Here is a 57125-nt window from a genome sequence, read left to right on the forward strand (position 1 = left end):
ACATCGTCACCGCGAGCACGCCCATGAGCAGCAGCGTCGTCGCCGCGTTCTTGCCCTTGGGTTTGCGGAACGCCGGCACCCCGTTGGCGATCGACTCGACACCGGTCAGCGCGGCGCTGCCGGTCGAGAACGCCCGTAGCACCACGAACACGAAAGCCAGCCCCGCCAGGTGCTCCCCCTCGGTGGCCAGCTCGAACCCGGCGCTCTCGGCACGCACGTCCTCGCCTTGCACCACCGTGCGGACAAAACCCCACCCGATCATGGTGAGAACGCCCACGACGAAGGCGTAGGTCGGGATCGCGAACGCCGTACCGGACTCCCGCACCCCGCGCAGGTTCCCCGCCGCCAGCAACACGATCGCCCCGACGGAGAACAGCACCTGGTGATCGGCGACGAACGGGATCACCGAGCCGATGTTCGCCGCCGCCGCGGAGATCGACACCGCGACGGTGAGCACGTAGTCGACGAGTAGCGCGCACGCCACTCCGAGGCCCCAGTTCGGGCCGTGGTTGACGGTCGCCACCTCGTAATCGCCGCCGCCCGAGGTGTAGGCGCGGACGTTCTGCCGGTATGAGGCGACGACCGCCGCCATGACGAGCGCGATGACGAGGCCGACCCACGGGCTGTAGACGTACGCCGACGTACCGGCGATCGAGAGGACGAGGAGAATCTCCTCGGGCGCGTAGGCCACACTCGACATCGGGTCGGAGGCGAAGACCGGCAACGCGATGCGCTTCGGTAGCCGGGTGTGCGCCAGGCGGTCGCTCCGGAAGGGGCGGCCCAGCAGCAACCGTTTCGTCGCGGTGGCGAACTTGGACACCCGTGCAGGGTAATCACCGCCCGTGGCCCGCATGTCGCCGCGGCGCGGTAGGTTGCATCGCAGTCGCCGACAACACGCACAAGGAGGCGGAGACAACCGTGCACGTGGTGATCATGGGATGCGGCCGGGTGGGCGCGTCCCTGGCCGCCGCCCTCGAACGGCTCGATCACGAGGTCGCCGTCATCGATCGCGACCAGGAGGCGTTCCGCAGACTCGGCAGCGACTTCCACGGCCAGCAGGTCGTCGGCATGGGATTCGACCGGGACGTGCTGACCGAGGCCGGGATCGAACGCGCGGGCGCGTTCGCGGCGGTGTCCAGCGGCGACAACTCGAACATCATCTCCGCCCGGGTGGCGCGCGAGCTGTTCGGCATCGAACACGTCGTGGCCCGCATCTACGACCACAAGCGCGCCGCCGTCTACGAGCGCCTCGGCATCCCGACGATCGCCACCGTGCCGTGGACGACCGACCGGTTCCTGCGCACGCTGCTGCCCGACGGTGTGGCCACGTCGTGGCGTGATCCCACCGGGACGGTGGCCCTGCTGCAACTGCCGCTGCACGAAGACTGGATCGGCCGCAACGTGCGCGACATCGAACGAGCCGCCGGGGTCCGCGTGGCGTTCGTGATGCGCTTCGGCACCGGTGTGCTGCCGACCACCACGACCGTCATCCAGGCCGACGACGAGGTGTACGTCGCCGCGCAGTCCGGCACCGTCGGCGACGTCACCGCCGTGGCCGCCCGCGCGCCCGAGGAGGAGGACTAGATGCGTGTCGCGATCGCCGGTGCCGGCGCGGTGGGCCGGTCCATCGCCTCCGAGCTCATCGAGGCCGGCCACACGGTGCTGCTGATCGAACGGCTCTCCCGCCAGTTCACCCCCGAGGTCGTCGAGGCCGCGGAGTGGGTGCTCGGCGACGCCTGCGAGATGTCCACGCTCGAGGCGTCGGGTATCGAACGCTGTGACGTCGTCATCGCCGCCACGGGCGACGACAAGGTCAATCTCGTGCTGGCGCTGTTGGCCAAGACCGAGTTCGCGGTGCAGCGCGTGGTGGCGCGGGTCAACAATCCGGCCAACGAGTGGCTGTTCAACGAGAGCTGGGGTGTGGACGTCGCGGTGTCCACGCCGAGGATGCTGGCGGCGATGGTCGAAGAGGCCGTGAGCGTCGGCGACCTGGTGCGGCTGATGACGTTCCGTAAGAGCCAGGCCAACCTCGTCGAACTCACCCTGCCCGAGGAGACCCCGCTGGCCGGCACGCCCGTCGAGCGGCTCAACCTGCCGCGAGACGCCGCGCTGGTGGCCATCCTGCGGGGCGAACGCGTCATCGTGCCGCAGCCCGACGATCCGGTCGAAGGCGGTGACGAGGTGTTGTTCGTGGCACCGGAAAGCGTCGAACCGGAGCTCCGGACCGCGCTCGGCCGCTGAGCCGGGCGCGTCCGGGCGAAGCGGGCGTCAGCGGGGTGGGTTGTCGGACGACTCGTCGTCGGAGGCCGCTCCGCCGGCGCCCGTCGAGACCGCACCGGACGGCACGGCGCCGGGCGCGCCCTGGGCGGGCCGGTCGTATTTGGCACGCAGTTCCGCCTCGATCTCGGCGTCGGTGCGTGTCCGGCTCTCACGCAGGTGTTTGAGCCTGCGGTCCGAACGGCGCACCGCCCACACGACCACCAGCAGTGCCAGGCCGTAGAGCGGATATCCCATGGCGATCTTCGCGAACGCCAACCAGCCCGTGTGGTCCTCGTCGTAGAGCCACCGCTGCACGATGAACCGCGCGGCGAACACGGCGGCCAGGGCGAGCGTGGCGATGTCGTAGCCCCGGCGCGACGGCTTGTCCTTGCGCCAGTCCATGCCGGTGCCGTTGAGCGCGTTCCACACGACGCCGGCCAGAGGCCAGCGCACGAGCACCGACAGGGCCAGCACGCTGAAGTACACCACCGACGTCCAGATACCGAACAGGAAGAAGCCCTTGGCCTCGCCGGTGCGGTAGGCGATGAACGCCGCGATCGCCACGCCGAGGAAACCGGAGATCGCGGGCTGCACCGGTTCCTTGCGCACGACGCGCACCACGGTGATCGCCACGGCGCTGCCCAGGGCGATCCAGATGGCCGGCATGAGCCCGAACATCGCGTTCGCCAGCACGAACACCACGACGGGGATGCCGGAGTAGATCAGCCCCGACACGCCGCCCATCTGCTCGAGCATCGTCGGCGCACGGTCGGCGCCGGCCTCCCGGGAGCCCGGGTCGTTGCCACCGCGGCCCGCCCCGGAGCCGTCGGTCTCGTCCGGCTCGCCGGTGCGGTCGGGCTCACGGTCGGGTGCGGTCACGCGGGAATTCTCCGGATCTCGTCGTGGTCAGGTGGGCTGCAGCAACTCGTAGTACGGGTTGTACAGCACTTTACGGCCCTCGCGGTCCGCCATGCGGCCACGGGCCTTGATGGTGCGGCCCGGTTCGATGCCGGGAATCCGCCTGCGGCCGAGCCACACGAGCGTGACCTCGTCGGTGCCGTCGAACAGCTCGGCCTCCAACGTGGCCGCCTCGGTCGCGGGGCACAACTCGACACTCCGCAACCGCCCGAGAACGGTGACCTCGTCGCCGCAGCGACAGTCGCACGCCCGCTGGGCGCCGCTCGCTTCGGATTTCTCGGAGAGATCGTCGGCGTCGAGGGTCTCGACGTCACTGGTGAGTTTCTTGACCAAGCGGCTGAAGTAGCCGCCGTCCTTGGCGGGCATGTGCCTGCTCCTGTACTTCGAGGGCCCCCGACTCAGCATTTCACGGCCCGTACGTGTTCAGCGTAGCTTTCCTACAGGCACAGGGAAGCCGACGGAGGTCGACTGTGGCAAGGCGCCACGACGTGAGCTGCGTTATGTCCGCGTGCGGGCCGGTCACGGGGACCGGAAAGCCGGTCGAGCAGGATGTCGGTGTGCCCGCCACACACCTTTCCCATCCCGCTCTGCCCTGCGGCGCCGCCGTCCTGCCCGGCACCGGTTCCGACGAGGTGTTCGCCCGCGCCGTGTTCGCTCCGGCGCTCACCACCGCCGGGATCGCCGTGGCCGCGCCCCGGCCCCGTGCAGGAGCCGCGCTCGTCCGGGAATCGCTCGCGGCGCTGGACGCGTTCGCCGCGGCCGCGAGCGGGCCGATCCTGGTCGGTGGCGTGTCCCTCGGGGCCCAGCTGGCCGTCGAATGGGCACTGCGCAACGACACACGCTGCGCCGGGGTGCTGGCCGTGCTGCCGGCGTGGGCGGGCACGCCGGGCGATGCACCGGGCGCGATCGCCGCCCGCACCTCGGCGGACCTCATCGACCGCGAAGGGCTCGATCGCGCGCTCACGATCGCGACCGACGGCGTGCCACCGTGGCTGGCGGCCGAACTGACCCGCTCCTGGCGCCGCCACGGCGACGGCCTCGCCGCGGGGCTCCGCGCAGCCGCCGCGCACCCGGCACCGGATCTCGACGCGCTGACCCGGTGCCGGGTGCCGGTCGGCATCAGCGCCTGCACCGACGATCCGGTGCATCCGGTCGAGCTCGCGCGAGCCTGGGCGACGGCGCTACCGCACGCGAGCCTGCGCGAGATGCCGCTGGCGGCGTTCGGTGCCGACCCCGCATCGGCGGGCCGGGCCACGATCGACGCCTGGCGGGAGGCCTGCCGGGCTCGCTGAGGCGGATCCCGTCCGGCGGGCCCCGCCTCGGCGCGTGGTCAGCCCTGCCCGGAGCCCGGGCCGAACGGACTCAACCCTGCCCGGACTGCTGCGCCGCGATGTGCTGCGCGACCTGCTCGGGCAGCCGCACCGGCAGCGGCGTGCGCACGGGCATCGGCGCGTCCCCGCGCGCCACGATCGTGCCGCGCACGATGTCCCGCAGCACCTCCGGCGCCTCGGCGGCCTGCGTCTGCGGGCCTGCGATCACGCCCCGCAGCATCCACCTCGGGCCGTCGACACCGACGAACCGCAGTGCCATCTCACCGATGACGGCCGACAGCTCCATCCCCCACTCGCCCCGGCCGAGCGAGACCTTCGCACCGTCGCCGCGCAGCTGTTCGGCGAGTTCGTCGCTCACCGACCGCCACTGCCCGCCCGAACGGGGCGCCGCGTACGCGCTGACCGTGACCTGCCCTTGCGGCACCACGATGTGCACGGCGCGGACGTTGCCGCCCTGCTGGTCCATCTCGACCTGCACCTGCGACCCGTCCGGCACGGGCACGCGCACCGAGCCGAGGTCCATGCGCGGCAGTCCGTCGTCGGGGGCGTCCGCCTCGTCGTACGGGCCCGACGCGCCGTCGACCCGGTCCGCAGGCGGGTCGCCCTCGACGTCCTCGGCCTCACCGGCGCCGGACGCGGCCATCACCGGTTCGTCGCCGATGTCGGCTCCCGCCCCGGCCTCGTCGCCGGCCGCCTGTCGTCGCTTCCGTCCGAAAATCCCCACTAGTTCTCCGTTCCGAGGGTCGCGTGCCCACCCGTCGAACCGTAGCCGCCCGTCCCCCGGTCGGTCGGCTCGAGTTCGTCAACCTCGACGAACTCCGCGCGGCTGACGCGCTGCACGATCAGCTGCGCGATCCGGTCGCCCCGCGTGAGTTCGACAGGCTCGGCCGGGTCGAGGTTCACCAGGCACACCTTGATCTCACCGCGGTATCCGGCGTCGATGGTGCCGGGCGTGTTCACGATCGACAGGCCGACCCGCGCGGCGAGCCCCGACCTCGGGTGCACGAAGCCGGCGTATCCGGACGGGAGCGCGATCGCCACCCCGGTTCCCACCACGGCGCGCTCGCCCGGCGCGAGCACGACGTCCCGGGTGGTCACGAGGTCGGCACCGGCATCGTCGGGCCGCGCGTAGGACGGGAGGGGAACATCGGGATCGACGCGGGAAAGCAGGACCTGCACGCTGGACACGGCTGGCGAGACTACCCTGAACCCGTGAGCACGAGTGCACGCGCGCGGCCCGACGGCGACGATCCGGCGACCGGCCCCGACAACACGCAGGGCAACGACTCCGGCGGCCGCGACCGCGGTTCGGCGGGCGAATCCGAGGTGCGATTCAGCGAGCGGTTGTACATGGCCTGGTGGTGCTGGCCGCTGCCGTTGATCGGCGCCGCCCTGCTCGCCGCGGAGGTCCACATGGGCTATCCGGGGGTGCGGGCCTGGCTGCCGTACGTGATCCTGCTGCCGCTGGCCGCACTGCTGCTGCTTGGCTTCGGCCGGCTGAAGATCCAGGTCACCGGCGGCGGCCGTCCCGAGCTGTGGGTCGGCGACGCCCATCTGCCGCTGCGGCACGTCGGCGCGGTCGAGGTGATCGGCAAGGGCGCCCGGCGCAGGACCCTCGGACCCGAGCTCGACCCGGCCGCGTTCGTCGTCAACCGGGGCTGGGTCCCCACACTCGTGCGGGTCGAGGTGACCGACCCCGACGATCCGACCCCGTACTGGTTGTTCAGCACGCGCCACCCGGAGCGTGTCGCCGCGCTGCTGCGGGAGGCACGTCCGCCGCTGCACCCCGACACGCCGCAGACCCCGTCCGCGGAGGACTGACCCGCACGGCCTGCCGACACGACAGGAGCGGCCGGGTGATGTCCGCCATCACCCGGCCGCTCCCGTTCTGCCTGTATCCCGTTCCGCCTGTGTCGCGTTCCGCCTGTGTCGCCCCCTACCGCAGCCGCGCCCGCCGATGCGGGCCCGGCTCACGCGCAGTCGCGGCAGATCAGCTGAGAACCCGACTCCTCGGCGAGCCTGCTGCGGTGGTGCACCAGGAAGCACACCGAGCAGGTGAACTCGTCGGCCTGCTTCGGCACGACCTTGACGGTCAGGTCCTCACCGGAGAGCCCCGACAGGTCGGCGCCCGGGAGCTCGAAGTTCTCGGCGCTCACGTCTTCGTCGACGTCGACGACGCCGGACTGGTTCTCGTTGCGCCGCGCCTTCAGTTCCTCCAGCGAGTCTTCGGCGAGCTCGTCCGCCTCACTGCGGCGCGGAGCGTCGTAGTCGGTCGCCATTGTCCTTCACCCCTGCGATCAGCATTTCTCTCGATACGCGACCGTCGGAGGCGAACTCCGGCGGTCCTGTCGCTTCCGCTGGTCAACGTTCCAGCGCCTGTGTTTGTGCCCGGGAGAAGGGTGAGTGTCGTCTCATCGGTGTTGCCACCTGCGTCACACGTCGCCACAGCCCGGGAGCCCGGAGAGGGTAGCCCACGACGTACCCGGCTCCACAGCAGGTCACCCCGACCCGGTGGGACGTCACTCGGGCGGGGCATTTGATTCGGTCCGAGGCGGGTTACCCGGGATGGGGTGCCGCGACCCATACGCCCCGGAGAACACGTCGTCGCTGCCGGTACAGCCGCCTTCGCCGCGTCACGGCGGCGCTGTGACCGGCTCGGACGGCGTGTCCCCGGCGGGTCCCGGCCTGCGCCGCCGTTGTAACGCCTAAGCTGATCAACGGCGACATAGACGATAGTTGGGCGGGGATCGGCGAAGGGACGGCTCAGTGGTGTCGGGGACCGGGGGCTTCCGGAGAAGCCGTGTCAAGCCGTACCGGAAGCACAAGCCGCTGCCTGCACTGATCGTGGTGGCGGTGCTGGGCCTGGCGGCGTCGGCGATCTGGATCAACGTCGTCACCTCCACCGAGGATCTCGACGAGGCCATTCGCTGCACCCCTGCGGCACATCCACCCGAAGGGGTGACATTCAACCCGCAGCCCCACGACGCGCTCTCCAGTACTCAGCCCGCCCCGCCGCACCGGGTGAACGTGCAGGTACTCAACGCGAGCGGGCTGCGCGGCGAGGCGGCGATGACCACGTCGGCACTCGAACAGCTCGGATTCACTCAACTCGGTGAACCAGGGAACGACGACGCCTTCCCGAAGGGCGAGGCGTCGTGCCACGGCCAACTCCGCTACGGCCCGAACGGCGAGGCCGCTGCCCGCACGCTCCGGCTCATCGACCCCTGCCTGCAGCTCGTGGAGGACGGCAGGAAGGACGCCACCGTCGACCTGGCCATCGGCTCGGCCTTCAACGACGTGCGCCCCACCAGCGAGGCCCTCGACGTCCTCGAGCAGCTGAAGCGCTCGAGCAAGAACAACACCTCGGGCAGTGAGCAGTCCGCAGGCGGCGCGTCCGGGACGAGTTCGCTCATCGACCGCGAACTGCTCGACCAGACCGAGCCCGAGCACTGCTGACCCGCGGCCGGGCGACAGCCCTCGCCCGGCCGGCTGCCACCCTCGGTCAGATGCCGCCCATCCCGCACTCGATCAGGGACGCGCGCAGCGGTTCGGCAATGGCCGGTGCGGCCGCCATCGTGCCGTCGGTCCCGAGCTCGGGGTCCTGGCCAGGCAGCGCCACGACGGCGCCCGCTTCCTCGGCCAGCAGCGCGCCCGCCGCCCAGTCCCACCGCGCGAGGCCGTGCTCGGCGTAGCCGTCCAGCCAACCCGCCGCGACGTGGCACAGGTCGAGTGAAGCCGATCCGCCACGGCGGATGTCCCGCACCCGGCCGAGCAGCGCGGCGATCATCGCGGCCTGCCGCTTCCGTCGCTCGGTCACGTAGTTGAAGCCGGTACCGATCAGGGCCATGTCCAGCCCAGCGGGCCGCGACACCGTCAGCCTGCGCCCGTCCAGCCACGCGCCGCCACCGCGCACCGCCGTCCACCGGCGTCCGCTCACCGGTTCGACGACCGCGCCCGCGACGGACACGCCGTCGATCTGCGCGCCGACGGACACGGCGAAGTCCGGCAGGCCGTACAGGAAGTTCACGGTGCCGTCGATCGGGTCGGCGACCCACGTGACGTCACCGTCACCGGCGCGACCGTCACCGTCCTGACCGCCGCCGCCTTCCTCGCCGAGGACCGGCTCCCCCGGGCGCAGCTGGGCGAGCCGGGCGCGGATGAGCTTCTCCGAGGCGACGTCTACGGCCGTGACGACGTCGGTGCGGCTCGTCTTGGTCTGCACGTCCACGCCGGCGCCGTCGAGCATCGACTCGCGTTCGGCCGCGACGAACGCGGCCGCCTCCACGGCGACGCGCTCGGCGACCTCGACCAGGTCGACGTACGGCGAGGCGGCACCGTCGGCGGAGCCGGAGGTGGCGGAACGGTTCGGGGCCGGGGTTCCGGATTCGGGTTCGATCGTGTCCACGGGGTCTATAGGACCACACCGCGCCGCCGACCCGGCTAAAGTCTCCCGCCAGGAATCTGAATCGAGCAGGAAGGGGCGACGCCGATGGCGGCGACGCGAGGGTTCGGCATCGACGTCGGCGGGAGCGGAATCAAGGGCGCGCTCGTCGACCTCGACACGGGCGAGTTCATCGGCGACCGGTTGCGCATCGACACGCCGCAGCCGGCCACGCCCGGAGCCGTGGCGGACGTCGTCGGTGAGATCGTCCGCCACTTCGACTGGGACGGCCCGGTCGGCGTGACGCTGCCAGCCGTCGTCAAGCAGGGCGTCGCCCACACCGCGGCCAACATCGACCCCAGTTGGATCGGCACGGACGCCGACGCCCTGTTCGCCAAGCGACTCGGCCGCAGCCGCGACGACGTCGCCATGCTCAACGACGCGGACGCCGCGGGTCTGGCCGAGATGCGCTTCGGCGATCCGGCTGTGCGCTCCGGTGTCGTGGCACTGCTGACCTTCGGCACGGGCATCGGCAGCGCACTGTTCGACGACGGCAAACTCATGCCCAACACCGAGTTCGGCCACATCGAGGTCGACGGCCACGACGGTGAGACCCGCGCCGCCGCGTCGGTGAAGGACCGCGAGGAACTGTCGTACCCCGAGTGGGCCGCGCGCGTGGATCGTTATCTGACCGTGCTCGAGAATCTGATCTGGCCGGATCGGTTCATCGTCGGCGGCGGCGTGAGCAAGAAGGCCGAGAAATGGGTGCCCCTGCTGACGAACCGGACGCCCGTGGTGGCGGCATCGTTGCAGAACAACGCGGGGATCGCGGGCGCGGCGGCGGCCGCGGCGGAGGGCATCGAACCCTGACCGGCGACCGCCACGGCGCCCCCGCCACGCCTCGCCCACCGGGCGGGCAACGGGATTTCGACGACGAAAAACATGATCGCGCCCCGACTCCGCGCGGCGACGTCGTTACAATGGAACACGGCCCTCGACTGCGGGATGCGAAACCGCAGGCCGAGGGCATGTCCCCCGAATCCAAGGCAGCCGGGACGCATGCGTACCGGTTCGTCATGATCGACCGCTGCGAAAGGGCGTACGTGGCAGCCGCAAAGACCGCAACCCGAAGCGGGCCGAAGACAACGAGCGCCGCCGAGCAAGCGACAGCCGAGGAGACGGCGGCCGCCGACGGTGCCGAGGCGCCGGAAGCGACAGCGACCAAGCCTGCGCGCAAGACGGCCGCGAAGAAGTCTTCCGCCAAGTCCACCAAGTCGGCCAAGTCGACGGCTTCCGCCAAGGCGAAGCCGAAGGCCGAGGGCGAGGAACCCGACCTCGACGGCGCCGATGTCGAGGACGTCGACCTGTCCGACCTCGACGTCGACGCGGTCGAGGTGGATGTCGTCGACGCCACGGTGACCGAGGAGGACGCCGAGGAGGCCGAATCCGAGGAGGCTCCGAGCGGCAAGAAGAAGCAGCAGACGCCGGACGGCGACTTCGTCTGGGACGAGGAGGAGTCGGAGGCCCTGCGGCAGGCCCGCAAGGACGCCGAACTCACCGCGTCGGCCGACTCGGTCCGCGCCTACCTGAAGCAGATCGGCAAGGTCGCCCTCCTGAACGCGGAGGAAGAGGTCGAGCTCGCCAAGCGCATCGAGGCCGGCCTGTACGCCTCCGAGCGCATGCGCGTCATCGAGGAAAAGGGCGAGAAGCTCACCACTCAGATGCGCCGCGACCTCAAGTGGATCATCCGCGACGGCGAGCGCGCCAAGAGCCACCTGCTCGAGGCGAACCTGCGACTGGTCGTGTCGCTGGCCAAGCGCTACACCGGCCGTGGCATGGCGTTCCTGGACCTGATCCAGGAGGGCAACCTGGGCCTGATCCGTGCGGTCGAGAAGTTCGACTACACCAAGGGCTTCAAGTTCTCCACGTACGCCACGTGGTGGATCCGCCAGGCGATCACGCGCGCGATGGCCGACCAAGCCCGCACCATCCGTATCCCGGTGCACATGGTCGAGGTCATCAACAAGCTCGGCCGCATCCAGCGTGAGCTGCTGCAGGACCTCGGCCGCGAGCCCACTCCGGAGGAGCTCGCCAAGGAGATGGACATCTCCCCGGAGAAGGTCCTGGAGATCCAGCAGTACGCCCGAGAGCCGATCTCGCTCGACCAGACCATCGGCGACGAGGGCGATTCGCAGCTCGGCGACTTCATCGAGGACTCCGAGGCGGTTGTCGCGGTCGACGCCGTGTCGTTCACGCTGCTGCAGGACCAGCTCCAGTCGGTGCTGCAGACGCTGTCCGAGCGCGAGGCCGGCGTGGTCCGGCTGCGCTTCGGCCTCACCGACGGTCAGCCGAGGACTTTAGACGAGATCGGTCAGGTCTACGGGGTCACGCGCGAGCGGATCCGTCAGATCGAGTCGAAAACGATGTCCAAGCTGCGTCACCCGTCGCGGTCCCAGGTCCTGCGCGACTACCTGGACTGACGACCGGCGCGGCTGTCACAGCCCGACACGACAACGGCCGCCGGCCCGCACACCGCGGGCCGGCGGCCGTTGTCGTGTCGGGCAACCGTCGCCGTGACCGCCCGGGCATCCGGCAGTCGCCGCGATCTCCCGAGTCGTCGGCCTCCCAGGCTGGCGCGTCCGGTGTGGACACACCAGCGGTGCAGCTTTGCCGATCTCAGGCGAGAATCACGGGAACCGTCCATTGTGTCCGGAAACACCTCCCGATGGATCGACCAGGGCCGGAAACGGCGGGGTCGTGCCCGACGGTGGTGCGCAAGCGCCACACCTGCCGTGCCGACCATGCCCCCGCCGGCACGACGGGGTCGGGACGGGTGGGCGAGATCAGGGCGGTTCGCGCACCGACTCGTCCGAACCCCGCGAGCGCAACAGCACACCGCACACGACGGCGAGGATGCCGAGGGCCTCCGTGAGCGCCGGCACCTGCCGCAGCACCACCAGTCCGACCAGCGTCGCGGTCACCGGCAGCAGAGCCAACAGGACGGCGAACCGCGCCTGCCCGACCCGCCGCAGGACCACCTGATCCAGGCCGTACGGCACAACGGTCGACAGCAGGCCGACGCCGATGCCGAGCAGGAGCAGGTCCGGCTCGGCCCACACGCCGCCCGTACCGAGCGCCAGCGGGCTGAGCACCACCGTCGCGACTGCGAAGCCCACCGCGAGGCTGTCGATCCCGTTGCCGCCGAGCGCGACCTTCTTGCCGAGCACGATGTACCCGGCCCACGCCGCGGCGGCGGCCAGTGCGAACGCGACGCCCGCCGGACTGCCGCTCCACTGCACGTCGGCGATGGCCAACACGCCCGCCACCACGAGTGCCAGCGCGGCGAAGTCCCGCTTCGTGCGCGAGCCGAGCGCGGCGACCAGCACCGGCCCGACGAACTCGATGGCCGTGGCCGTGCCGAGGGGCAACCGGGCGATCGCCTCGTAGTAGACGACGTTCATCAGGGCCGTGACCACGCCGAACGTGCCCGCCAACAGCAACGGCCTGCCTCGCCACGCCGCCCGGCCCGGCCTGCGCCATGCGAGAAGAATCACAGCGGCACCGAGGCAGCGCAGCCACGCCACGCCCGCCGGGGTCGAGGCCTCGAAAAGCCACACGGCAACGGCCGCGCCCACGTAGATCGAAATTCCGCTGAGAACGAACAGGGCCGGTGCGGGAATCGTGTCGATTCGCCGTTTCGCAGCCGAGATATCCACACGACGATGGTGCCCGACCACCGAAAATGCCCAGCTGAGGGCCCTGCGCGCCGCACCGCGGTGACCACGCACGAAACGGCCGCCGACGCAAGGACGGCCGCGACGTGACACACCTCCCACCGGCGCGGGAACACTTGCGGGCGCCAAAACGTCTGTAAGAGTGGACGGCAGCGAACAACGAAAGCGGCAACCAGAGCCGACTTCGTTCTCGCGGCTGAATTGATGGCATCGGCGCGCCGATGCCGGGACGGAGGGAGACTCCCATGACTTCACCGACGCTCACCCGCCCCGAACTGACCCGCGCGGACCGTTGCGACCGGTGCGGAGCCGCAGCCCAGTTGCGAGCGGTACTCCCCAGCGGCGGCGAACTGCTCTTCTGCGGACACCACGGCCGTGAGTACGAGGCCAAGCTGAAGGAACAGGACGCCGACATTCAGCGCTGAGTAGCCATCACCAGCCGTCAACACGGCTCGTCCGGAGTCGGGGACCGGGGCGAGGAGCGGCACTGAGAGCGCCGCTGTGAGGCCCGCACCGACATGACAACAACAGCCGACACGCAGTAGGGGGCGGAACCCGATTCGGGTTCCGCCCCCTACTCGGTTCGGTGTCTCCTCGGTTCCGTGCCCGCGCGTTGCCGTCACCACGGGCACGGCGCCCATCGCACGCAGGGCCGCATCTCCGCGTGGGCACGGTCACCGCGCGCAGGGTCACCGCGCACAGGGTCTCGGCGGGCACGCGCACCGCGAGCCCGCGGTCACCAGGAGCGCAGTGTCGCGATCCGCTCCTCAAGCTGTTCGACGGTCGCCATCGCCGTCGGCGGGCCGCCGCAGATCCGCCGCAACTCGTTGTGGATCGCGCCGTGCGGCTTCTTCGTCCGGTGGTGGTAGACGCCGACGAGCGCGTTCAGCTCCTTGCGCAGCGCATGGATCCGCTCCCCGACCGCCTGCGGCCGCGCCGCGGGCTCGGGAGCGGCCGGTTCGGGCTGCTTCGGCTTCCGTCGCTGTTCGTCGGCGAGCTGCTCCTCCTGCCGCTTGCGCAGCAGTGCCCGCACCTGATCGGGTTCGAGCAGCCCCGGCAGACCGAGGTACTCCTGCTCCTCCTCGCTGCCGGAGAACACGGCGGTGCCGAACGAGTCGCCGTCGTAGATCACCTGGTCGAGCTCGGCCGACGCGCCGAGCGAGGTGAACGCCTTCTCCTCCTCACCGGGCTCGTCCTCGGTGCGGTTGGCCGCCAGCAGCAGCTCGTCGTCCCAACCGTCCTTTTCCCGGTGGGGTTTGCCCAGCACGTGGTCGCGTTCGGCCTCCAGCTGGCTGGCCAGCTCCAGCAGCACCGGCACGCTCGGCAGGAAGATGCTCGCCGTCTCCCCCGGCTTGCGCGCACGCACGAAACGGCCGATGGCCTGGGCGAAGAACAGCGGCGTCGAGGCGCTCGTGGCGTAGACACCGACCGCCAGCCGCGGCACGTCGACACCCTCGGACACCATCCGCACGGCCACCAGCCACCGCTCCGTCGACTCGGCGAACTCACCGATGCGCTGGGTGGCCTTCGGATCGTCGGACAGCACGACCACGGGCGGCTCCCCCGCGATGCGCTGCAGGATCTTCGCGTAGGCACGCGCGGAGTCCTGGTCGCTGGCGATCACCAGCCCACCGGCGTCCGGTATCCCGTTCGCCCGCAGCTGTGAGAGCCGCGTGTCGGCGGCCTGCAGCACCGACGGCACCCACTCCCCGCCCGGATCGAGGGCAGTGCGCCAGGCCCGCGCGGTCTGTTCGGCCGTCAACGGCTCCCCCAGGCGGGCGGTGAACTCGTCGCCCGCGCTGGTGCGCCACGACGCCTCCCCGGAGTAGGCCAGGAACACGACGGGCCGCACGACACCGTCGGCGAGGGCGTCGGAGTAGTTGTAGCTGCTGTCGGCCTTACTGCGCAGCGCACCGTCGGCGTCCGGTTCGTAAGTGACGAACGGGATGGGCGAGTCGTCGCTGCGGAACGGCGTACCGGTCAGGGCCAGCCTGCGGACCGCAGGGGTGCAGGCCTCCTCGACGGCCTCACCCCACGACTTGGCATCGCCCGCGTGGTGGATCTCGTCGAGGATCACCAGTGTCTTGCGGTTCTCGGTGCGGACGCGGTGCAGGTTCGGATGCGCGGCGATCTGCGCATACGTGACCGCGACACCCTGGTAGTCGGACGAGGTGACGCCGGTGGTGTTGCGGAAGTTCGAATCGATCGCGATGCCCGCGGCCGCGGCGGATGCGGCCCACTGGTGTTTGAGGTGCTCGGTCGGCGTGACGATCGTGATCGCCTCGATCGTCCGGTCGGACAGCAGCTCGGCCGCCACCCGCAGACCGAACACGGTCTTACCGGCACCGGGCGTCGCCACGGCGAGGAAATCCTTCGGCCGCTGCGTGAGGTACTTCGTCAGCGCCCGGCGCTGCCATGCGCGCAGCGGCCGGGCCGTCGCGTCGCTGTCGGGCTCCGGTGCGGACACGGCGCGCTCCTCGTGGCGCGCCTGAGCCGACCTCTGGTCCGACGTCGCCGACACAGCCGATGCACTCCCCTTTCCCACCAGAACCGACAACGGTCACCGGCCGTCCGCCGGTGACCCGTTCGCGCACACCCGCCCACCGGGCGGCTCGCACAGCAAAACCCTCCCGCGCCGACCGGCTCCGCTGGCGGCCGTCGTGGTGAGGGCGCGTCGGAAAGAGTACCCGGACCGTCCGACAGGATCGGCTCACGGCCGGGCCCGCGACATCGCCCGGCGAGGCAGTTTCCCGCGACACGCCGGGGCCGATCGCACGGGCGAGCGCGCCGATTCCGACCCGATGGACCATGCTGGGACCCGTCATGAACGACCAGAACATCGGCAGGCCCACCGGCGACGAGGCGTCCGCACCGCCGGGCGGCGACGCCGGCACCGACGAGCGCCCCGCGGACACACCGGAACACGGCCCGGAGCGCTCACCGTCGGGCGGCCAGAAGGCGCCGCGACGTCGCAAAGGCCCGTTTCGCCTGCTCGGGCGCACGTTGAACAAGGCGTGGGAAGGCAACATCTTCTCCGAGGCCGCCGAGGCCGCCTTCTGGCAGACCCTGTCCCTCCCGCCGCTGCTGCTGGGCCTGCTCGGCAGCATCGGCTACATCGGCGACTGGTTCGGGCAGCAGGTCGTGACCCGGGTCCACGACAACATCATCGGGTTCGCCGACACGATCTTCAGCGACAGCGTGGTCCAGCGGATCATCGAACCCACGGTCAACGACATCCTGACCACCGGCAAGGGTGAGATCGTCTCCGTCGGTTTCCTGATCTCACTGTGGGCCGGGTCGTCGGCCATGTCCTCGTTCGTCGACGCGATCACGGTCGCTCACGACCAGTACGGGGTGCGCAACGAGGTCTGGCAGCGGATCTTCGCGCTGCTGCTGTACATGGCGAGTCTGGCACTGCTCATCGTCGGCCTGCCGATCATCGCCATCGGGCCGGACCTGTTGCCCGACTTCTTCCCCCCGGAATGGCGACCGACCGTGTCGACGTGGGTCGGCACGCTGTACTACCCGACGGCCGGCGTGGCGCTCGTGCTGGCCCTGGCGACGCTGTACAAGCTCTCGCTGCCCCGCAAACTCCCGTGGCACCGCGGCCTTCCCGGCGCCGTGCTCGCGATGGTGATCTTCCTGCTCTCCAGTGTCGGGCTGCGGCTCTACATCGGCTGGATCACGACGACCGGCTACACCTACGGTGCGCTCGCCACGCCGATCGCCTTCCTGCTGTTCGCGTTCTTCATCGGCCTGGCCATCGTCGCGGGTGCCTACTTCAACAGCGCCATCCAGGAACTATGGCCCGCCAAGCCGACCCGCAGGCAGCGGCGAGCCTGGCAACGGCTCGAACGGGAACGCGCCGCGGAACACATCAAGGCCGACGAGAACCGGCCGCTGGCCAGCCGAACCACGCTGCCGCTCCGCAGGAAGCCGCCCCGGCAGCCGGGACCGTCCCGGGATCCCCGCAGCACACCGCGGGAAGGCACCACACAGGAGCACACGGCACACGAGGGCCCGGCACACAGGGGGACAGCACACGACGCCGTGCCACCGAACGACGCAGCACACAACGATCCGGGCCACAACGATCCGGGCCGTAGCGACCCAGCTCAGGGCGGCCCAGCTCAGGGTGACGCCGTCCGTGACACGGCCCCACAAGACCCGCACTCACCGAACAGCAGCCCTCAAGACGCCGCCCCCCACGACAGCGCCCCCCACGACAGCGCCCCCCACGACAGCGCCCCACAGGACAGCGCCCCACAGGACAGCGCCCCACAGGACAGCGCCCCACAGGACAGCGCCCCACAGGACAGCGCCCCACAGGACACGGCCCCACAAGACACGGCCCCGAAGGACACCGGGCGGCCCGCCGGCGACCGGGCGGCCGACGCCTGACGTGGCGGCAGCCCGGTCAGGCCGGGAACGGCCGCCCGGCCCGACTCCGGCGCGGCCGCACGGCCGGACGTGTCACTCGTCGCCGCCGGGCGGCAGGCCCTCGAAGATCTTCTTGCAGTCGGGGCACACCGGCGAACCCGGCTTGGCCGACTTCGTGACAGGGAAGACCTCGCCGCAGAGCGCCACCACGTGCGTACCCGTGACCGCACTCTCGGCGATCTTGTTCTTCTGCACGTAGTGGAACACCTCGGGGGCGTCGTCGTCGGTGCTCTCGGTGCCCTCGGGGCGGGTGTCGACATCAGGCAACGTTGCAGTGCTCATGTGCACCAGTTTGCCACCCACGGCCACACGAGTGGATGCCTATGGGCCAGGATTGCCCGCTGTGACCAGTACGCCCCGCCCCGCCACTCCCCGCCCCGCCGCTCCCCGCCATGCCGCGAATCCCGCCGCCGACGCTCCGGTGACGCTGTCGACCGAGGTCGCCGAGGCGCGCGATGCCGGCGCCGCCGTCGTCGCGCTCGAGAGCACGATCCTCTCGCACGGTCTGCCGGCCGGCCGGAACCTGGAGGTCGCGGCCCGGCTCGAGGACACGGTCCGCCGCGCGGGCGCCGTGCCGGCCACGATCGCGGTGCTGGACGGCACCCCGCAGGTGGGACTGACGGCGGCCCAGCTCGAACGTGTCTGCTCGGCGGACGAGGAACTCGACAAGCTCTCCGCCCGCGACCTCGGCCCCACCCTGGCCGCGGGCCGTTCCGGTGCGACGACCGTGGCCAGCACGTCGGTCCTGGCCCACGCCGCGGGCATCGGTGTGTTCGCCACCGGCGGCCTCGGCGGCGTCCACCTGCCCCCGCCGGGCGCGACGACGACCTGGGACGTCTCCGCCGACCTGGGCGTGCTCGGCCGCACGCCGATCCTGGTCGTGTGCTCCGGAATGAAGTCGATCCTCGACATCCCCGCCACGTTGGAGGTCCTGGAGACCGGTTCGGTGCCGGTGCTCGGCTACGGCGTCGACGAGTTCCCCGCGTTCTACCTGCGTTCGTCGGGGCTGCCGGTGCCGCATCGGGTCGACAGCCCCGGACAGGTCGCCGGGGCGATGACCGCCCACCGGGCGTTCTCGTCGGCGGGCATGCTGCTGGCCAACCCGATTCCCGCCGAGGCGGAGATGGACCGCGAGCTGCACGACCGCCTGCTCGCCGAGGGCCTGGCGAAGGTCGGTGAGGCGGCGGTGAGCGGCGCCGACGTCACGCCGGTCCTCCTGGAGCATTTCCACACCGCGTCCGGCGGCGTGAGTCTCGACGCCAACGAGGAGCTGGTCGTCGCCAACGCCGAGCTCGCCTCCCGCGTGGCCGTGGAGCTCGCCCGATGAGGATCGTCGTCGTCGGCGACGCCGGCCTGGACGTGGTGGCCCGGCACGAGGGCCCGCTGGTCCACGGCGGCGACACTCGCGCCCAGGTGGGGCTGACCGGCGGTGGGGCCGGCGCCAACACGGCCCTGTGGCTGCGGGCCGCGGGCGCGGATCCGGTGCTGCTGGCCCGCGTCGGGGACGATCCCGGTGGCCGGCTGCTGCGCACGGAGCTCGAGGCGGCGGGCGTCACGTGCGCCTTCGCCGTCGACGCCGACGCCGACGCCGCGACGTGCTGCGTCGTGGTGCTCGTCGACCCCGACGGCCAGCGCACGATGCTGCCCGACCGGGGCGCCAACAAGCACTTCAGTCCCGCCGACGTCGACACGGTGGGCCCCAGGGCACTCGCAGGCGCCGACCACCTGCACCTGTCGGGTTACGTGCTGCTGGACCCGTCGTCGCGGCCCGCGGGCCTCGCGGCTCTCGAGGCCGCACGGGCCGCCGGGGTGCCCACGTCGGTGGACCCGCAGGCGGCCGCGCTCATCACCGATCCCGACCGGTTCCTCGCCGATGTCCGCGGCGTCGACCTGTTGCTGCCCAACGCGGCCGAACTGGCCGCGCTCACCGGGTCCGGCGATCCGGCCGCGGCAGGCGAACTGCTCGGGCACGTGGGAGCCGTCGCCGTCACCACCGGTCTCGACGGGGCCGCCTGGGTCGACGCTGACGGCATGCGGACCGTACCCGCGCAGCCTGCGCCGTGCGTCGACAGCACGGGAGCCGGGGACGCGTTCAACGCGGGCCTGCTCACCGCACGTCTGCGCGGCGAACCGGTGCGGGACTGTCTGACGGCAGGCGTGCAGCTGGGTGCACAGGTCGTCAGCCAGGTGGGCGCCCAGCCCGTACCGGGCTCACTGCCGGCCTGAGCGGCACGTCCGGCGGCGACGGATGTTGACCGGGCCCGGACAGGCCCGGGACGCAATGCGGCTCGCCGCCCGTCGCACAGCGGCAACCCCGGCGTGTTCGGCGGCGACCGCTACTCGCCGGGCGCGCTGCCGCCTGCCGAACGTGACCACGACGCGGCGGACGCGTCCGGCCCGGACGTACCCGGTCCAGCAGCTCCGGATCCAGCAGTTCCGGATCCAGCAGTTCCGGGTCCAGCAGCTCCCGCCGCTCCGGCGACGTCGATCACCTGGTGCGGAGTTGCCTCGAGTGCACGGTGCTGCCGGTGGTAGCGATTCACCTCTTCGCTCTTGCGGGGCGGCCGGTCGTTGGCGATGAGGACGGCGATCCACGGCAGCGGGATCGACAGCACGAGCAGCGCCAGTGCGAGCCACCACGTCTGGTAGAAGACGCCGGCCAGCACCAGGCACGGGAAGCGCATCCCCATCGTGAGGACGTACTTGCGTTTGCGGGCAGCGAGCTCGTCGTCGTAGGAGGGCGCCGCCTCGGTGATCAGGACCGGGTCGCCGGGCCTGTCGCGTTCCTCCACCGGCCTCACCTCCACGGGTCCATGCTCCCACCGCGACCCGACGAGCGACAGGCGGGGCGAGGCGCGCGGGCACCGGCGCCGGAGAGGTGATCCGCGCCCGTGCGGCCGACCACACACCGCCGGGCGGGCGTGAGCCGTGCGACGATGACACACCGTGAACAGTGCCGAATCCTCCGAGACCGTTCCCGCACTCACCCCCGCCGTGTGCGCGCGCCTGCGCGAGGCGCTGCTCCGCTGCCGGTACGACGTCGACGGCGTCACCGAAGCCCTCGGCTCGGCCGCGCACGCCGCGCTCGGTCGCGGTGAGCCGCTGCCCGCACTGCGCGCGAGCGCCGAGGCCGGCGAACTCGGCACCCTCGTCCGGCTGTTCCTGCTCGGCCGGAGCGAGCCCGCCGACGCGGTGGCCGCCGCGTTCGCCCCGCTGACCGTCGAGGACGCCGTCGCCGCGGCGATCCTGCGGCCGGACGGCGACGGGTTCCGCGCGGGCCTGGACATCCGTCCGCACAGCGACGACGAGGGGTCGTGGTGGGTGGTCGCCGACCTGGACTCCGACCAGCTGGGCCGTCCGGTCGACCGCGAACACGTCCTCGGGGTCGGGCACGCCTCGCTGAGCCTGGTGCGGGCGACGAGCCGCAGGCCGGTGGGATCGCTGCTCGACCTCGGCACCGGCAACGGGGTGCAAGCGCTACACGCCAGCAGGCACGCCGAGCACATCACCGCCACAGACGTATCGGCGCGCGCGCTGGCGCTGGCGCGCGCGACGTTCCTGCTCAACCAGCTCGACGTCGAACTCGTGCAGGGCGAGTGGTTCACACCGGTGGCGCGCCGCCGGTTCGACCAGATCGTGTGCAACCCGCCGTTCGTCGTGGGGCCGCCGCGCGTCGACTACACCTACCGCGACGCCGGCCTCGGCGGCGACGACGCGAGCGCACTGGTCGTCCGGCAGCTGCCGTCGCTGCTGACCGACGGCGGTGTGGGGCAGCTGCTCGCGTCCTGGCTGCACGTCGGCGACGAGGACTGGTCGGACCGCGTCACCCGCTGGCTGCCGCACGGCACCGACGCGTGGTTCGTGCAACGCGACGTGGCCGATCCGGCACTGTACGTCGGCACGTGGCTGCGCGACGAGGGTATCGATCCGAGGTCGCCGGAGGGCCTGGCGAAGGCGGAGGCGTGGCTCGACTGGTTCGCCGCCCACGATGTGCGCGGCATCGGGTTCGGGTTCGTCACGCTCCGCAAGACGGCCGGCGAGCCGACGATCGTGTGCGAGGACCTGCGGCAGGCCTACGACGACCCGCTGGGCGCCGAGGCGGCGGCGTGGCTGGACCGCGTGGAGTGGCTGCGTCCCCGCGACGACGCAGCGCTGCTGGCGACGCCGTTCCGGGTGCCGGACAGCGTCGTGCTCGAACGGATCGACGCGCCGTCGGACGAGGGCTGGGAGACGTCGATACGGCGGCTGCACCGGGTCGACGGCCCCGGCTGGCAGCACGAGGTGGACGACCTCGCAGCGGCCCTGCTCGGCGGCTGCCGTGGCCTGCTGCCACTCGAGGACCTGCTGGAACTGCTGGCCGCCGCCCACGGCGAGGACGTCGCGCAGCTGCGCGGCACCGCGACGTCGCTGGTGCGTGAGCTCGTCCGCCACGGCATGCTCGAACCCGCCGGCGGATTCCCCGAGTCGGGCCCGCTGCCGGCGCGGGAGGCCGCGCGGTGAAGGCGGTCGTGACGAGGGTCACCGAGGCGACGGTGACCGTCGGCGGCGAGGTCGTCGGTGCACTCGACAAGCCGGGTTTGTTGGTACTACTCGGAATTCACACGGACGACACGTCGGACAAAGCCGACACAATGGCGCGGAAACTGCACGAAATGCGACTACTGCGCGACGATGAGTCGTGCGCCACGGCCGATGCACCACTTCTCGTCGTCAGCCAGTTCACCCTCCACGGCGACACCCGAAAAGGTCGCCGTCCATCGTGGACGGCCGCGGCCCGGCCCGAGCACGCGGAGCCGTTGGTGAACGCCGTCGTCGCCGCACTGGCCGAACGCGGCGCCCACGTGGAAACCGGCCGGTTCGGGGCGATGATGCAGGTCCACAGCGTGAACGACGGCCCGTTCACGGTGCTCGTCGACGTCTGACCACCTGCCGCCGCGTGCCCCCGTCCGGCGTGTGGTGAAACGTGAACGTGAGGCGTTGCACAGCACGGGAAAACCCCGGGAACGATTTCGCGTGGATCGACGTTGTTCGAGGTAACCGGCCACGAAGCCGGCCGGTGCGTAACGGTTCCGCAGGATTGATCGACTCTTCTGGGGAACACCGCGCGGCAACACACAGGCGGCGGGCGCCCGCCGCATCGCACCGCACGTGAGCCCGCCATCCGGGGAGGCAGAATGACCGTCCAGACTCTCGAACGCGAGGCCCGGGACATCCGCGACCGCGACACCGCGGCCGACGTCCCGATGCCCACGGTCGGTGCGGTCGAACCGGCCGCCGCCGACGCCGACGCCACGGGCGCGGCGAACGCGGTGGCGTCGATACCGGAGCCCGTCGAGCCCGCGGCACGCGCCGCGCTGCAGCTCGAAGACCTCGACGCCCAGGGCCCCGCGGCCGACCTCGTCCGCGTGTATCTGAACGGCATCGGCAAGACCGCGCTGCTCAGTGCCGCCGAAGAGGTCGACCTGGCCAAGCGCATCGAGGCCGGCGTGTACGCCCAGCACCTGCTGGACGCCGCTGAGGACCTCGCCGACGAGCGCGCGTGGGAGTTGCGTCTGGTCGCTCGGGACGGCCGCCGCGCCAAGAACCACCTGCTGCAGGCGAACCTGCGACTGGTCGTGTCGCTGGCCAAGCGCTACACCGGCCGCGGCATGCCGCTGCTCGACCTCATCCAGGAGGGCAACCTCGGGCTGATCCGCGCCGTCGAGAAGTTCGACTACGCGAAGGGCTTCAAGTTCTCCACGTACGCCACGTGGTGGATCCGCCAGGCGATCACCCGCGGGATGGCCGACCAGGGCCGGACCATCCGCCTGCCGGTCCACCTCGTCGAGCAGGTCAACAAGCTGGCCCGCATCAAGCGGGACCTGCATCAGAAGCACGGCCGGGAGGCCACCAACGAGGAACTGGCGGCCGAGTCGGGCATCTCGGTGGACAAGGTCTCCACGCTGCTGGACCACGCGCGCGACCCGGTGAGCCTGGACATGCCGGTCGGCAACGAGGAGGACGCCCCGCTGGGCGACTTCGTGGAGGACGCCGAGGCCGCCGACGCCGAGACGAGCGTCATCTCGGGCCTGTTGCACGACGACATGCGGCGGGTCCTGGGCACGCTCGACGACCGCGAGCAGAACGTGATCCGCATGCGCTACGGCCTCGACGACGGCCAGCCGCGCACGCTCGACCAGATCGGCCGCCACTTCGGCCTCTCCCGCGAGCGGGTGCGGCAGATCGAACGGGAAGTCATGGCCAAGCTGCGGCAGGGTGAGCGGGCCGACAAGCTCCGCGCCTACGCCAGCTGAGCCCTCCGGGGCGCTGGTCCTGTCGCAACGCTGGACCCCGCCGGAACGCCGGCTGCTCGCCTGTAACCCGGATCACGGCTGGTACGAACAATTCGGTGCCGAGAATCGCGCAACCTTTCGGCCGACCGGACGTCTACCTAGTGGGGTTAGGGCAACGCGGCACGCGTTCCACGGAGCATGCCGCCTGCCTGTCGAAGGCCGGGTCCCTCGGGGTGGGGCCCGGCCTTCACCATGTCCGGCCCCGCCCGGGCCGCTCGTCGCCGTGCACCGCGACCTCGCCGTGCACCGCGACCCCGCACTACCGCCGCGCCGGGCCCCACTCCCCTGCCCGTGCCCGTTACTGCCGGTCGGCCCGTCCGTCGTAGCGCGACTCCGCAGGCACACCGGCTGCGCGTTGGCCCGTCACCGGCGTGATCTGGATCGCCCGCCGCGCCCGGTGGCCGCCCCGGGGGCTGCGGGCGTTGTACTGTCGGCTCGTTTCGTGAGTAACCGCCCTTTTACCGACCGCGTGCGAGGCGAGCAGCTACCGTGACCTCTTCCACTCCCCAGTTCGAGTACACCGACGTTCTCCCCAAGGGTAAGGACACCGAGACCGAGTACCGGCTCGTGACCGCCGACGGCGTCAAGGTCGTCGAGGCGGCCGGGCGCAGGTTCCTCGAGGTGTCGCAGGAGGCGCTGACCACGCTCGCGCGGACCGCGATCACCGACATCCAGCATCTGCTGCGCACCTCGCACTTGCAGCAGCTGCGCTCGATCGTCGATGACCCGGAGGCCAGCGGCAACGACCGGTTCGTCGCCATGGACCTGCTGCGCAACGCGGCGATCTCCGCGGGCGGCGTACTGCCGATGTGCCAGGACACCGGCACCGCGATCACGATCGGCAAGCGCACCGAGGGCGTGCTCACCGGCGGTACCGACGAGGAGGCGATCTCGCGCGGCATCTTCGAGGCCTACCGCGACCTCAACCTGCGGTACTCGCAGATGGCGCCGGTGAACTTCTGGGAGGAACGCAACACCGGCACGAATCTGCCCGCCCAGATCGAGCTGTACCACAAGGACGGCACCGACCCCGCCGACGGAGCCGACCCGTCGTACGAGTTCCTGTTCATGGCCAAGGGCGGCGGCAGCGCCAACAAGACGTTCCTCTACCAGGAGACGAAGGCCGTCCTGAACCCGAAGCGGCTGGCCAAGTTCCTCGACGAGAAACTGCGCGGACTCGGCACCGCGGCATGCCCGCCGTACCACCTCGCGATCGTCGTGGGCGGCATGTCGGCCGAGTACAACCTCAAGGTCGCCAAGCTGGCCTCGGCACGTGACCTGGACACGCTGCCGACCGAGGGCTCGCCGCTGGGCCACGGCTTCCGCGACACCGACCTCGAACAGCAGGTCCTGGAGATGACGCGGCAGTTCGGCATCGGCGCACAGTTCGGCGGCAAGTACTTCTGCCACGACGTGCGCGTCATCCGGCTGCCGCGGCACGGCGCGTCCTGCCCGGTGGGCATCGCCGTGTCGTGCTCGGCCGACCGGCAGGCCAAGGCCAAGATCACGGCCGACGGTGTGTTCATCGAGCAGTTGGAGCGCGACCCGGCCCGCTTCCTGCCGGAGGTCACCGACGAGGACCTGTCGGACGAGGTCGTGCCGGTGGACCTGAACCGGCCGATGGACGAGATCCGCGAGCAGCTCTCGCAGTTGCCCGTCAAGACCCGGCTGAGCCTCACCGGCCCGCTGGTCGTGGCACGCGACATCGCGCACTCCAAGATCGCCGAACGGCTCGAGGCCGGCGAGGAGATGCCGCAGTACCTGCGCGACCACCCGGTGTACTACGCGGGCCCGGCCAAGACTCCGGACGGCTACGCCTCCGGCTCGTTCGGTCCCACCACGGCAGGCCGCATGGACTCGTACGTCAGCCAGTTCCAGGCCGCGGGCGGCTCGATGGTCATGCTGGCGAAGGGCAACCGTTCGAAGCAGGTCACCGAGTCGTGCCGGCAGCACGGCGGCTTCTACCTCGGCTCGATCGGCGGCCCCGCCGCACGGCTCGCCCAGGACTGCATCCACAGCGTCGAGGTGCTGGAGTACCCGGAGCTCGGCATGGAGGCGGTCTGGAAGATCGAGGTGGAGGACTTCCCCGCGTTCATCGTGATCGACGACAAGGGAAACGACTTCTTCGCCGAGACCTCCGAGCCGGTGTTGCAGATCTCGTTCCGCTGACCGGGCCACCGGCCCACCAGGCTTCCGGTGTCCTCCCGGCCGCGCCCCGATGCGGCCGGGAGGACACCGGAGGGTCACCGCTGGCCGAAGTGACGCGCGAGCCGTTCGAGGGTCTTGCGGATGGCGACCTCGTTCTTACGGGGGATCGGAGTGCGGTCCATCAGCGCCGCGATCCGCGCCGGAGCCCAGTCGAACGTCTCCGTGACATCGGTGGTGCCGTCGTCGTTCGGTGCCAGTTCCCACCGCCACCGGTGGCCGTTGAAGTGGCGCCAGGCGATGAGCCGGTCCTGGTCGAATTCGACGACCTTGTTCGTGATGCGGTACTTCGCGCCCAGCTTCATGTCCATCGCGAACCGGGCCCCGAGTTCGAGTCGTTCCGGATTGCCGCCCCGGGCGCCCCGGACGGTGCCGGAACCGTCCAGAATCGGATGTTTCTCCGGGTCGGTGAGCAGGGCGAAGATCTCCGGCGCACTCGCGGGAATCGTGCGGGTGACGCTGACCTGTCGTGTCATACGCCCACGGTAGCGCCTACCTACTCGTCAGTAGATCGATCTACTCCTTGCGTTTCGTGTGTTCGAGCACAAGGGTGCGCTCGCCCAACGGCTGGTCGAGTTCGACCGTCACCGGCGGATAGCGGATGTCCATCGTGCACATCATCTTGCCCGCGGGTTCGGTCTCGACCAGCAGCACGGTCACGGTGTCGGCGCTCTGGTCGGTCACTTCGGCGCTGGCCTCGCCGCAGCCGCCTTCCTGCGCGGTGATGGTCAGCGAGGTGTCGTCGGCCTCGGCTTCCCGGGGAAAGCCGTCCGGCAGGCCGCCCGCGTTGAGCTGGGAGTCGGGCAGCGGACCGTCCTTCGCCTCGTGTTCGGCGGGCTGCTTCTTGAACTGCTCCGACGCCGACTCCGAGGGGCCGCTGCCCGCGTCCTGCTCGGCGGGCGGCTGGCCGCACGCCGACAGCACGAGCACGCCTGCGAGAACGCCGAGGGTCGTCTGTTTCCATCTCATGTTCGTCTGGACGTAACCGGGAGCCCGGTAGGTTGCATGCGATGACGGTGGATCGGCTCGCACGCAGACTGGGGACCCCGCAGGCGGTCGTCGTGGGCCTGAGCGCCATGGTCGGCGCGGGCGTCTACACCGCCTTCGCCCCGGCGGCGGCCGCCGCGGGCGGGGCGTTGCCCGTCGCGTTGCTCCTGGCCGCGGTGGTGGCCTACTGCAACGCCACGTCCTCGGCCCGACTCGCCGCGCGGTACCCCGAATCGGGCGGGACGTACGTCTACGGCCGGGAGCGCCTCGGTCCGTTCTGGGGATATCTGGCCGGGTGGGGCTTCGTCGTCGGCAAAACGGCCAGCTGCGCCGCGATGACACTCACCGTGGTCGCCTACGCTGCGCCCGGACTCGGCCAGCCGTGGCGCGGCCTGCTCGCCGTGGCGGTGGTCGCGGCGATCACGACGCTCGACTACCGCGGCGTGCACCGGTCCACCCGCGCCGCCGCCGTGCTGGTGACGGTCAGCCTGCTGGCGCTGGCGACCGCGGTCGTGGCGACACTCACTGCGGGCGATCCGCAGGCGAGCGGGCTCGACCCGACCGCGGGTGCCGGGCCACGAGGCACCCTGGAGGCGGCGGGGCTGCTGTTCTTCGCGTTCGCCGGGTACGCACGGGTGGCCACACTCGGCGAGGAGGTCCGCGATCCGGAGCGCACCATCCCCCGTGCCGTCGGGTGGGCGCTCGGCCTCGTACTCGCCGTCTACGCCCTCGTCGCGCTCGCGCTGCTGACCACCCTCGGCCCCGCCGGGATCGCGGGAGCCGAGGATCCGGTGGCCGAGGCGGTCGCCGCGACCGGGCTGACCGGCCTCGTCCCCGTCGTGCGCGTCGGTGCCGTGCTCGCCGCGCTGGGCGCACTGCTGGCGCTCGTGCTCGGCGTGTCGCGGACGGTGCTCGCGATGGCCCGTGACCGGCATCTGCCCCACGGCCTCGCCGCGGTGCATCCGCGGTTCGGTGTGCCGCACCGCGCGGAGGTCGCCGTCGGCGTCGTCGTCGCCACGCTGGCGGCGACCGTCGACCTGCGCGAGGCCATCGGATTCTCGTCGCTTGCCGTGCTCGTGTACTACGCGATCGCCAACGCGAGCGCGTTCACGCTCGGCCGCAGGATCGTTCCCGTCGCCGGGTTCGCGGGCTGTCTGCTGCTCGCCGCGAATCTGCCGATCGCGTCGGTCCTCAGTGGACTCGGCGTGCTCGCACTGGGCGCGCTCGCCTACGCCGTCAATCGCCGTCGATCTCGGTGAGCCTGCCGACGGCGGCGGAGAAGCCGTCCCAACTCCCCTGCTAACCGGGACACGGCAAGACCCACCTTCTCATCACCCAGTCGGACCCTTTTTGTCACTCTAACAAAAAGCTACGGTCTGCAACATGACCGACGACACCTGGTCACCACCACACATCCTTCTCGCCGTCGACCTCGTGATCTTGACGCTACGAGAGACCCACCTCCACGTCCTTCTCGTGGAGCGGGGCATCGAACCGTACCGAGGTTGTGCGGCGTTGCCGGGCGGCTTCCTCCACAACGACAGGGAGGGACTTCTCGCGGCCGCCCATCGAGAGCTCGACGAGGAAGCTGATCTCGACGCGACTCAGCTGCACCTCGAACAGTTGGGCACCTACGGCGATGCGAACCGCGACCCACGTGGACGTGTTGTCTCCGTGACGTACCTGGCGATCGCACCACGCCTGCCGGAGCCCACGGCCGGCACGGATGCCGCACGGGCCGCGTGGCGACCTGTCGACGCCATCGTCTCCGGCGAGCTTCCCCTGGCCTTCGACCACGACGTCATCATCGCCGACGGCATCGAACGGGCTCGCTCGAAGTTGGAGCACACCCCGCTCGCAACAGCGTTCTGCGAGCCGGTCTTCACGATCTCCGACCTTCAGCAGGTCTACGAGGCCGTGTGGGGAGTCGACCTGGACCCGCGGAACTTCTACCGGAAGGTGCAGAAGGTTCCGAACTTTCTGCTTCCCGTCGATGCCGAACGCCGAGTCACCAAGGGCCGACCGGCTCGGCTCTTCACCGCCGGACCTGCCACCACGCTTCATCCACCGATCCCGCGCCCGGACCATACCGCCTCTCGTCAGGGGGAATGATGACAACGAGCCACACTGTCGTCGTGCTGACCGCGCTCGATCTCGAGTACGACGCCGTACGAAATCGACTCTCGAGTCTCCGCAGCCATCCACACGACAAGGGCACCCGCTTCGAAGTGGGGACCATTCCCGGCACGACACACCGGATAGCCCTCGGACTCGCCGATAAAGGCAACCACAAGGCAGCCGTCATGGCCGAGCGCGCGCTCACCGAGTTCGAGCCCCTGGCCGTCTTGTTCATCGGCGTGGCCGGCGGGCTGTGGAACACACCACTCGGCGACGTCGTCATCGCCTCGAAGATCTACGCGTATCACGGCGGAACAAGTGAGGATGACGGCCTCAAGGCACGCCCGGAGTCCTGGCAGCTCGACCACCGGCTCAGCCAACTCGTTCATCAGCTCAAACGGGACAACCACTGGGTTGCCGACATCGGCCGTGACGAACCAGGCACCGCCCCGACCGCGCACATCGCGCCGATCGCCGCAGGCGAGATCGTGCAGAACTCCAGTACGTCACACGAGGCGACCTGGCTCCGCCAGCACTACAACGATGCCCGCGCGGTGGAGATGGAGGCAGCCGGCGTAGCTCAGGCCGGCCAGCTGAGCGGCGTCCCGGTCGCAGTCGTACGAGGGATCAGCGACCACGCCGACGGGACCAAAGCAACGACCTCGGATTCCGCATGGCAACCCGTCGCAGCCGACCATGCCGCGGCGTTCGGGGTCCGCCTCGCAAGTGAACTGGCCACAGAACAGGAGCATTCGACCATGACACAGCACGGGAACCCGAACGCGCATTACGTACAGAAGGTCGGGAATGGATCGGTGGCGATCCAAGGAAGTACCGTAACAAATAACTCATTCTCCACAGACGCAACAGCGCAGACTATTCGAACAGTTGCGGATTTTCGACGCGAGATCATGTCCCTCCGGTCCGAGTTGCGCCACCTGCAGGAAAGCAACCAGATCGACACGGACACTGCCGATGCCGCCGAGGCAGAACTCAATACAGCAGGCACAACACTTTCCGATCCGTCCACAACTAAGAAGTCTTTCATATTGGCACTAAAGCGCTTTCAGGGACTCGTAGGAAACATTTCAGAAGTGGCCGCACGGGTGGCGACAATGATCGCAGCAGCAGAAGGTCTCGCATGACAGAATCGGGTAACAAAGACCAGGGCGACACCTCCGTGAATATCGAAAACGGAGGGTTCGCGATCCAGAACAGCGAGGTCCACGCGTCAACCCACTTTGAACTGCGCGCGGACGCCACACCCCACGAGCTTCTCCAAAAGGCCCAGAAATTACTCGACGTCAGAGCTCGAACACAAGCACTTGAACTACTAAAAACCGCCGTAGCAGAACTCGGCACACTCGAATCCCGAGTCTACTTGGCACTCGCCTTACTCAGCGGACGCTCGCTCCGCGATCTCGACGAAGACGAAAGATGCCAACTCGACGGGCTTCGCCGGTTCATTAAATGGCACAACGACCCACTATGGACGAATACTGCAGAGCTCATCTGCGAACTTATCGACAGACATGACAACGGCACTCCCGACGCGGATCGCCTCGCTTGTCAAATTGAAAAGCTCGAACCAGAACAGAAAGGCCTCGTTTCCGATCATCTGAAACACGTGTTAGCCGGCGAGGAAAAAGAGCTTATTTGGGAGCAAATTCGACTCCGGGCAAAAGAGGGCCAGTACTCCAACAACCGCGAGGGTCGAATATGGGCATATTTCTGCCCGAAACCTGCCAGTGCACGCGCCCATATACCACCCCCGATCGCCACGACCAACAGTGACGTTCTCCATGCCAAATCCTGGCTCGCCATGCTATTGTTATCATTGACCTATATCGGCTGGTTTCTCGTAACGAACACCGGAATACCCACCGTAGCGACCTATGTCATTGCGGTAGGCTTAACCTTTCTCAGCGTGACTTGCGGAATGGAATGGCATTACCGGAGCAAGCGAATAGCGTATAAAGATCGCCTGTACACATACGACCCGTTTAGACGTCGCCCCGAAGCAGGGTTCGCCGGAAAGGTCACCGACTACGTCCGAGAGCGTTTTCAGAAGAGCATTCCAGCCAACGTTGACAAAAAGACTTGGATGGATGATACCGCAGGACTGAGAGCTGCCCTGTGCAACGAAATCGTGGATCTGTACGGCGATCAGAAGAAATACGTCGGCAAGGTCCGTTGGCTCATCTGCGACTTGACTTGGGATATCCAGAACCGATACACCAACGGATATCTTTATACATACCGGGAACGTTATCGCACGCCATACCCGACAAAACTTTGGTGCATTGGTGCAGCTGCACTGGGGGCTACATTCTGGATCGGCACGATAGTAGACCTTTTTTCAGCCTTCCCAATAAGAACTGCTGCCGCAGCACTCATAACACTGGGCGTAACATTAACTAGCGTGAAACGCTGGACACACATAGTCCAAGAACGACGCCGGTTTGAAGACGACGAAAACGAATACCAAGAGGATATTGCTCAACGTGAAGCGTGGCGGAACCGATGGTTGAAGAAGATCGACGACCACTGCCCCACCGAGGAGGAAATGGAGCACTGGCTCAATTGCGACACTACGCTCATCCTGGACAAAGCACTAAGAAACTATCGCATATCATGGACGGACGTGATTCGCGAAGCAACGCTCATATCACCTGCGGCCAACAGCTACCGCGCACGCCGAAATCTTGGCCCCTGGCGCTACTCGAAATACAATGTACAAACATTCCTTATCACCAGGGATGGCGTTCGTGAGATAAGTACCGAACTCGACTTCAAGAACCTTGACCCAGGAGAACAGGACCGTCACAACTTCCGGTTTGATGCGGTTTCCTCAATTCACGTCAGGCAATCAGCAGAGTCCGAGTACGAACTGAATCTTACCCTAACAAACGGCGACCCTCGAAATATACCGGTAGTCATTTCTTCCGGAGAAGATCTACAGAAGTCCGAAAAGACGGAAAACGTGGCACAGATGAACCTCGATGCCTCTGGCTTCGTCCATACGTTACGCCTGTTGGAAGGCATCGCGGCCGAGGGAAAGGAGTGGATCCAACGCGAACCGGTGCAACACTGACAGGAAGCGGGCGATCAACCGTCGTCGATCCCGGTGAGCCGCTGCACGGCACCGGAGAAGCCGGAGCATAGCTCGGCGACGATGTCGGCGACCGGGCGGACCTCGTTCATCCGCCCCACGATCTGACCGACGGGCATCGACACCACCGACGGGTCGGACGAGGCGTGGATGCGGTTGTGCGCGGGCGCCACGAGCAGGTTCTGCAACGGCATCGGCAGCGGCTGCGGGGCGTCCGGCTGCGACCACGCCTCCGTCCAGCGCGTCTTGAGCAGCCGCGCCGGCTTGCCCGTGTAGATCCGGGTCCGCACGGTGTCGGCCGACGTCGCCGCCAGCAGCGCCTGCTGCATCGGCTCCGACGACGGCATCGTCTCCAGGTACTCGCGGGTGCCGAGCCAGATCGAGCCGGTCCACACACCGGACGCGCCGAGCGCCAGCGCCGCCGCGGCCTGCCTGCCCGAGCCGATCCCGCCCGCGGCCAGCACCGGGGCCCGGTCGCCCACGGCGTCGACGATCTCGGGCAACAGCACCATCGAGGCGATCTCACCGGTGTGCCCGCCCGCCTCGTGCCCCTGTGCCACGACGAAGTCCACGCCGTTGTCGACGTGCCGAACCGCGTGCTCGGCCTTCCCCGCGAGCGCCGCCACCGGCACGCCCGCGTCGTGCGCCTGCGCGATGACGTCGGGCGGGGGCGAGCCGAGCGCGTTGGCGATCAGCGCGATCGGATGTTCCAGCGCCACCTCGACGTGCGAGCGGGCCACCGAGTGCAGCCACCCCAGTACGCCGTCGCGCCCCTCGCCCTCGGGCAGTTCGGGCACGCCCAGCTGCGCGAGCGTGCGGTCGACGAACTCGCGGTGCTGCTCCGGGATCAGCGTCTCGGGATCGACGCCTTTGACCTCGTCGGGCACCTTGGCCGGCATCACGACGTCCACGCCGTAGGGCTTGCCATCGGTGTTGGCGTCCATCCACCCGAGCACCTTGTCGAGCTCGTCGGCGTCGTTGAACCGCACGCAACCGAGGACCCCGAGCCCACCCGCGCGGCTGATCGCCGCGGCGACGTGTTCGGACGGGGTGAAGCCGATGATCGGCACGTCGATGCCGAGGGTGTCGCACAGGGACGTGCGCATCGCAGATCCTCCTACGCTGGGGGTGGCCGGCCGGACAGGGCGCAGCGCCGGGCCGCGGCACCGGGTGGCGCGGGCCCCGGGCCGCGAGCGCCGCTCAGGCCGCCGATTTCTCGGTGTCGGGTGTGTGGGCGCCGGCGTGACGCTGGGCCCACTGATAGTCGGGCTTTCCGCTGGGGAGCCGTTCGACCTGCGGCACGAGCCACACGCTGCGCGGCACCTTGTACCCCGCGACCGCGCCCCGGACGTGCTCCTCGAGCGCGGCCAGGTCCAGCTGAACGCCCGGCCGCGGTTCGACGACTGCGCCGACCCGCTGGCCCATCCGCTCGTCCGGCACGCCGATCACGAGCGCGTCGAACACGTCGGGATGCGACTTGAGCGCACCTTCGACCTCTTCGGGGAAGACCTTCTCCCCACCGGTGTTGACGCACTGCGATCCGCGCCCGAGCAGCGTGACCGTGCCGTCTTCCTCGTACCGGGCGTAGTCGCCGGGCACCACGTAGCGCACTCCCCCGGCCTCGACGAAGATCGTCTCGCTCTTGGCCGGGTCCTTGTAGTAGCCGAGCGGCACGTGGCCGCGCCTGCCGATCCGCCCGACCGCACCGGGCTCGGCGGGCACGATGGTGCCGTCGTCGTCCAGCAGTACCGCGTCCTTGCCGAAGTTGACGCGCGGGCCCGCCGAATGGTCGTCCTCGCGCCCCATCATCCCGATGCCCGTGAAGCCGCTCTCGGAGGAGCCGATCGCGTCGGTGAGCACGAGGTTCGGGAACTCGGTGAGGTACTCCTGCTTCACGGACTGCGAGAACAGCGCCGCGTGACTGGAGACCGCCACGACCGACGAGGCGTCGTACGAGCCGGCGCGGTAGGCGTCGAGCAGCGGCCGTCCCATGGCGTCCCCGACGATCGTGAGCACGTTGACCCGGTGCCGCTCGATCGCGCGCCAGACCTCGTCCGCGTCGAACTGCGGCACGAACACGACCGTGCCGCACGCGAACAGTGCTCCGAACGCCGCCCACTGCGCCGCGCCGTGGATCAACGGTGCCGCGGGGAGACGCACCATCGCGCCGTCACGGCCCTGTTCGGCGAGGGCCCACTCGTCGGGCACGTACTCGCCGGTGATGAAGTCGATACCACCGCCCAGCGCGCGGAAGACGTCCTCGTGGCGCCACATGACGCCCTTCGGGTACCCGGTCGTGCCGCCGGTGTAGAGGATGTAGAGATCGTCGCCGCTGCGCTGCGGGAAGTCACGCTCCGGTGAGCCGCCCGCGACGGCGTCCTCGTACCGGACCGCGCCGGGCGCCGCCTCGGTGTCGGTGCCGTCCTCGATGACGAAAACGTGTTTCAGTTTCGGTAGCGAGGGCAGGACCGTCGCGACACGGTCGGAGTACTGCCGCTCGTACATCAGCACGGCGACGTCGCCGTTGTCGAGCAGATAACTCAGCTCGGCCTCGACGTAGCGATAGTTGACGTTGATCGCGATGGCGCGGAGCTTGTACGCCGCGAACATCGTCTCGATCATTTCCAGTGAGTTCCGCGAGTACACGCCGATGTGATCACCCTTGCCGACCCCGATGGACGCCAGGTGGTGCGCGAGCCGGTTGGCCCGCTCGTCCAGTTCGGTGTAGGTCAGGCTCCGGTCACCACAGACGACCGCGGTGCGATCGCCCGCGACGTCGACGGCGTGCTCCAGCAGGTCTGCGATGTTGAAGGCCACGACGAACAAACTAGAACATGTTATCGTTCTGGGCAATGGTTTCTGGGCAATGGTGGAGTTCCGCGGAACCGAACCCGGACCTGCCACGGCAGGCGAGTCCGCACCGGCCACGCCGGTGCCCGCGGCGACCGCGCACCCCCGGCGCCGCATCCCGACCGGCGAAAGGACGTACATGACCGAGGCGCACGCTCTGGTGGAACAACGGGGACACACCCTCGTGGTGACGATGAACCGACCGGAAGCGCGCAATGCGCTCACGGCCGACATGCTCGCGATCATGGCCGAGGCCTGGGACCGGGTCGACGAGGACGCCGAGATCCGCAGCTGCGTGTTGACCGGCGCGGGCGGCACCTTCTGCGCAGGCGCGGACCTGAAGGCGATGAACAGCAACCGGCCCTCGGACGCGTTCGACAAGGGCACGTTCGACCCGAGCCGCATGGACGGCCTGCTCAAAGGCCGCAGGCTGACCAAGCCGCTCATCGCCGCCGTCGAAGGCCCCGCGATCGCAGGCGGCACCGAGATCCTCCAGGGCACCGACATCCGGGTCGCGGGTGAGAGCGCGAAGTTCGGCGTCTCCGAGGCGCGCTGGGGGCTGTTCCCGCTCGGCGGGTCGGCGGTACGCCTGCCGCGGCAGATCCCCTACACGGTCGCCGCGGAGATCCTGCTGACCGGCAGGCACGTCACCGCCGCCGAGGCACGGGACATCGGCCTGGTGGGCCGCCTCGTCCCCGACGGCAGTGCCCTGGACACGGCGTTGGAGATCGCCGACACCATCGCCGCGAACGGCCCGCTCGCGGTGCAGGCCATCCTCCGCACGATGCGCGACACCGAGGGCATGCACGAGGAGGAGGCCTTCAAACTGGAGTCCCAGTACGGGGTCGGCGTGTTCGCGAGCGAGGACGCCAAGGAGGGCCCGCGCGCGTTCGCCGAGAAACGCACCCCGAACTTCCGCGCCCGTTGACATGCGAAACGCCCCCGGGGCGCCCCGGGGGCGTTTCGCATGGGCCACAGAGGCGGGTGCTCGACCTCGACGAATCTCGAGGCCGAGCACCCGGATAGCTCAAATGGCGCGGCTGCGGCCCTCCCAGTACGGATCACGCAGGCGCCGCTTGTACAGCTTGCCGTTGGGGTCGCGCGGCAGGCTGTCGCGGTAGTCGATGCTCTTCGGCAGCTTGAACTTCGCCAGCCGCCCGCGGGCGTAGTCCAGGAGCTCCTCGGTCAGCGCGGCCGAACCGTCGACGCCCTCGGCGGGCTGCACGACGGCCTTGATCTCCTCACCCCAGTCGTCGTGCGGCACACCGAACACGGCGACGTCGGCGACCTTGGGATGCACGGCCAACTCGCCTTCGATCTCGGCGGGGTAGATGTTCACACCACCGGAGATGATCATGTCGCTCTTGCGGTCGTGCAGGTACAGGTACCCGTCCTCGTCGAGGTGACCGACATCGCCGAGCGTGAACAGCTCGCCGACCTTCGCGCGCTCGGTCTTGTCCCGGTCGTTGTGGTACTCGAACCGCGAGCCGCCCATCTGCAGGTAGACCGACCCCGTCTCCCCCGCGGGCAGCTCGTTGCCGTCGTCGTCGAGGATCTTCACGGTGGAGTTCGGCCACGGCCTGCCCACCGAGCCGGGCTTGCGCAACCACTCCGTGCCGCTGATGACGGTCCCGCCGCCCTCGGTCGCGGCGTAGTACTCGGTGACCACCGGGCCCCACCAGTCGAGCATCCGCCGTTTGATCTCGTCCGGACACGGAGCGGCGCCGTGGATCATCACGCGCAGCGACGACACGTCGTAATGCAGGCGGGTCTCGTCCGGCAGGGCGAGCAGCCTGCGGAACTGGGTGGGCACCATGTGGCTGTGGGTCACCCGGTGCCGTTCGATGAGCCGGAGCATCTCCTCGGGGTCCCACCGGTCCATCAGCACCGCCGGATGCCCGAGCTGGATGGAGATCGCCACGAAGTTGAGCACGGCGGTGTGGTAAAGCGGCGAACCGCACAGGTGCACGTGCCCGTCGAAGGGTTCGATGCCGAAGATCGCGAAGAACCCGCGGTTGGCCGGTGACACCTCGTCGGGATCCGCTCCCGTCAACGGGCGCCGAACCCCCTTCGGCTTACCGGTCGTGCCGGAGGTGTAGAGCATCGGCGAACCGGCCGTGCGCCGCGGCGGCCTACCGTCGCCCTCGCCGGCGCCGAGCTCTTCGACGCGGCGGAAGCCGTCCACGGAGCCGACGGCGAACCTGCAGCGGGCGTCGAGACCCGCCTCGTCGGCGGCGGCGACGGCGGTGTCGGCGAACCGCTCGTGCACCAGCAGGGCTTTCGCCCCCGAGTCGGTGATCAGATACGCCACCTCGGGGCCCGTCAGGTGCCAGTTCGCCATGACCACGTACAGGCCCGACTGGATCGCCGCGAAGTAGGCGGCGACGAGCTCGACCCCGTTCGGTTGCAGCACCACGATGGCGTCCCCGGTCTCCAGGCCGAGCGCCTGCAGACCGCGGGCGTACGTGTTCGCCTTGGCGGCCAGCTGCCCGTAGGTGACCTCGGTGCCGTCGGGATCGACGGCGGCGGTCAGCTCGGGACGTTCGGCGGCGATGTTCCACAGTCCGACGGTCTCGGCGGGGCGGTCGGTCGCGGGGCGCGCAGCATTCGTCGAGGTCATATCCGCGAATCTAGAACTCGTTCCACATTTGGGCAACCCTCTCCGTTGCAACATAGGAACGGGTTGCCGAACATATCGAGAACGTGTTTCACTTTCTTGCGTGACTGCTGTCGAATCCGAACCAGCCGAGACGCCAGAACAGCCGTTGTCCGCCCCGCTCGACATCGGCTTCGACTACACCCGTTCGGTCGGCCCCGTACTCGGGCGGTTCATGACCGCGCTCGCGCAGCGCCGCATTCTCGGCGTCCGCGGCTCCGACGGCCGGGTCCACGTACCCCCGGTCGAATACGACCCCGGCACCGCCGAACCGCTCGAGGAGCTGGTCGACGTCGAGGCCGAGGGCACGGTCGTGTCGTGGTCGTGGGTCGCCGACCCGCTGCCTGGTCAGCCGGTGCAGCGGCCGTTCGCCTGGGCACTGATCCGCCTCGACGGCGCCGACACCGCCCTGCTGCACGCCCTCGACACCGGCGGCGACCCGGCGTCGGCCCGTACCGGCCAGCGCGTCCGGGTCCGCTGGGCCGACGAACCGGTCGGGCACATCCGCGACATCGCCTACTTCGTGCCCGCGGCGGATCCGCCCGCCGACGCGGCGCCGACGGCACCCGCTCCCCCTGCGGCGAAGACCGACGCCGACGACGGCGTGATCGACACCGTCATCACCCCGGTGCACCTGAACTACACACATTCGGCCTCCCTCGAGGAGAGCCGCTACCTCAGGGCACTCGCCGACGGCCGGCTGCTGGGCCAGCGCTGCCCCGGCTGCCACAAGGTCTACATCCCGCCACGCGGCGCATGCCCGACCTGCGGCGTGCCGACCACCGACGAGGTCGAACTGCCGGACACCGGGATCGTGACGACGTTCTGCATCGTCAACGTGCCGTTCCTCGGCCAGCGCATCACGCCGCCGTACGTCGGCGCCTACATCCTGCTCGACGGCGCCGACATCCCCTTCCTGCACCTCGTGCTCGGCTGCGAGGCCTCCGAGGTGCGCATGGGCATGCGCGTGCGCGCCGCGTGGAGACCGCGTGAGGAGTGGTCCACGACGCTCGAGAACATCGCGCATTTCGAACCGACGGGCGAGGCCGACGCGCCGTACGCGTCGTACGCCCACCACCTGTAGAGAGGCCAGTCATGACGGAAGTCGCGGTGGTCGCGTTCGCGCAGGCACCCAACGTGCGGCGGACCCACGGCACCACCAACGGCGTCGAGATGCTCGTGCCGATCTTCGACGAGGTCTACACCCGCACCGGACTGTCCAAGACCGACATCGGTTTCTGGTGTTCCGGATCGTCGGACTATCTGGCGGGGCGGGCGTTCTCGTTCATCTCGGCGGTCGATGCGATCGGCGCCTTCCCGCCGATCCACGAGTCGCACGTCGAGATGGACGCGGCGTGGGCGCTGTACGAGGCGTGGCTGAAGATCCGCATGGGCGAGGTCGACACGGCCCTCGTCTACGGCTTCGGCAAGTCCTCGGCGGGCGAGCTGCGGCGCGTGCTCTCGCTCCAGCTGGACCCGTACACGGTCGCACCGCTGTGGCCGGACTCGGTAAGTATCGCCGCGCTGCAGGCCCGGCTGGGACTGGAGTCCGGCCGGTGGACCGAGAAGGACCTCGCCGAGGTCGCAGCCCGCAGCAGGCGGGACGCCACCGGAAATCCCCGGGCCCAGTTCGGCGGCGAGACCGATGTGGCGGCCCTGCTCGACTCCGAACCGGTCGCGGATCCGCTGCGCCGCCACGACATCGCCCCGGTGACCGACGGTGCCGCGGTCATCGTGCTCGCCGCGGCCGACCGGGCCCGCGACCTCGCCGAGCGGCCCGCCGTGATCAACGGTATCGACCATCGCATCGACACACCGTCGCTCGGCGCCCGCGACCTCACCACCTCGCCGTCGACACGCATCGCCGGTGAGGCGGTCGGCACCGACGGAGTCGAGATCGCCGAGATCCACGCACCGTTCACCCACCAGGAACTGATCGTGCGCACCGAGCTCGGGCTCGGCGACGAGGTACGGATCAACCCGTCCGGCGGCACGCTCACCGGCAACCCGATGTTCTCGGCCGGGCTCGCGCGGATCGGCGAGGCCGCACAGCGCATCCTCGACGGCGACGCCACCCGCACTCTCGGTCACGCCACGAGCGGTCCCGCGCTGCAGCAGAACCTGGTCACCGTCCTGGAGAGGGGCTGACAGATGACCAAGCAACGCGCCGCGGTCCTGGGCACCGGGCAGACGCACCACCGCAGCAAGCGCACCGACGTCTCGATGCCGGGACTGCTCCGCGAGGCGGTCGACCGTGCCATGGTCGACGCGGACGTGACCTGGTCCGATATCGACGCCGTCGTGGTGGGCAAGGCGCCCGACCTGTTCGAAGGCGTCATGATGCCGGAACTGTTCCTCGCCGACGCGCTCGGCGCGAACGGCAAACCACTGCTGCGCGTCCACACCGCAGGCTCGGTCGGCGGTTCGACCGCGCTCGTGGCCGCGAGCCTGGTGCAGTCCGGGGTGCACCGCAGGGTGCTGACCGTGGCGTTCGAGAAGCAGTCAGAGTCCAATGCGATGTGGGCGCTGTCCATCCGGGTTCCGTTCACGATGCCGGTGGGTGCGGGCGCGGGCGGGTACTTCGCCCCGCATGTGCGCTCCTATCTGCGCAGGTCCGGGGCCCCGGAACACGTCGGGGCGATCGTTGCGGCGAAGGACCGCCGTAACGGCGCGCTGAACCCGCATGCCCATCTGCGCCAGTCCGAGATCACCGTCGAATCCGTGCAGGCCTCGCAGATGCTGTGGGATCCGATCCGCTACGACGAGACGTGCCCGTCGTCCGACGGTGCCTGCGCGATGGTGATCGGGGACGAACGGGCAGGTGACGACGCCCCGGCTCCGGCCTGGATCCACGCGACGGCGATGCGCACCGAACCGACCACGTTCGCCGGCCGCGACCAGGTCAACCCGCAGGCGGGCCGGGACGCGGCCACGGAACTGTGGCGGCAGGCCGGCATCACCGACCCGCTGTCCCAGGTGGACGCGGCGGAGATCTACGTGCCGTTCTCGTGGTTCGAACCCATGTGGCTGGAGAACCTCGGCTTCGCCGCCGACGGCGAGGGCTGGAAGCTCACGGAGGCGGGCGAGACCGCGCTCGGCGGCACACTACCGGTCAACCCGTCGGGCGGCGTGCTGTCGTCCAACCCGATCGGCGCCTCCGGCATGCTCCGATTCTCCGAGGCGGCCAAACAGGTCATGGGCCGCGCGGGCGACTACCAGGTGGACGGTGCCCGCACGGCGGTCGGCCACGCTTACGGCGGCGGCTCCCAGTACTTCTCCATGTGGCTGGTCGGCGCCGGCAAGCCCGCCTGATCCGCTCACCCTGTGCCCCGGTCGCCGACGTCGGCGACCGGGGCACAGCGCTGCGTCGGTTCCGGCACACCGCTGCGCCGGTCCCGCCGCCGGTTCCGACGCCGGTCCCGGCTCTCCGAACACACCGGCTACCGCGCCACACCCGCGCGGAGCCCGGAAGGCGCGCAACCCCGCGTGAACGCGACGCCGAGGGCCGGCGGCCGGACAACAGACGGGCCAGCCACACGCGAGCGCACCGCGCCAGGCGGCCGCCGGACGACGTGCGGGCGCAGGGCCCGTGATGCCCGACTGCAGAACACGCGGTGCCGACTGCAGAACACGCGGTGCCGACTGCAGAACACGCGGTGCCGAACGCAGAACACGCGGTGCCGAACGCAGAACACGCGGTGCCGAACGCAGAACACGCGGTGCCGAACGCAGAACACGCGGTGCCGAACGCAGAACACGCGGTGCCGAACGCAGAACACGCGCGCACCCGGCGGGTGCGCGCGTGTTCGTCGGGTGGTTCGGCGGGCCGGTTACTCGTAGGCGACCTGGTAGTGCTTGATGCCGTTGAGCCAACCGGAGCGCAGTCGTTCCGGCGGCGAGACCTCCTGGATGTCGGGCATGGCGTCGGCGATCGCGTTGAAGATCAGGTTCATCTCCAGCCGCGCCAGGTTGGCGCCGATGCAGTAGTGCGCCCCGGTACCGCCGAAACCGACGTGCGGATTCGGGTCGCGCAGGATGTCGAACGTCTCCGGTTCGTCGAACACCTCGGGGTCGAAATTGGCCGAGCTGTAGAACATCGCCACGCGGTCGCCCTTGCGGATGTGCTGGCCGCCCAACTCGGTGTCGGCGGTGGCCGTGCGCTGGAACGCCACGACCGGTGTCGCCCACCGCACGATCTCGTCGGCGGTCGTCTCCGGGCGCGTGCGCTTGTAGAGGTCCCACTGCTCCGGATGATCGAGGAACGCCTTCATGCCGTGGGTGATGGCGTTGCGCGTGGTCTCGTTGCCCGCCACCGCCAGCAGGATGACGAAGAAGCCGAACTCGTCGGATGCGAGCGATTCACCGTCCACATCGGCCTGGACGAGCTTGGTGACGATGTCGTCGGTCGGGTTCTGCCGCCGCTCCTCCGCCATCGCGAACGCGTAGCTGACCAGTTCGGCCGAGGCCGTCAACGGGTCCACGTCGTACTCGGGGTCGTCGTAGCCGATCATCTGGTTGGACCAGTCGAAGATCTTCAGCCGGTCCTCCTGCGGGATGCCGATCAGGTCGGCGATCGCCTGCAGCGGCAGTTCGCAGGCCACGTCCTGCACGAAGTCGCCGGAACCCTTCTCCTTGGCGTCGGCGACGATCTGCCGCGCACGTTCGCGCAGGCCCTCTTCGAGCCTGTTGATCGCACGCGGCGTGAAGCCCTTGGACACGATCCGGCGCAGCTTCGTGTGCTGCGGCGCGTCCATGTTGAGCAGCACGAGGCGGTTGGCGTTGAGGCCGTCCTCGTCCATGTTCTCGTCGAACCGGACGATCGCGGTCTTCTCGCTCGAGGAGAACAGCTCGCTGTCCTTCGAGACCGTCTTGACGTCCTCGAGGCGGGTCACCACCCAGAAGCCGTCGTCGCCGAAGCCCGCCACGTTGTGCGGCTGGTCGTTCCACCACACGGGTGCGGTGCGGCGCAGCAGCGCCAGTTCGTCGAGCGGCAGTCGCCGCGCGAGCAGATCGGGATCGGTGAAATCGAAACCTTTGGGCAACAGTGACGTCGTCATGCGCCGGACCTCCGCGAGCAGCGTCATGGAACTCGTTCTACTCGCCGAGTGAAGCATACGGCGTTAACTCGGTGAAGAGATTGAGTGAACCCCGTTTACTGAATCGATTGGGATCAACTTGATCACGGACAGCCACCGAACAGCTCCTCCGGGAAAGGGTTGCGTGGTCACATTGATCTAGACAAGAACATGTTCTACTTTTGAAGGGAAGCCGACATACGGAGGAGTGTGACGTGGGCGATCCGGTCATCGTGGAAGCCGTCCGAACGCCGATCGGGAAGCGCGGCGGGGACCTCGCCGGTCTGCATGCCGCCGAGCTGCTCGGCGCAGCCCAGACCGCCGTCCTGGACCGGGCCGGCATCGATCCGGCCGAGGTCGAACAGCTCATCAGCGGCACGGTCACCCAGGCCGGCGAGCAGGCGGGCAACGTCGCGCGCACCGCCTGGCTCCATGCAGGCCTGCCCGAGGCGTGCGGGGCGACCTCCATCGACGCCCAGTGCGGCTCCGCCCAACAGGCGGCACACCTGGTCACCGGGCTCGTCGCCACCGGCGCGATCGACGTGGGCATCGCCTGCGGCGTCGAAGCCATGAGTCGCGTACCGCTGGGGGCGAACGTCGTCGGCACGACACACCGCAGGCCCGAGTCTTGGTCGGTGGACCTGCCCGACCAGTACAGCGCGGCCGAGCGCATCGCCCGCCGCCGCGACCTGACGCGCGAGGACCTCGACACCTTCGGCCTCGCCTCCCAGCAGAAGGCGGCTGCCGCCTGGGACGAGGGCCGCTTCGACCGCGAGGTCGTCGCCGTCACCGCACCCGTACTGGGCGACGACGGCTCACCGACGGGTGAGCACCGGCTCGCCACTCGCGACCAGGGGCCGCGCGAGACCAGCCGCGAGGCTCTCGGCCGCCTCAAGCCCGTACTGGACGGCGGCCTGCACACCGCGGGAACGTCGTCGCAGATCTCCGACGGCGCCTCGGCCGTGCTGATCATGGATGCCACTCGGGCCCGTGACCTCGGCCTGCGCCCGCGGGCACGCATCCGGGCTCAGGCACTCGTCGGCGCCGAGCCGTACTACCACCTCGACGGCCCGGTCCAGTCCACGCAGCGTGTGCTCGACCGGGCGGGCATGACGATCGGGGATCTGGACCTGTTCGAGGTCAACGAGGCGTTCGCGTCGGTGGTGCTGTCCTGGCAACAGGTGCACAAACCCGACCCGGACCTGGTCAACGTCAACGGCGGCGCGATCGCGCTGGGCCACCCGGTCGGCAACACCGGATCGCGCCTGCTCACCACAGCGCTGCACGAGCTCGAACGGCGTGACGGGGCGACGGCACTGGTGAGCATGTGCGCGGGCGGCGCCATGTCCACGGCCACGATCCTCGAACGCCTGTGACCTCCGCCCCGGGCGGAGCGCCGTCCCCTCCGCCCGGGGCGGACACCGACGGGGGCCGGCCCGGCCGCTCCCCTCGGTCGCGGTCAGCCGCGGCCGATGAACGGCATGCCGTTGGCCATGATCGTCAGGAACGGCACGTTCGCCGACAACGGCAGGTTGACCATGGTCAGCACCGCGTCGGCCACGTGGGCGGCGTCGAACGTCGGCTCCGGCTTGAGGCTGCCGTCGGCCTGCGGCATGCCGACGTCGGAGAAGCCACTGGTCAGCTCGGTGGCGGCGTTGCCGATGTCGATCTGCCCGCAGGCGATGTCGTGCGGCCTGCCGTCGAGGGCGATGGACTTGGTCAGGCCCGTCAACGCGTGTTTGGTGGCGGCGTAGGCGACGGTCTCCGGACGCGGCGTGTGCGCCGAGATCGATCCGTTGTTGATGATGCGCCCGCCCTGCGGGGACTGGTCCTTCATCATGCGCACGGCCTGCTGAGCGCACAGGAACATGCCGGTGAGGTTGACGTCGACGATCGCCTTCCAGTCCTCGACCGGCAGCGTGTCCACCGACCCGCGCGTGCCAGTCGTGCCCGCGTTGTTGAACAGCACGTCGATCCGGCCCCATCGCTCACGGACCGCGTTGAACAGCGCGGCGACCGAGTCCGGGTCGGTGACGTCCGTGGGCACGACCAGCGCCTCGGCGGACCCACCCGCCACCTCCTGCAGCGGTTCCCGCCTGCGCCCGGCCAGCGCGACTCCGTAGCCCTCGCCGAGCAGCGCCCGCGCGACCTGCCTGCCGATTCCTGTCCCTGCACCCGTCACCACGGCAACCTTCGTCATGGCTGCAGGCTATCCCCGCGGCCCGGCGCCGGTGCGGGCGTGGTCACCGGCCCCTGACCCCGGCGGTCCCACCTGCTGGGTCAGAACCAGTCGTCGGGCCGCGGCCCTCCGGGCATCGCGTCCGGCGCCGCCTCGGTGACCGTGTAACCGCCGCGGTAGAACAGCAACGGCCGCCGGGCCGACGCCTCCCCCAGCGCGACGACCCTGCCGATCACCACGTAGTGGTCACCGGCCTCGTGCACGGTCTCGACGGCGCAGTCCACCCAGGTGAGGGCTCCGTCCAGTAGCGGGGAGCCACTCGGCGCGGGTGTCCAGGACACCGACGAGAACTTGTCCGCACCACGGGAACCGAACACGGCGCTGACGTCCCGCTGCTCCCCCGCCAGCACGTTCACCGCGAACCGCCCGACCCGCTCGATCACCGGCCACGTGCCCGAGGTCCTCGCCGGACAGAACAACACCAGCGGCGGCTCGAGCGACAGCGCGGTGAACGACTGGCACGCGAACCCGACGGGTTCGCCGTCCTCGCACGCCGTCACGATCGCCACACCGGTGCAGAAGTGACCGAGCACCGACCGGAACCGTGCGGACACGTCCACCGCGTCGGCCGAACCCACGGCGTCGGCCGAACCCGCTGCGCCCGTCGAATCCACTGCGCCCGTCGAATCCACTGCGCCCGTCGAATCCACTGCGTCCGGAGCGGAGGTCATGCCATGCCCACCGAGAAGTCGTGTCCCCACAGACTCACCGCGGTGCTCTCGCGGGCGATCCAGGTGTCGTCGTCGACCTGCCTGCCCTCACAGCCGAATTCGACGTCGAACCCGCCGGGCGTCTTCATGTAGAACGACAGCATCAGGTCGTTGACGTGCCGGCCGAGGGTGGCCGACATCGGCACCTTCCTGCGCAGCGCCCGGTCCAGGCACAGGCCGACGTCGTCGGTGTTTTCGGCCTCGACCATGAGGTGGACGATCCCGCTGGGCGTCGGCATCGGCAGGAACGCGAGGCTGTGGTGCCGCGGGTTGCAGCCGAAGAACCGCAGCCACGCCGGATCTCCGTCGGCGGGCCTGCCCACGGCCTCCGGCGGCAGCCGCATCGAATCCCGCAGCCGGAAGCCGAGCACGTCCCGGTAGAACTCCAGCGCCGCCCCGTCGTCGTGGGTGGACAGCACCACGTGCCCGAGCCCCTGCTCACCGGTGACGAACCGGTGCCCGTACGGACTCACGACCCGGCGGTGCTGCAATGCGATGCCGTGGAACACCTCGAGCGTGTTGCCCGACGGGTCGCTGAACTCGATCAGCTCGTCGACCCCGCGATCGGCCGTCTGCTCGGCGGTGCCCTCCTTGAACGGCACGCCGTGGGCCGACAGCCGCTGCCGAACCTCCTCCAGACCGGCCGCGTTGGCCGTCTCCCAGCCCGCGGTCGCGAGGCGGTCGGCCTGGCCCGGCACGATCACCAGCCGCGCCGGGAAGTCGTCCATGCGCAGGTACAGCGCGTCCGGGTTCCGGCCCTCGCCCTCGACCATGCCGAGGACCTTGAGTCCGTACTCGCGCCACGCCGCCATGTCGGTGGCCTCGATGCGCAGGTATGCCAGTGAACGAATACTCATCACGTGTCCTCGAGGAAGTCGGTCGCGATCCGGTTGAACTCGTCGAAACACTCCAGCTGCGCCCAGTGGCCGCACCGGCCGAACACGTGCAACTGCGCGCGCGGAATCGTCTTCAGCGCCACCAGCGCTCCGTCGAGCGGGTTGACGCGGTCCTCCCGACCCCAGATCAGCAACACGCGCTGCCGGAGCCGATGCGCCTCGCGCCACAGCATGCCCAGCTCGTAGTCCGGCCCCGCGAACGAGGCGCCCATCGCCGCCATCGCGGCCAGCGACTCCGGCGTGCTCGCCGCGGCGAACCGCTCCTCGACCAGCTCGTCGGTGATCAGCGACTGGTCGTACACCATCACCCGCAGGAACTCCTCGAGCTTCTCCTTGCTCGGCCCCGGCGGCGCGGCGAATCGGGCGAGGTTCTTCACACCCTCGGTCGGATCGGGCGCGAAGAGGTTCACGCTCAGCCCGCCCGGGCCCATGAGCACGAGCCTTCCCGCCCGGTCCGGGTGGTCCAGTGCCAGGCGTACCGCCGTCCCGCCACCGAGCGAGTTGCCGATCAGGTGAGCCTTCTCGATGCCGAGTGCGTCCATCAGGCCGACGACGGCGGTCGAACTGTGCACGAAGTACTGCGGATGGTCGGTCGGTTTGTCGGAGCGGCCGAAGCCCGGCTGGTCGACGGCGATCGTGCGGAACGTCTTGGCCAGCTCCGGGATGTTGCGGGAGAAGTTGCTCCACGCCGACGCCCCGGGTCCGCCACCGTGCAGCAGGATGACCACCTCGGCGTGCTCGGTGCCCGCCTCGTGGTAGTGCAACCGCAGACCGTCGGCGGTCGTGACGTACGAACCCTCGCTCATGTCGCCCTCCTCGGCGGTGTCGGACATGCGGCCCCCTAGACCATCGCGTTCTCGACCGGCAGGCCGAACTCGCCGGTGCCGAACATCGTGTAGGCCCGCTCCGGATCGTTGGCCGCGTGCACCCGGCCCGCGTGCGCGTCCCGCCAGAACCGCTGGATCGGCGTGCCCGTCCGCAACGCGCGACCCCCGGAGTTCTCGAAGAGCCGGTCGATGGCGGCGATCGCCCGCTCGGTGCCACGTACCTGATCCCGCCGGACGCGCAGCCGGGTGTCGAACGGCAGCTTCTCGCCGCGGCAGGCCAGCTGGTAGAGCTCGTCGATGTTGTGGGTCAGCTGCAGCCACGCGGCGTCGATCTCGCTGGCGGCCTCGGCGATCCGCACCTTGGCGAACGGGTCCTCCTGCGACTTCTCCCCCGCATACGCGGCGCGGACCCGCCTGCGCTGGTGCTCGACGTGCGCGTCGTAGGCGCCCTGCGCCATGCCGATGATCGGCGCCGTGATCGTGCTCGGATGCACCGATCCGTACGGCAACCGGTACAGCGGCCCCGGATTCACCTGCTGTCCCGGCGTATCCAGTTTGGACGTGAGCAGGAAGCTCAACGTCCGGTGCTTCGGCACGAACACGTCCTCGACGAGGATGTCGTTGCTGCCCGTACCGCGCAGGCCGACCGTGTCCCACACGTCGTCCACCGCGTAGTCGGCTGCGGGCAGCAGATAGGTGCAGAAGTCGACGGCGTTGCCCTCGGCGTCGAATGCGGGCGCACCCAGCAGCACCCACGTCGCGTGGCCGCAGCCCGACGAGAAGCTCCACTTGCCACTGAGCCGGTATCCGCCCTCGACGACGGTCGCCTTCCCCATCGGCGCGTACGACGAGGAGATCAGCGTGTCAGGGCCGGCACTGCCGTCGCTGCCCGCGCCGCCACCCCAGACGTCCTCCTGTGCCTGCGCCTCGAACAGGCCCAGATGCCACGGGTGCACGCCGAGGATCGAGGCGACCCAGCCGGTCGACCCGCACGCGCTCGCGACGAGCTTGACGGCCGTGTAGAAGGTGACCGGGTCGGCCTCGTAGCCGCCGTAGGGCTTCGGCTGCAACAGCTTGAAGAACCCGGTCTCCTGCAGGGCTTTGATCGACTCGTCGGGAATCCTCCGTGCGTCCTCGGCTTCCTGTGCACGCTCCCGCAGCACGGGCAGCAACTCTTCGATCCCGGCGATCACCGCGTGCGCGCCCTGCTCGCTCATACCTTCCTCGTTCCTTCTCCGCCGAACCCGGAGGTCCGCCTGCTCGGTGTCCTGCCGCCAGAGTAGAACACGTTCTTGTTTTTGTCACTGCATCGGGCCCTGACCAGGAGAGAAATCCGCCGAACACGGCGTCGCCAGGCCGAAACCATCGCGACACACCCCTGCGCGCCGACCCGCGACGCGGCGAAACGCGTTGCCGATCCCCGCTAGAACTGGAACACGTTCTCATCTATGGTAGGCGTCGTCGACCGGCATTCACTACGACAGGCACGTGCCACCGCCCCCGCCGCCCGCCGACGGGAGGAGCGGGGCATGCGCCACGGGCAGAGCAGCCCGGAGAGCTGGAGGTTCGTCATGACGCAGGCAGGCTCCGTCCGCACGATCGACGTCGGCGCGCCGCCCGAACGGTTCGCCCGCGGCTGGCACTGTCTCGGCCTCGTCGAGCACTTCGCCGACGGCAAACCGCACGCCGTCCACGCGTTCGGCACCAAGCTGGTCGTGTTCCAGGGCGCCGACGGTGAGATCAACGTGCTCGACGGGTACTGCCGCCACATGGGCGGCGATCTGACGCAGGGCGAGGTCAAGGGCAACGAGGTCGCGTGCCCGTTCCACGACTGGCGCTGGGGCGGCGACGGCAAATGCAAGTCGATCCCCTACGCCAAGCGGGTTCCGCTCCGGGCCCGCACCCGCGCGTGGCGGACGCTGCAGGAGAACAAGCAGCTGTTCGTGTGGCACGACCCCGAGGGCAACCCGCCACCCGAGGAGGTGACGATCCCCCGGATCGACGGCATCTTCACCGACGAGTGGAGCAACTGGACCTGGGACTCGGTCACCATCGAGGGCGCCAACTGCCGCGAGATCGTCGACAACGTCGTCGACATGGCCCACTTCTTCTACATCCACTACGGCATCCCGACGTACTTCAAGAACGTCTTCGAAGGCCACATCGCCTCGCAGTACCTGAATTCGAAGGGCCGCGCCGACATGGGCATGTCGTCCAACTACGGCGGTGAGGACAACCTCCTCGAATCCGAGGCCTCCTACTACGGCCCCGCGTACATGATCAACACGCTGCACAACGACTACAAAGGCATCAAGATCGACACGGTGCTCATCAACTGCCACTACCCGGTCAGCCCGACGTCGTTCGTGCTGCAGTGGGGCGTGGCGGTGCGCAAACCGCCCGGCGTCGACGGCGTCCAGGCCGACAAGATCGCGCAGAAGTTCGCCGAGGGCGTCGGCGTCGGATTCCTCCAGGACGTCGAGATCTGGAAGAACAAGACCCGCATCGACAACCCGCTGCTGTGCGAGGAGGACGGTCCGGTCTACCAGCTGCGCCGGTGGTACGAGCAGTTCTATGTGGACGTCGACGACATCGACGAGGACATGACGCGGCGGTTCGAGTTCGAAGTGGACGTCACCCGCGCCAACCAGGTCTGGGAGCAGGAGGTCGCCGACAACCTCGCCCGGCAGCAGCAGGAGGCAGCGGCCGACCAGGCGGGAGTGTCCTGAGTGACCGCCGACACCAGCTCCCCGCACACCGCAGCGGCCGACCCCGGCGCGACCCCGTCCGGGGCGGCGTCGTCCGGTGCGGCGTCGTCCGGTGCGGCGTCGGGTACCTCGTCCCCGGGTGCAACGTCCCCGGACGCAACGCCCTCGGGTGCAACGCCCTCGGGTGCCGACGCGGCACGTGCCGAGGCCGTCCGCGCCCAGACCCGCGCCGACCGGGAGGAGTTCCTCACCGCGGGACTCGTCCCGGTCGCCTGCCACGCCTGTGCGACGACGGTCCTGGTCAAGAAGAACAGCCCGGAGCACACCAGCATCCAGTGGATCAGCGACGCGGCGACGAGCTGCCCGGTGCTGGCCGAACGGGTCGCGAGCGGCGTCCCCGCCGCTCGCGCCGGCACGTGTGAGCGCCTGCGCGAGAGCATCACGACCGCCGAACGGGACGGAGCATTCGGCTATGAGCGGTGACGGCACGGTGCGGGTGCAGCGACTCCGCGTCGCCGAGGTGGTGGACGAGACCGTGGTGGACGAGACCGCGGCGGCACGGTCGATCGTGTTCGACGCGGAACTGGACTATCGGCCGGGCCAGTTCCTCACGGTGCGCGTGCCCGGGGACGAACGCGGACCGGTGGCGCGGTGCTACTCCCTGTCGAGCTCGCCCTACACCGGGGACCGCCCACAGGTCACCGTCAAACGCGACGGCTACGCCTCGAACTGGCTGTGCGACCACATCGCCGCGGGCGACGAACTCGACGTCCTGCCGGCGAGCGGTGTGTTCACCCCCGCCGACCTCGACGCCGACCTCGCACTGTTCGCCGGCGGCAGCGGTATCACCCCGATGTTGTCGATCGTCCGGTCCGTGCTCGCCCACGGGACGGGCGCGATGACCCTGGTCTACGCCAACGCCGACGAACCGTCGGTGATCTTCGCGGGCGTGCTGCGCGAGCTCGAGGAGGCGTATCCGGGCAGGCTCACCGTGGTGCACTGGCTCGAGACGCTGCAGGGGCTGCCGACCACCGAGCGGCTGGCTCCGATCGCCGAGCTGCTGGCCGGCCGCGAGACGTTCGTCTGCGGTCCCGCACCGTACATGCGTGCGGTGGTCGCGGCGGCCAAGGCCGCAGGCACCCCACGGGCGCGGATCCACCGCGAGACGTTCGTCTCGCTCGGCGGCGATCCGTTTGCGGCTGCCGAACCGGGCACCGGTGACCTCGCCGCGAACGCCGCACCGGCCGCCGCCTCCGACTCCGCCGGGGACGACGGGTCCGACCTCGGTGGCCAGGACGACCGCAGCGAGGACGTCAGCGCGGGGGACGGCACACCGGACGGCACCGATGAGGCGCCGGCGCGGATCACCGTCGACCTCGACGGCACGACCACGCAACACTCCTGGCCACGCGGTGCCAAGCTGCTCGATGTCCTGCTGGCCGCGGGTCGGGACGCCCCGTACTCGTGCCGCGAGGGCCAGTGCAGCGCCTGCGCGTGCCGGGTCACCTCCGGCGAGGTGAAGATGCTGAACAACGAGGTGCTCGACTCCGACGACGTCGCCGACGGCATCGTGCTCGCGTGCCAGTCCCTGCCGCTCACCGACGACGTGTCGATCAGCTACGAGTAGGAGCCGCGCCATGCCCATCGACCCCGACCGCGCGATCGGCGCCGACCTCGGCGAGACCACGTTCTCGTGGGGCGTCTCCGACGTGCTGCTGTACCACCTCGCACTCGGCGCGGGGTCGGCACCGACCGAACCCCGGGAACTCCGCTATGCCACCGAACGCGACCTTCAGGTGCTGCCGACGTTCGCCACCGTCGCCGCCACGATCCGCGCCACCGAACCGCCCGCCGTCCGGTTTCCCGGCATCGACATCGACCTCGCGAAGGTCGTCCACGGGACGCAGCAGGTCGTCGCACACCGGCCGCTACCCGTGTCGGGTACGGCGACCGCGCACAGCCGCATCGCCGACGTGCTCGACAAGGGCAAGGCCGCGGTGATCGTCCAGGAGACGGAGGTCACCGGCGAATCGGGCGATCCCCTGTGGACGGCGCGGTCGAGCATCTTCGCCCGCGGGGAAGGCGGATTCGGCGGCCACCGCGGTGCCTCGGCCCGCATCGCACCGCCGGAACGTGACCCGGACCTTCTCGTCGACGTGCCGACGCTGCCGCAACAGGCGCTGCTGTACCGACTCTGCGGCGACCGCAACCCGCTCCACTCCGACCCCGAGTTCGCCCGCGGAGCGGGTTTCGACGCACCGATCCTGCACGGCCTCTGCACCTACGGCATGGTCGCCAAGGCCGTCACCGACGCCGCCCTCGACGGCGACGTGACCCGCGTCGGCTCGTGGTCGGCGACCTTCGCCGGCATCGTGCTTCCGGGCGAGACGCTGCGCGTGCGCATGTGGCACGAGGGCGGCCGGATCCTCGTGAGCGTCACCTCCCCCGACCGCGACGACGCCGCGGTCCTCTCCGACGCCGTACTCGAACCGGCCTGACCCGGCCGCCACGCCTGATCCCGCACCCGCACGACCGGCAGGTGCGGGGGTCAGGCGTCACACGGCCGCCGCAAACCGCGCCGGAGCTGCGATGTGCCGGGCGGGACCGGCACGGCTGGGGGCCGCGCAGGGTCAGAAACCCCGCGAGCGCAGGACACGCGGGCACGAACGCAGGACATGCGTGTCCGGGTGCAGAACACGCGGGCACGAACGCAGGACACGCGGTCAGGGCGCGGTGAGGACGAGGCCGCTGGTCGGCACGCCGGTACCGGCGGTGACCAGTGCCGTCTCCGCGCCCGGGACCTGATTGACCGCGGTGCCGCGCAGCTGCCGCACCGCCTCCGCGATGCCGTTCATCCCGTGGATGTAGGCCTCGCCCAACTGCCCGCCGTGCGGGTTCAGCGGCAATTGCCCGTCCAGGTCCAGCCTGCCGTCGGCGATGAAGTCCTTCGCCTCGCCACGGCCGCAGAACCCGAGTTCCTCCAGCTGCATCAGCACGTACGGGGTGAAGTGGTCGTACAGCACGGCCACGTCCACATCGGACGTCGTGCGGCCCGACTGCCGCCACAGCTGGCGTCCGACGACGCCCATCTCGGGCAGTCCGGCGAGATCGTCGCGGTAGTAACTGGTCATGATGTACTGGTCCGGCCCGCTCCCCTGGGCCGCGCCGGCGATGACCGCGGGCGGTCTGCGCAGGTCGCGGGCCCGCTCCGCGCTCGTCACGACCAGCGCGACGCCGCCGTCGCTCTCCTGGCAGCAGTCCAGCAGGTGCAGCGGCTCGGCGACCCATTTGGAGGCCTGGTGGTCGGCCAGCGTGATCGGCTTGCCGTGGAACCACGCGTGCGGGTTGGTCGCGGCGCGGGCGCGCGCCGTGACGGCGATCCTGCCGAAGTCCTCGCTGCTGGCCCCGTATTCGTGCAGGTAGCGCCGGGCCACCATCGCGACGGTCGCCGCGGGGGTCGCCAGACCCGCCGGGTAGTGGTAGCCGTTGTCCACGCCCGAGGTGTTGACCTGTTGGGCGACCGCCGAGGACACCTGCCCGAATCGGCTGCCGGAGCGCTCGTTGAAGGCACGGTAGGCCACGACGACGTCGGCCATCCCGGTCGCGACGGCCATCGCGGCCTGCTGCACGGTGGCGGCGGCCGCACCGCCGCCGTAGTGGATGCGGCTGAAGAACGTCAACTCGGGAATGCCCAGTTCCCGCGCGACGGCGATCTCGGCGTTGCCGTCCATCGTGAACGTCACCAGACCGTCCACGTCGGACGGCGCCAGCCCCGCATCGGTGAGCGCCGCCGAGACGCACTCGGTCGCGAGCCGCAGTTCCGTGCGGCCGGAGTCCTTGGAGAACTCGGTCGCGCCGATGCCGGCGATCGCCGCCGTCCCGCTGAGCGCCGTCATGCCGCCACCTCGATCCGTACCGTTGCCGACACGTGTTGCCCCAGACTGTCCGTACCGGAGACCGACACGGTCACGTCGTGGCCGTCGACCTCCGCCACACTGCCGGTGAAGGTCAGTTCGTCGCCCGCATAGCACGGCACGCCGAGCCGGAGGTCGACCGACCGGACCAGCGCGTCGGGTCCGGCCCAGTCGGTGACGAACCGCTGCACCAGGCCCGTGTCGGTGAGGATGTTCAGGAAGATGTCCCGCGACCCGCGCGTGACGGCGGCATCACGGTCGTGGTGCACGTCCTGGAAGTCCCGGGTGGCCAGCGCCGTGGCGACCACGAACGTCGGCGTCACCTCGACGGTCAGCGGTGGCAGCTCCGTACCCACGGTGATGGTCATGACCGCACCCTCCATGCCGGCAACGTCAGCTCGTCGTCGATCCGGTCGAAGCTCGCCTCCACCGCGAGCCCGATGTGGACGTCGGCCGGGTCCACCCCGTGCAGTTCGCCGAGCATCCGCACGCCCTCATCCAGTTCGACCAGCGCGAGCACGAACGGCAGCTGCTTGCCGGGCACCGGCGGATGATGATGGACGAGAAAGCTGTAGACGGTCCCGGTTCCCGCCGCGACCACGTAGTCCGGTTCGGCATTCAGGTCACCGTCCGGCGGCATCGGCCCCGGCGGATGCCGGAGTGTCTCGCCCCAGCGCTGGATGCGCAGCTCGCCCTCACGCAGACCGTCCCAGAAGAACGCGTTGTCCCGCGTCACCACCGGACGCAGCACCTGTGCGGCCTCGGCCGCCCGCCCCTCACCACCGCCGGAGTCACCAGTGCCGGAGTCACCACGGCCGTCGTCACCACTGCCGGCCGTGTCCGTCGTCGCCGCACCGGACGGGGCATCGCGCCCGCCCGCCGTGGTCCCTGCTTCTCCGGTTGTCCCTGCTTCTCCGGTTGTCCCTGCGTTGGTTGTCCCCGTGGAGTGGCCGGTGGCCTGCTGTTCCGGCGGCCGGAACTTCAGGATCCGGAACGTCATCTCCGCGACGGCCTCGTCACCGACGTACCAGGTCGTGCGGGTGGTGACGAACCAGCCTTCCCCCAGCGCGGTCCGTTTCGGCCCGACGATGTTCTCCAGCACCGACGATGCGGCGACGTGCTCACCGGGGCGCAGATAGCGGTGGTAGGTCTGCGCCGAGTCGGTCGCCACGACCGACGTGTAACCCGCCTCGTCGAGCAGTTCGGTCGCCCGGCGGAGCGGATCGTCGGGGGGCCGCACCCCGTACAGTCCGCGCATCGTCCACACCTGGGCCATCGCGGGCGGGGCGACGAGTTCGCCGTGCACGGATGCAGCCGCCGCCTCCGCGTCGGTGTACACCGGGTTCGCGTCGCCGATCGCCTCGACCCAGTTGTTGATCATCGCCTGGTTCACCGGATCCCGCGCCGGCTCAGGAGCCGACGGTCCGGCCTCGGTGATCTCGCGCGCGGCCTCCTCGATGCGCCGGCCGGCACCGGCCGGGTCGCCGCGACCGTCCGCCGCGGCGCCGTCCGTGGCGGCGCCGTCCGTGGCGGCGCCGTCCGTAGTGGCACTGTCTGTGGTGGCACGGTCCGCGGCCGCGCTCATCGCGGCACCCTCGGCAGTCCCAGTCCGAACTGTGCGATCAGTTCCCGTTGGATCTCGTTCACTCCGCCTCCGAACGTCAGCACGGTGTTGCGTTTCGTGAGCGTGTCCAGCCAGGCGGCGAGTTCGGCCGTGTCCGGATCGGACGGATCGCCGTGCCTGCCGACCAGCTCCTCCAGCAGCCTGCTCACCCGCTGGTGCCGCTCGGACGAGAGCACCTTCGTGGCCGAGGCGTCCGCCACCGACCCGGGTTCGGACACCGCGACCTGCCAGTTGAGCAGTTCGTTGACGCGGGTGACGGCGTGGATCTCACCGAGCGCGCGGCGCACGTCGGGCAGGTCCAGCAGCGGCGTGCCGTCGGGAGTCGACCGCTCGGCCGCCCAGCGGCGCACCCGGTCGTAGAGCCCGCCTATCCGGCCGGCGGGCCCGAGCATGACCCGCTCGTGGTTGAGCTGGGTCGTGATGAGCTTCCACCCGGCGTTCTCCTCACCCACCAGCATGGCCCGCGGGACCCGCACGTCCGAGTAGTAGGTCGCGTTGACGTGGTGCGCGCCGTCGCAGGTGATGATCGGTGTCCACGAGTAGCCCGGATCGGACGTGTCGACCATGAGGATGGAGATGCCCTCGTGCCGCCGCCGGTTCTCGTCCGACAGCGCGCCGGGATCGGTGCGGACCGCGAGCCAGATGTAGTCGGCGTCGTGGCCGCCCGTCGTGAAGATCTTCTGCCCGTTGACCACATAGGACTCGCCGTCGCGGACCGCCGTGGTGCGCAGGGCCGCGAGGTCGGTGCCAGCCTCCGGTTCGCTGTAGCCGATGGCGAAGTGCACCTCGCCCGCCAAGATCGCGGGCAGGAAGCGGCGCTTCTGTTCCTCGGTGCCGAACCGCTGCAGCGTCGGCCCGACGGTCTGCAGCGTCACCGCCGGCAGCTGGATGTCGGCACGGGCGGCCTCGTCGGCGAAGATGTGTTGTTCGACCGGCCCGAAGCCCAGGCCGCCGTATTCCTTCGGCCAGCCGACGCCGAGCCACCCGTCTCGGCCCATCCGCCGTACCACCTCGCGGTAGGTGGGTCCGTGCCGTTCGCTGAGCAGCAGCGTGCGTTCCTCCGGCGTGACGAGCCCGGTGAAGTACCGGCGCAGTTCGTCCCGCAGCCGCTCCTGCTCAGCGGTGAGCGCGATGTCCATCAGGCGGCACCTCCGGCGAGCGCACCGACCCGGTCGAGCCGCAGCGACATCCCGCCGATGCCGCGAACCAGGTCTTTCAACAGGGATGAGTACCGGTGCAGCGGGTAGGTCTCGTCGAGGCCGATACCGCCGTGCAGGTGGTGGCACGTCGCCATCGCCGGGGGCGCCTGCTCGGCCAGCCAGTACGCCGCGATCTCGAGATCGGCGTCGGCGCCGGACCCCTCGGCGAGCCGCCAGGACGCCGACTCCGCGGCCAGGTGCACCGTGCGCGCGGCTACGTAGACATCCGCGACCTGCTGCGCCACGGCCTGGAACGTGGCCAGCGGGCGGCCGAACTGTTCCCGGGTCGCCAGGTGCTGCGTGGTGAGCCCGAGGGCCCCGGCGAGCAGTCCGTCGCCGAACGCCGCGGCCCCGGAGAGCGCGTGTCGGTGCAGCGCCCGCAGCGCACCGCCGGGGTCACCGGCGGCACCCAGCGGCGGTCCCGTCTCGGCTCCGTCGAGCCGCAGGCCCGCCTCCGGCGCGCCCGACGCCGTGGGCGCCGGGACGACCTGCACACCGGGCGCCGACGGGTCGAGCAGGAACACGCCCGTACCGCCGCCGACGACGGTGGCGGGCACGAGGATCCGCTCGGCCTCGGCACCCAGCGGCACCGCGGTCTTCACTCCGTCGA

At 69.9% G+C, this 57125-nt stretch carries 53 protein-coding genes and 2 pseudogenes (2 of these 55 only partly in view); 28 read left to right on the plus strand and 27 right to left on the minus strand.

Annotated elements, in window-relative coordinates; genetic code table 11:
• Positions 1-820, minus strand: partial view of an APC family permease gene (locus tag FB384_RS19160; protein ID WP_183786035.1) — the start only. The gene continues 1241 nt to the left of window position 1, outside the view; 820 of the gene's 2061 nt are visible here — the first part of the coding sequence; its start codon is at positions 818-820; its stop codon lies off the left edge, out of view.
• Between the two features lie 98 nt (positions 821-918).
• On the opposite strand from FB384_RS19160, the gene FB384_RS19165 reads away from it, so the two are divergent.
• On the plus strand, positions 919-1584 hold the full coding sequence (locus FB384_RS19165; RefSeq protein WP_183786037.1) for a potassium channel family protein: 666 nt from the start codon (positions 919-921) through the stop codon (positions 1582-1584).
• Positions 1585-2241, plus strand: coding sequence for a potassium channel family protein (locus tag FB384_RS19170; protein ID WP_183786039.1), 657 nt, complete (start codon positions 1585-1587; stop codon positions 2239-2241). It begins immediately after the preceding gene.
• A gap of 27 nt (positions 2242-2268) precedes the next feature.
• On the opposite strand, the gene FB384_RS19175 is transcribed toward FB384_RS19170, so the two are convergent.
• Positions 2269-3138 carry a DUF3159 domain-containing protein gene (locus FB384_RS19175; protein WP_323985314.1) on the minus strand — a complete coding sequence of 290 codons (870 nt, stop codon included), beginning with the start codon at positions 3136-3138 and terminating at the stop codon, positions 2269-2271.
• Positions 3139-3165: 27 nt separating this feature from the next.
• Positions 3166-3543, minus strand: coding sequence for an OB-fold nucleic acid binding domain-containing protein (locus FB384_RS19180; protein WP_183786041.1), 378 nt, complete (start codon positions 3541-3543; stop codon positions 3166-3168).
• A gap of 191 nt (positions 3544-3734) precedes the next feature.
• On the opposite strand from FB384_RS19180, the gene FB384_RS19185 reads away from it, so the two are divergent.
• Positions 3735-4469, plus strand: a complete 735-nt coding sequence (locus FB384_RS19185) for an alpha/beta fold hydrolase (protein WP_323985315.1) — start codon at positions 3735-3737, stop codon at positions 4467-4469.
• A gap of 70 nt (positions 4470-4539) precedes the next feature.
• On the opposite strand, the gene FB384_RS19190 is transcribed toward FB384_RS19185, so the two are convergent.
• Positions 4540-5232 carry a DUF3710 domain-containing protein gene (locus FB384_RS19190; RefSeq protein ID WP_323985316.1) on the minus strand — a complete coding sequence of 231 codons (693 nt, stop codon included), beginning with the start codon at positions 5230-5232 and terminating at the stop codon, positions 4540-4542.
• A complete protein-coding gene (gene dut, locus FB384_RS19195; RefSeq protein WP_183786043.1) occupies positions 5232-5696 on the minus strand; it encodes a dUTP diphosphatase in 465 nt (154 codons plus the stop codon). The genes FB384_RS19190 and dut overlap by 1 nt, the downstream gene beginning before the upstream one ends.
• A gap of 138 nt (positions 5697-5834) precedes the next feature.
• Here dut and FB384_RS19200 point away from each other — a divergent pair, with 138 nt between their 5' ends.
• Positions 5835-6329, plus strand: a complete 495-nt coding sequence (locus FB384_RS19200) for a DUF3093 domain-containing protein (RefSeq protein WP_258936259.1) — start codon at positions 5835-5837, stop codon at positions 6327-6329.
• A gap of 149 nt (positions 6330-6478) precedes the next feature.
• Here FB384_RS19200 and FB384_RS19205 read toward each other — a convergent pair whose 3' ends face one another.
• Complete coding sequence (locus FB384_RS19205) at positions 6479-6787, minus strand: DUF4193 domain-containing protein (protein WP_183786045.1); 309 nt, start codon at positions 6785-6787, stop codon at positions 6479-6481.
• Positions 6788-7277: 490 nt separating this feature from the next.
• Between FB384_RS19205 and cei the strand changes: the two genes are divergently transcribed.
• The gene (gene cei / locus FB384_RS19210) at positions 7278-7964 is read left to right on the plus strand and encodes an envelope integrity protein Cei (protein ID WP_308292553.1); all 687 of its coding nucleotides are present in this window, start codon (positions 7278-7280) and stop codon (positions 7962-7964) included.
• A 46-nt stretch (positions 7965-8010) separates the two neighbouring features.
• On the opposite strand, the gene FB384_RS19215 is transcribed toward cei, so the two are convergent.
• Positions 8011-8820, minus strand: a complete 810-nt coding sequence (locus FB384_RS19215; RefSeq protein ID WP_183786402.1) for an inositol monophosphatase family protein — start codon at positions 8818-8820, stop codon at positions 8011-8013.
• 177 nt (positions 8821-8997) lie between these two features.
• On the opposite strand from FB384_RS19215, the gene ppgK reads away from it, so the two are divergent.
• Positions 8998-9759 (plus strand): polyphosphate--glucose phosphotransferase, encoded by a 762-nt coding sequence (gene ppgK / locus FB384_RS19220; protein ID WP_183786049.1) that lies wholly within the window; start codon positions 8998-9000, stop codon positions 9757-9759.
• Positions 9760-9965: 206 nt separating this feature from the next.
• Positions 9966-11369, plus strand: a complete 1404-nt coding sequence (locus FB384_RS19225; protein WP_183786403.1) for an RNA polymerase sigma factor — start codon at positions 9966-9968, stop codon at positions 11367-11369.
• A 363-nt stretch (positions 11370-11732) separates the two neighbouring features.
• Here FB384_RS19225 and FB384_RS19230 read toward each other — a convergent pair whose 3' ends face one another.
• Positions 11733-12605 (minus strand): EamA family transporter, encoded by an 873-nt coding sequence (locus FB384_RS19230; RefSeq protein WP_183786051.1) that lies wholly within the window; start codon positions 12603-12605, stop codon positions 11733-11735.
• 263 nt (positions 12606-12868) lie between these two features.
• Here FB384_RS19230 and FB384_RS19235 point away from each other — a divergent pair, with 263 nt between their 5' ends.
• A complete protein-coding gene (locus FB384_RS19235) occupies positions 12869-13048 on the plus strand; it encodes a DUF7455 domain-containing protein (protein WP_183652685.1) in 180 nt (59 codons plus the stop codon).
• A 311-nt stretch (positions 13049-13359) separates the two neighbouring features.
• On the opposite strand, the gene FB384_RS19240 is transcribed toward FB384_RS19235, so the two are convergent.
• Positions 13360-15090, minus strand: a complete 1731-nt coding sequence (locus tag FB384_RS19240; RefSeq protein ID WP_183786053.1) for a DEAD/DEAH box helicase — start codon at positions 15088-15090, stop codon at positions 13360-13362.
• A 356-nt stretch (positions 15091-15446) separates the two neighbouring features.
• Between FB384_RS19240 and FB384_RS19245 the strand changes: the two are divergent.
• Positions 15447-16560, plus strand: a pseudogene (locus tag FB384_RS19245) (YihY/virulence factor BrkB family protein); the annotation flags it as partial.
• Positions 16561-17096: 536 nt separating this feature from the next.
• On the opposite strand, the gene FB384_RS19250 reads toward FB384_RS19245, so the two are convergent.
• Positions 17097-17345 carry a DUF3039 domain-containing protein gene (locus FB384_RS19250; protein ID WP_183786055.1) on the minus strand — a complete coding sequence of 83 codons (249 nt, stop codon included), beginning with the start codon at positions 17343-17345 and terminating at the stop codon, positions 17097-17099.
• Between the two features lie 61 nt (positions 17346-17406).
• Between FB384_RS19250 and FB384_RS19255 the strand changes: the two genes are divergently transcribed.
• Positions 17407-18390, plus strand: coding sequence for a pseudouridine-5'-phosphate glycosidase (locus FB384_RS19255; protein WP_407676098.1), 984 nt, complete (start codon positions 17407-17409; stop codon positions 18388-18390).
• The gene (locus FB384_RS19260) at positions 18387-19289 is read left to right on the plus strand and encodes a carbohydrate kinase family protein (protein ID WP_183786059.1); all 903 of its coding nucleotides are present in this window, start codon (positions 18387-18389) and stop codon (positions 19287-19289) included. The genes FB384_RS19255 and FB384_RS19260 overlap by 4 nt, the downstream gene beginning before the upstream one ends.
• Before the next feature lie 257 nt (positions 19290-19546).
• Here the strand turns inward: FB384_RS19260 and FB384_RS19265 are convergent.
• Positions 19547-19886, minus strand: a pseudogene (locus FB384_RS19265) (DUF3099 domain-containing protein); the annotation flags it as partial.
• Between the two features lie 123 nt (positions 19887-20009).
• Here FB384_RS19265 and FB384_RS19270 point away from each other — a divergent pair.
• The 4 genes from FB384_RS19270 (at position 20010) to FB384_RS19285 (ending at position 25564) form a co-directional block, all read left to right on the plus strand.
• Positions 20010-21563, plus strand: a complete 1554-nt coding sequence (locus tag FB384_RS19270; RefSeq protein WP_183786061.1) for a DUF7782 domain-containing protein — start codon at positions 20010-20012, stop codon at positions 21561-21563.
• On the plus strand, positions 21560-21985 hold the full coding sequence (gene dtd / locus FB384_RS19275; protein ID WP_183786063.1) for a D-aminoacyl-tRNA deacylase: 426 nt from the start codon (positions 21560-21562) through the stop codon (positions 21983-21985). Before FB384_RS19270 ends, dtd begins: the two co-directional genes overlap by 4 nt.
• A gap of 252 nt (positions 21986-22237) precedes the next feature.
• On the plus strand, positions 22238-23356 hold the full coding sequence (locus FB384_RS19280) for a sigma-70 family RNA polymerase sigma factor (RefSeq protein ID WP_228726483.1): 1119 nt from the start codon (positions 22238-22240) through the stop codon (positions 23354-23356).
• Positions 23357-23884: 528 nt separating this feature from the next.
• Entirely contained in the window at positions 23885-25564 is a 1680-nt protein-coding gene (locus FB384_RS19285; protein WP_183786065.1) for a fumarate hydratase, read from the plus strand.
• A gap of 74 nt (positions 25565-25638) precedes the next feature.
• On the opposite strand, the gene FB384_RS19290 is transcribed toward FB384_RS19285, so the two are convergent.
• Complete coding sequence (locus FB384_RS19290; protein ID WP_183786067.1) at positions 25639-26076, minus strand: SRPBCC family protein; 438 nt, start codon at positions 26074-26076, stop codon at positions 25639-25641.
• A gap of 40 nt (positions 26077-26116) precedes the next feature.
• Positions 26117-26569, minus strand: a complete 453-nt coding sequence (locus FB384_RS19295) for a hypothetical protein (RefSeq protein WP_183786069.1) — start codon at positions 26567-26569, stop codon at positions 26117-26119.
• Positions 26570-26610: 41 nt separating this feature from the next.
• On the opposite strand from FB384_RS19295, the gene FB384_RS19300 reads away from it, so the two are divergent.
• The 4 genes from FB384_RS19300 to FB384_RS19315 all read left to right on the plus strand — a co-directional run bounded on the left by FB384_RS19300 (position 26611) and on the right by FB384_RS19315 (position 31799).
• A complete protein-coding gene (locus FB384_RS19300) occupies positions 26611-27846 on the plus strand; it encodes an APC family permease (protein ID WP_183786071.1) in 1236 nt (411 codons plus the stop codon).
• Between the two features lie 124 nt (positions 27847-27970).
• Positions 27971-28699 (plus strand): NrtR DNA-binding winged helix domain-containing protein, encoded by a 729-nt coding sequence (locus FB384_RS19305; RefSeq protein ID WP_183786073.1) that lies wholly within the window; start codon positions 27971-27973, stop codon positions 28697-28699.
• A gap of 23 nt (positions 28700-28722) precedes the next feature.
• Positions 28723-29850 carry a 5'-methylthioadenosine/S-adenosylhomocysteine nucleosidase family protein gene (locus FB384_RS19310; protein WP_258935897.1) on the plus strand — a complete coding sequence of 376 codons (1128 nt, stop codon included), beginning with the start codon at positions 28723-28725 and terminating at the stop codon, positions 29848-29850.
• Positions 29847-31799 carry a hypothetical protein gene (locus FB384_RS19315; protein ID WP_183786077.1) on the plus strand — a complete coding sequence of 651 codons (1953 nt, stop codon included), beginning with the start codon at positions 29847-29849 and terminating at the stop codon, positions 31797-31799. The genes FB384_RS19310 and FB384_RS19315 overlap by 4 nt, the downstream gene beginning before the upstream one ends.
• A gap of 14 nt (positions 31800-31813) precedes the next feature.
• Here FB384_RS19315 and FB384_RS19320 read toward each other — a convergent pair whose 3' ends face one another.
• Complete coding sequence (locus tag FB384_RS19320) at positions 31814-32923, minus strand: NAD(P)H-dependent flavin oxidoreductase (RefSeq protein ID WP_183786079.1); 1110 nt, start codon at positions 32921-32923, stop codon at positions 31814-31816.
• A gap of 94 nt (positions 32924-33017) precedes the next feature.
• Positions 33018-34634 carry an acyl-CoA synthetase gene (locus FB384_RS19325; RefSeq protein ID WP_183786081.1) on the minus strand — a complete coding sequence of 539 codons (1617 nt, stop codon included), beginning with the start codon at positions 34632-34634 and terminating at the stop codon, positions 33018-33020.
• A gap of 172 nt (positions 34635-34806) precedes the next feature.
• On the opposite strand from FB384_RS19325, the gene FB384_RS19330 reads away from it, so the two are divergent.
• The gene (locus tag FB384_RS19330; RefSeq protein ID WP_183786405.1) at positions 34807-35595 is read left to right on the plus strand and encodes a crotonase/enoyl-CoA hydratase family protein; all 789 of its coding nucleotides are present in this window, start codon (positions 34807-34809) and stop codon (positions 35593-35595) included.
• A 99-nt stretch (positions 35596-35694) separates the two neighbouring features.
• Here FB384_RS19330 and FB384_RS19335 read toward each other — a convergent pair whose 3' ends face one another.
• Entirely contained in the window at positions 35695-37287 is a 1593-nt protein-coding gene (locus FB384_RS19335; protein ID WP_183786083.1) for an acyl-CoA synthetase, read from the minus strand.
• A gap of 100 nt (positions 37288-37387) precedes the next feature.
• Between FB384_RS19335 and FB384_RS19340 the strand changes: the two genes are divergently transcribed.
• From FB384_RS19340 to FB384_RS19350, 3 genes are read left to right on the plus strand one after another with little or no spacing between them, the layout of a single operon-like run.
• Positions 37388-38407, plus strand: coding sequence for a Zn-ribbon domain-containing OB-fold protein (locus FB384_RS19340; RefSeq protein WP_258935901.1), 1020 nt, complete (start codon positions 37388-37390; stop codon positions 38405-38407).
• A gap of 11 nt (positions 38408-38418) precedes the next feature.
• Entirely contained in the window at positions 38419-39471 is a 1053-nt protein-coding gene (locus FB384_RS19345) for a thiolase domain-containing protein (protein WP_183786087.1), read from the plus strand.
• Positions 39472-39474: 3 nt separating this feature from the next.
• The gene (locus tag FB384_RS19350; protein ID WP_183786089.1) at positions 39475-40635 is read left to right on the plus strand and encodes a thiolase domain-containing protein; all 1161 of its coding nucleotides are present in this window, start codon (positions 39475-39477) and stop codon (positions 40633-40635) included.
• A gap of 518 nt (positions 40636-41153) precedes the next feature.
• On the opposite strand, the gene FB384_RS19355 is transcribed toward FB384_RS19350, so the two are convergent.
• Positions 41154-42380 carry a cytochrome P450 gene (locus FB384_RS19355; protein WP_183786406.1) on the minus strand — a complete coding sequence of 409 codons (1227 nt, stop codon included), beginning with the start codon at positions 42378-42380 and terminating at the stop codon, positions 41154-41156.
• 233 nt (positions 42381-42613) lie between these two features.
• On the opposite strand from FB384_RS19355, the gene FB384_RS19360 reads away from it, so the two are divergent.
• Positions 42614-43774 (plus strand): steroid 3-ketoacyl-CoA thiolase, encoded by a 1161-nt coding sequence (locus tag FB384_RS19360; protein WP_183786091.1) that lies wholly within the window; start codon positions 42614-42616, stop codon positions 43772-43774.
• An 83-nt stretch (positions 43775-43857) separates the two neighbouring features.
• On the opposite strand, the gene FB384_RS19365 is transcribed toward FB384_RS19360, so the two are convergent.
• From FB384_RS19365 to hsaA, 5 genes are all read right to left on the minus strand, one after another.
• Complete coding sequence (locus tag FB384_RS19365; RefSeq protein ID WP_183786093.1) at positions 43858-44598, minus strand: SDR family oxidoreductase; 741 nt, start codon at positions 44596-44598, stop codon at positions 43858-43860.
• Positions 44599-44678: 80 nt separating this feature from the next.
• Complete coding sequence (hsaB, locus tag FB384_RS19370) at positions 44679-45308, minus strand: 3-hydroxy-9,10-secoandrosta-1,3,5(10)-triene-9,17-dione monooxygenase reductase subunit (RefSeq protein ID WP_183786095.1); 630 nt, start codon at positions 45306-45308, stop codon at positions 44679-44681.
• On the minus strand, positions 45305-46204 hold the full coding sequence (hsaC, locus tag FB384_RS19375) for an iron-dependent extradiol dioxygenase HsaC (protein WP_183786097.1): 900 nt from the start codon (positions 46202-46204) through the stop codon (positions 45305-45307). The genes hsaB and hsaC overlap by 4 nt, the downstream gene beginning before the upstream one ends.
• The gene (gene hsaD, locus FB384_RS19380) at positions 46204-47076 is read right to left on the minus strand and encodes a 4,5:9,10-diseco-3-hydroxy-5,9,17-trioxoandrosta-1(10),2-diene-4-oate hydrolase (RefSeq protein WP_372497673.1); all 873 of its coding nucleotides are present in this window, start codon (positions 47074-47076) and stop codon (positions 46204-46206) included. Before hsaD ends, hsaC begins: the two co-directional genes overlap by 1 nt.
• 8 nt (positions 47077-47084) lie before the next feature.
• A complete protein-coding gene (gene hsaA, locus FB384_RS19385) occupies positions 47085-48287 on the minus strand; it encodes a 3-hydroxy-9,10-secoandrosta-1,3,5(10)-triene-9,17-dione monooxygenase oxygenase subunit (protein WP_183786099.1) in 1203 nt (400 codons plus the stop codon).
• Between the two features lie 354 nt (positions 48288-48641).
• On the opposite strand from hsaA, the gene FB384_RS19390 reads away from it, so the two are divergent.
• Genes FB384_RS19390 through FB384_RS19405 form a run of 4 tightly spaced genes read left to right on the plus strand, consistent with a single transcriptional unit; the run spans position 48642 to position 52276 of the window.
• Entirely contained in the window at positions 48642-49799 is a 1158-nt protein-coding gene (locus FB384_RS19390) for a Rieske 2Fe-2S domain-containing protein (RefSeq protein ID WP_183786408.1), read from the plus strand.
• Positions 49800-50261: a hypothetical protein gene (locus FB384_RS27360; protein WP_323985317.1), complete on the plus strand. Its 462-nt coding sequence runs from the start codon at positions 49800-49802 to the stop codon at positions 50259-50261. It begins immediately after the preceding gene.
• A complete protein-coding gene (locus FB384_RS19400) occupies positions 50251-51405 on the plus strand; it encodes a ferredoxin--NADP reductase (protein WP_183786101.1) in 1155 nt (384 codons plus the stop codon). Before FB384_RS27360 ends, FB384_RS19400 begins: the two co-directional genes overlap by 11 nt.
• 10 nt (positions 51406-51415) lie before the next feature.
• Positions 51416-52276: a MaoC/PaaZ C-terminal domain-containing protein gene (locus FB384_RS19405; protein WP_183786103.1), complete on the plus strand. Its 861-nt coding sequence runs from the start codon at positions 51416-51418 to the stop codon at positions 52274-52276.
• 225 nt (positions 52277-52501) lie between these two features.
• Here the strand turns inward: FB384_RS19405 and FB384_RS19410 are convergent, their stop codons facing one another.
• The 5 genes in view from FB384_RS19410 to FB384_RS19435 are tightly spaced (each overlapping or abutting the next) and all read right to left on the minus strand, a layout consistent with a single transcriptional unit that may run on beyond the window.
• A complete protein-coding gene (locus tag FB384_RS19410; RefSeq protein WP_183786105.1) occupies positions 52502-53674 on the minus strand; it encodes a lipid-transfer protein in 1173 nt (390 codons plus the stop codon).
• On the minus strand, positions 53671-54060 hold the full coding sequence (locus tag FB384_RS19415; RefSeq protein WP_183786107.1) for a hotdog family protein: 390 nt from the start codon (positions 54058-54060) through the stop codon (positions 53671-53673). Before FB384_RS19415 ends, FB384_RS19410 begins: the two co-directional genes overlap by 4 nt.
• Entirely contained in the window at positions 54057-55277 is a 1221-nt protein-coding gene (locus FB384_RS19425; RefSeq protein ID WP_228726484.1) for a bifunctional MaoC family dehydratase N-terminal/OB-fold nucleic acid binding domain-containing protein, read from the minus strand. Before FB384_RS19425 ends, FB384_RS19415 begins: the two co-directional genes overlap by 4 nt.
• Positions 55274-56455, minus strand: coding sequence for an acyl-CoA dehydrogenase family protein (locus tag FB384_RS19430; RefSeq protein ID WP_183786109.1), 1182 nt, complete (start codon positions 56453-56455; stop codon positions 55274-55276). Before FB384_RS19430 ends, FB384_RS19425 begins: the two co-directional genes overlap by 4 nt.
• Positions 56455-57125: the 3' portion of an acyl-CoA dehydrogenase family protein gene (locus FB384_RS19435; protein WP_183786111.1), read on the minus strand. It continues 448 nt past the right edge of the window; only the last 671 of its 1119 coding nucleotides appear in the window; the start codon falls outside the window, past its right edge; the stop codon is at positions 56455-56457. The genes FB384_RS19430 and FB384_RS19435 overlap by 1 nt, the downstream gene beginning before the upstream one ends.

Origin of the sequence: Prauserella sediminis, from assembly GCF_014195435.1 — a bacterium.
Taxonomy (GTDB): domain Bacteria; phylum Actinomycetota; class Actinomycetes; order Mycobacteriales; family Pseudonocardiaceae; genus Prauserella; species Prauserella salsuginis.

Excerpts from the sequence above, each read along its gene's own strand:
- FB384_RS19305 (WP_183786073.1), top strand. The coding sequence starts at position 27,971 with ATGACCGACGACACCTGGTCACCACCACACATCCTTCTCGCCGTCGAC.
- FB384_RS19345 (WP_183786087.1), top strand. The coding sequence starts at position 38,419 with ATGACGGAAGTCGCGGTGGTCGCGTTCGCGCAGGCACCCAACGTGCGG.
- FB384_RS19365 (WP_183786093.1), bottom strand. The coding sequence starts at position 44,598 with ATGACGAAGGTTGCCGTGGTGACGGGTGCAGGGACAGGAATCGGCAGG.
- hsaC (WP_183786097.1), bottom strand. The coding sequence starts at position 46,204 with ATGAGTATTCGTTCACTGGCATACCTGCGCATCGAGGCCACCGACATG.
- FB384_RS19355 (WP_183786406.1), bottom strand. The coding sequence starts at position 42,380 with ATGACGACGTCACTGTTGCCCAAAGGTTTCGATTTCACCGATCCCGAT.
- FB384_RS19235 (WP_183652685.1), top strand. The coding sequence starts at position 12,869 with ATGACTTCACCGACGCTCACCCGCCCCGAACTGACCCGCGCGGACCGT.
- FB384_RS19260 (WP_183786059.1), top strand. The coding sequence starts at position 18,387 with ATGAGGATCGTCGTCGTCGGCGACGCCGGCCTGGACGTGGTGGCCCGG.
- hsaA (WP_183786099.1), bottom strand. The coding sequence starts at position 48,287 with ATGAGCGAGCAGGGCGCGCACGCGGTGATCGCCGGGATCGAAGAGTTG.
- FB384_RS19250 (WP_183786055.1), bottom strand. The coding sequence starts at position 17,345 with ATGAGCACTGCAACGTTGCCTGATGTCGACACCCGCCCCGAGGGCACC.
- FB384_RS19430 (WP_183786109.1), bottom strand. The coding sequence starts at position 56,455 with ATGGACATCGCGCTCACCGCTGAGCAGGAGCGGCTGCGGGACGAACTG.
- ppgK (WP_183786049.1), top strand. The coding sequence starts at position 8,998 with ATGGCGGCGACGCGAGGGTTCGGCATCGACGTCGGCGGGAGCGGAATC.
- FB384_RS19225 (WP_183786403.1), top strand. The coding sequence starts at position 9,966 with ATGATCGACCGCTGCGAAAGGGCGTACGTGGCAGCCGCAAAGACCGCA.
- FB384_RS19350 (WP_183786089.1), top strand. The coding sequence starts at position 39,475 with ATGACCAAGCAACGCGCCGCGGTCCTGGGCACCGGGCAGACGCACCAC.
- FB384_RS19205 (WP_183786045.1), bottom strand. The coding sequence starts at position 6,787 with ATGGCGACCGACTACGACGCTCCGCGCCGCAGTGAGGCGGACGAGCTC.
- FB384_RS19315 (WP_183786077.1), top strand. The coding sequence starts at position 29,847 with ATGACAGAATCGGGTAACAAAGACCAGGGCGACACCTCCGTGAATATC.
- hsaD (WP_372497673.1), bottom strand. The coding sequence starts at position 47,076 with ATGTCCGACACCGCCGAGGAGGGCGACATGAGCGAGGGTTCGTACGTC.
- FB384_RS19295 (WP_183786069.1), bottom strand. The coding sequence starts at position 26,569 with ATGAGATGGAAACAGACGACCCTCGGCGTTCTCGCAGGCGTGCTCGTG.
- FB384_RS19415 (WP_183786107.1), bottom strand. The coding sequence starts at position 54,060 with ATGACCATCACCGTGGGTACGGAGCTGCCACCGCTGACCGTCGAGGTG.
- FB384_RS19405 (WP_183786103.1), top strand. The coding sequence starts at position 51,416 with ATGCCCATCGACCCCGACCGCGCGATCGGCGCCGACCTCGGCGAGACC.
- FB384_RS19390 (WP_183786408.1), top strand. The coding sequence starts at position 48,642 with ATGACGCAGGCAGGCTCCGTCCGCACGATCGACGTCGGCGCGCCGCCC.
- FB384_RS19330 (WP_183786405.1), top strand. The coding sequence starts at position 34,807 with ATGACCGAGGCGCACGCTCTGGTGGAACAACGGGGACACACCCTCGTG.
- FB384_RS19410 (WP_183786105.1), bottom strand. The coding sequence starts at position 53,674 with ATGACGGCGCTCAGCGGGACGGCGGCGATCGCCGGCATCGGCGCGACC.
- FB384_RS19280 (WP_228726483.1), top strand. The coding sequence starts at position 22,238 with ATGACCGTCCAGACTCTCGAACGCGAGGCCCGGGACATCCGCGACCGC.
- hsaB (WP_183786095.1), bottom strand. The coding sequence starts at position 45,308 with ATGACCTCCGCTCCGGACGCAGTGGATTCGACGGGCGCAGTGGATTCG.
- FB384_RS19180 (WP_183786041.1), bottom strand. The coding sequence starts at position 3,543 with ATGCCCGCCAAGGACGGCGGCTACTTCAGCCGCTTGGTCAAGAAACTC.
- FB384_RS19300 (WP_183786071.1), top strand. The coding sequence starts at position 26,611 with ATGACGGTGGATCGGCTCGCACGCAGACTGGGGACCCCGCAGGCGGTC.
- FB384_RS19335 (WP_183786083.1), bottom strand. The coding sequence starts at position 37,287 with ATGACCTCGACGAATGCTGCGCGCCCCGCGACCGACCGCCCCGCCGAG.
- FB384_RS19425 (WP_228726484.1), bottom strand. The coding sequence starts at position 55,277 with ATGAGCGCGGCCGCGGACCGTGCCACCACAGACAGTGCCACTACGGAC.
- FB384_RS19170 (WP_183786039.1), top strand. The coding sequence starts at position 1,585 with ATGCGTGTCGCGATCGCCGGTGCCGGCGCGGTGGGCCGGTCCATCGCC.
- FB384_RS19290 (WP_183786067.1), bottom strand. The coding sequence starts at position 26,076 with ATGACACGACAGGTCAGCGTCACCCGCACGATTCCCGCGAGTGCGCCG.
- FB384_RS19400 (WP_183786101.1), top strand. The coding sequence starts at position 50,251 with ATGAGCGGTGACGGCACGGTGCGGGTGCAGCGACTCCGCGTCGCCGAG.
- FB384_RS19320 (WP_183786079.1), bottom strand. The coding sequence starts at position 32,923 with ATGCGCACGTCCCTGTGCGACACCCTCGGCATCGACGTGCCGATCATC.